Annotated in this window: 48 protein-coding genes and 3 pseudogenes (2 of these 51 cut by a window edge); 22 read left to right on the top strand and 29 right to left on the bottom strand. The window is 23.0% G+C overall.

Translation table 11 applies throughout. The annotated features are described in order from the left end of the window. From serC to tpiA, 6 genes and pseudogenes are all read left to right on the top strand, one after another. On the top strand, positions 1–469 hold the final stretch of the coding sequence (gene serC / locus FQV33_RS00520) for a 3-phosphoserine/phosphohydroxythreonine transaminase (protein WP_158347642.1). It extends 617 nt beyond the left edge of the window; 469 of the gene's 1,086 nt are visible here — the last part of the coding sequence; the start codon falls outside the window, past its left edge; the stop codon is at positions 467–469. Positions 470–507: 38 nt separating this feature from the next. Next, a complete protein-coding gene (gene aroA / locus FQV33_RS00515; RefSeq protein WP_158347640.1) occupies positions 508–1,791 on the top strand; it encodes a 3-phosphoshikimate 1-carboxyvinyltransferase in 1,284 nt (427 codons plus the stop codon). 81 nt (positions 1,792–1,872) lie between these two features. Continuing rightward, the gene (gene cmk / locus FQV33_RS00510) at positions 1,873–2,523 is read left to right on the top strand and encodes a (d)CMP kinase (protein WP_193201185.1); all 651 of its coding nucleotides are present in this window, start codon (positions 1,873–1,875) and stop codon (positions 2,521–2,523) included. A gap of 135 nt (positions 2,524–2,658) precedes the next feature. Then, the gene (gene rpsA / locus FQV33_RS00505; RefSeq protein ID WP_158347636.1) at positions 2,659–4,335 is read left to right on the top strand and encodes a 30S ribosomal protein S1; all 1,677 of its coding nucleotides are present in this window, start codon (positions 2,659–2,661) and stop codon (positions 4,333–4,335) included. Positions 4,336–4,415: 80 nt separating this feature from the next. Continuing rightward, positions 4,416–4,698: pseudogene (gene ihfB / locus FQV33_RS00500) on the top strand (integration host factor subunit beta). A 117-nt stretch (positions 4,699–4,815) separates the two neighbouring features. Then, entirely contained in the window at positions 4,816–5,586 is a 771-nt protein-coding gene (tpiA, locus tag FQV33_RS00495; RefSeq protein ID WP_158347634.1) for a triose-phosphate isomerase, read from the top strand. Here the strand turns inward: tpiA and FQV33_RS00490 are convergent, their stop codons facing one another. The 7 genes from FQV33_RS00490 to phrB form a co-directional block, all read right to left on the bottom strand. Continuing rightward, positions 5,587–6,375: an MIP/aquaporin family protein gene (locus FQV33_RS00490; protein ID WP_158347632.1), complete on the bottom strand. Its 789-nt coding sequence runs from the start codon at positions 6,373–6,375 to the stop codon at positions 5,587–5,589. It lies immediately after the preceding gene. 100 nt (positions 6,376–6,475) lie between these two features. Then, the gene (gene pfkA, locus FQV33_RS00485; RefSeq protein WP_158347629.1) at positions 6,476–7,438 is read right to left on the bottom strand and encodes a 6-phosphofructokinase; all 963 of its coding nucleotides are present in this window, start codon (positions 7,436–7,438) and stop codon (positions 6,476–6,478) included. A 270-nt stretch (positions 7,439–7,708) separates the two neighbouring features. Next, entirely contained in the window at positions 7,709–8,398 is a 690-nt protein-coding gene (gpmA, locus tag FQV33_RS00480) for a 2,3-diphosphoglycerate-dependent phosphoglycerate mutase (RefSeq protein ID WP_158347627.1), read from the bottom strand. Positions 8,399–8,648: 250 nt separating this feature from the next. After that, positions 8,649–9,863, bottom strand: coding sequence for a dihydrolipoyllysine-residue succinyltransferase (sucB, locus tag FQV33_RS00475; RefSeq protein WP_158347625.1), 1,215 nt, complete (start codon positions 9,861–9,863; stop codon positions 8,649–8,651). Positions 9,864–9,879: 16 nt separating this feature from the next. Continuing rightward, positions 9,880–12,666 carry a 2-oxoglutarate dehydrogenase E1 component gene (locus tag FQV33_RS00470; RefSeq protein ID WP_158347623.1) on the bottom strand — a complete coding sequence of 929 codons (2,787 nt, stop codon included), beginning with the start codon at positions 12,664–12,666 and terminating at the stop codon, positions 9,880–9,882. A gap of 59 nt (positions 12,667–12,725) precedes the next feature. Further along, the gene (locus tag FQV33_RS00465; RefSeq protein ID WP_158347621.1) at positions 12,726–13,469 is read right to left on the bottom strand and encodes a Nif3-like dinuclear metal center hexameric protein; all 744 of its coding nucleotides are present in this window, start codon (positions 13,467–13,469) and stop codon (positions 12,726–12,728) included. A gap of 22 nt (positions 13,470–13,491) precedes the next feature. Next, positions 13,492–14,916 carry a deoxyribodipyrimidine photo-lyase gene (gene phrB, locus FQV33_RS00460; RefSeq protein WP_158347619.1) on the bottom strand — a complete coding sequence of 475 codons (1,425 nt, stop codon included), beginning with the start codon at positions 14,914–14,916 and terminating at the stop codon, positions 13,492–13,494. A 275-nt stretch (positions 14,917–15,191) separates the two neighbouring features. Between phrB and fldA the strand changes: the two genes are divergently transcribed. Together fldA and queF are read left to right on the top strand one after the other, a co-directional pair. Further along, positions 15,192–15,701, top strand: a complete 510-nt coding sequence (fldA, locus tag FQV33_RS00455; protein WP_158347617.1) for a flavodoxin FldA — start codon at positions 15,192–15,194, stop codon at positions 15,699–15,701. 47 nt (positions 15,702–15,748) lie between these two features. Next, positions 15,749–16,540, top strand: a complete 792-nt coding sequence (queF, locus tag FQV33_RS00450; protein WP_158347615.1) for an NADPH-dependent 7-cyano-7-deazaguanine reductase QueF — start codon at positions 15,749–15,751, stop codon at positions 16,538–16,540. A gap of 99 nt (positions 16,541–16,639) precedes the next feature. Here queF and gap read toward each other — a convergent pair whose 3' ends face one another. The 4 genes from gap to FQV33_RS00430 all read right to left on the bottom strand — a co-directional run bounded on the left by gap (position 16,640) and on the right by FQV33_RS00430 (position 20,859). Next, on the bottom strand, positions 16,640–17,638 hold the full coding sequence (gene gap / locus FQV33_RS00445; RefSeq protein WP_158347613.1) for a type I glyceraldehyde-3-phosphate dehydrogenase: 999 nt from the start codon (positions 17,636–17,638) through the stop codon (positions 16,640–16,642). A 98-nt stretch (positions 17,639–17,736) separates the two neighbouring features. Further along, the gene (locus FQV33_RS00440; protein ID WP_158347611.1) at positions 17,737–18,978 is read right to left on the bottom strand and encodes an FtsX-like permease family protein; all 1,242 of its coding nucleotides are present in this window, start codon (positions 18,976–18,978) and stop codon (positions 17,737–17,739) included. After that, positions 18,975–19,667, bottom strand: a complete 693-nt coding sequence (gene lolD / locus FQV33_RS00435; protein ID WP_158347609.1) for a lipoprotein-releasing ABC transporter ATP-binding protein LolD — start codon at positions 19,665–19,667, stop codon at positions 18,975–18,977. Before lolD ends, FQV33_RS00440 begins: the two co-directional genes overlap by 4 nt. Next, positions 19,660–20,859: an ABC transporter permease gene (locus tag FQV33_RS00430; RefSeq protein ID WP_158347607.1), complete on the bottom strand. Its 1,200-nt coding sequence runs from the start codon at positions 20,857–20,859 to the stop codon at positions 19,660–19,662. The genes lolD and FQV33_RS00430 overlap by 8 nt, the downstream gene beginning before the upstream one ends. 729 nt (positions 20,860–21,588) lie before the next feature. Here FQV33_RS00430 and mfd point away from each other — a divergent pair. Next, positions 21,589–24,009: a transcription-repair coupling factor gene (gene mfd, locus FQV33_RS00425; RefSeq protein WP_158347605.1), complete on the top strand. Its 2,421-nt coding sequence runs from the start codon at positions 21,589–21,591 to the stop codon at positions 24,007–24,009. 54 nt (positions 24,010–24,063) lie between these two features. Next, on the top strand, positions 24,064–25,068 hold the full coding sequence (gene pgl / locus FQV33_RS00420; protein ID WP_158347603.1) for a 6-phosphogluconolactonase: 1,005 nt from the start codon (positions 24,064–24,066) through the stop codon (positions 25,066–25,068). Between the two features lie 8 nt (positions 25,069–25,076). Here the strand turns inward: pgl and bioA are convergent, their stop codons facing one another. Further along, positions 25,077–26,363 carry an adenosylmethionine--8-amino-7-oxononanoate transaminase gene (bioA, locus tag FQV33_RS00415; protein ID WP_158347601.1) on the bottom strand — a complete coding sequence of 429 codons (1,287 nt, stop codon included), beginning with the start codon at positions 26,361–26,363 and terminating at the stop codon, positions 25,077–25,079. Positions 26,364–26,441: 78 nt separating this feature from the next. Here bioA and bioB point away from each other — a divergent pair, with 78 nt between their 5' ends. Both bioB and bioD read left to right on the top strand, forming a co-directional pair. Continuing rightward, a complete protein-coding gene (gene bioB / locus FQV33_RS00410; protein WP_158347599.1) occupies positions 26,442–27,464 on the top strand; it encodes a biotin synthase BioB in 1,023 nt (340 codons plus the stop codon). Between the two features lie 213 nt (positions 27,465–27,677). Beyond that, positions 27,678–28,382, top strand: coding sequence for a dethiobiotin synthase (bioD, locus tag FQV33_RS00405; RefSeq protein WP_158347598.1), 705 nt, complete (start codon positions 27,678–27,680; stop codon positions 28,380–28,382). A 58-nt stretch (positions 28,383–28,440) separates the two neighbouring features. On the opposite strand, the gene glyA is transcribed toward bioD, so the two are convergent. The 4 genes from glyA to rlmN all read right to left on the bottom strand — a co-directional run bounded on the left by glyA (position 28,441) and on the right by rlmN (position 33,371). Further along, on the bottom strand, positions 28,441–29,694 hold the full coding sequence (glyA, locus tag FQV33_RS00400) for a serine hydroxymethyltransferase (RefSeq protein ID WP_158347596.1): 1,254 nt from the start codon (positions 29,692–29,694) through the stop codon (positions 28,441–28,443). Between the two features lie 53 nt (positions 29,695–29,747). Next, positions 29,748–31,025 carry a histidine--tRNA ligase gene (gene hisS, locus FQV33_RS00395; protein ID WP_158347594.1) on the bottom strand — a complete coding sequence of 426 codons (1,278 nt, stop codon included), beginning with the start codon at positions 31,023–31,025 and terminating at the stop codon, positions 29,748–29,750. A 41-nt stretch (positions 31,026–31,066) separates the two neighbouring features. Further along, positions 31,067–32,182, bottom strand: coding sequence for a flavodoxin-dependent (E)-4-hydroxy-3-methylbut-2-enyl-diphosphate synthase (ispG, locus tag FQV33_RS00390; protein WP_158347592.1), 1,116 nt, complete (start codon positions 32,180–32,182; stop codon positions 31,067–31,069). Positions 32,183–32,288: 106 nt separating this feature from the next. After that, positions 32,289–33,371: a 23S rRNA (adenine(2503)-C(2))-methyltransferase RlmN gene (gene rlmN / locus FQV33_RS00385; RefSeq protein WP_158347590.1), complete on the bottom strand. Its 1,083-nt coding sequence runs from the start codon at positions 33,369–33,371 to the stop codon at positions 32,289–32,291. 164 nt (positions 33,372–33,535) lie between these two features. Here rlmN and FQV33_RS00380 point away from each other — a divergent pair, with 164 nt between their 5' ends. Then, positions 33,536–34,306: an inositol monophosphatase family protein gene (locus FQV33_RS00380; RefSeq protein ID WP_158347588.1), complete on the top strand. Its 771-nt coding sequence runs from the start codon at positions 33,536–33,538 to the stop codon at positions 34,304–34,306. A gap of 32 nt (positions 34,307–34,338) precedes the next feature. Here FQV33_RS00380 and topA read toward each other — a convergent pair whose 3' ends face one another. The 3 genes and pseudogenes from topA to FQV33_RS00365 form a co-directional block, all read right to left on the bottom strand. Continuing rightward, positions 34,339–36,903 (bottom strand): type I DNA topoisomerase, encoded by a 2,565-nt coding sequence (gene topA / locus FQV33_RS00375; protein WP_158347586.1) that lies wholly within the window; start codon positions 36,901–36,903, stop codon positions 34,339–34,341. Positions 36,904–37,281: 378 nt separating this feature from the next. Then, entirely contained in the window at positions 37,282–38,019 is a 738-nt protein-coding gene (locus tag FQV33_RS00370; protein WP_158347584.1) for a pseudouridine synthase, read from the bottom strand. After that, positions 37,988–38,916: pseudogene (locus FQV33_RS00365) on the bottom strand (DMT family transporter). Before FQV33_RS00365 ends, FQV33_RS00370 begins: the two are co-directional and overlap by 32 nt. A 214-nt stretch (positions 38,917–39,130) precedes the next feature. Here FQV33_RS00365 and trpD point away from each other — a divergent pair. From trpD to cls, 8 genes and pseudogenes are all read left to right on the top strand, one after another. After that, positions 39,131–40,166: pseudogene (gene trpD / locus FQV33_RS00360) on the top strand (anthranilate phosphoribosyltransferase). Next, positions 40,144–41,499: a bifunctional indole-3-glycerol-phosphate synthase TrpC/phosphoribosylanthranilate isomerase TrpF gene (trpCF, locus tag FQV33_RS00355; RefSeq protein WP_158347580.1), complete on the top strand. Its 1,356-nt coding sequence runs from the start codon at positions 40,144–40,146 to the stop codon at positions 41,497–41,499. Before trpD ends, trpCF begins: the two are co-directional and overlap by 23 nt. Before the next feature lie 37 nt (positions 41,500–41,536). Next, the gene (gene trpB / locus FQV33_RS00350) at positions 41,537–42,724 is read left to right on the top strand and encodes a tryptophan synthase subunit beta (protein WP_158347578.1); all 1,188 of its coding nucleotides are present in this window, start codon (positions 41,537–41,539) and stop codon (positions 42,722–42,724) included. Continuing rightward, positions 42,721–43,530: a tryptophan synthase subunit alpha gene (gene trpA, locus FQV33_RS00345; RefSeq protein WP_158347576.1), complete on the top strand. Its 810-nt coding sequence runs from the start codon at positions 42,721–42,723 to the stop codon at positions 43,528–43,530. Before trpB ends, trpA begins: the two co-directional genes overlap by 4 nt. 96 nt (positions 43,531–43,626) lie before the next feature. Continuing rightward, positions 43,627–44,370, top strand: a complete 744-nt coding sequence (locus tag FQV33_RS00340) for a YciC family protein (protein ID WP_158347574.1) — start codon at positions 43,627–43,629, stop codon at positions 44,368–44,370. Positions 44,371–44,396: 26 nt separating this feature from the next. Next, complete coding sequence (locus FQV33_RS00335; protein WP_158347572.1) at positions 44,397–44,930, top strand: septation protein A; 534 nt, start codon at positions 44,397–44,399, stop codon at positions 44,928–44,930. 44 nt (positions 44,931–44,974) lie between these two features. Beyond that, on the top strand, positions 44,975–45,385 hold the full coding sequence (gene yciA / locus FQV33_RS00330) for an acyl-CoA thioester hydrolase YciA (protein ID WP_158347570.1): 411 nt from the start codon (positions 44,975–44,977) through the stop codon (positions 45,383–45,385). A gap of 248 nt (positions 45,386–45,633) precedes the next feature. Beyond that, positions 45,634–47,094 (top strand): cardiolipin synthase, encoded by a 1,461-nt coding sequence (gene cls, locus FQV33_RS00325; RefSeq protein ID WP_158347568.1) that lies wholly within the window; start codon positions 45,634–45,636, stop codon positions 47,092–47,094. Positions 47,095–47,309: 215 nt separating this feature from the next. Here cls and ribA read toward each other — a convergent pair whose 3' ends face one another. The 10 genes from ribA to mnmA form a co-directional block, all read right to left on the bottom strand. Next, complete coding sequence (gene ribA, locus FQV33_RS00320; protein WP_158347566.1) at positions 47,310–47,900, bottom strand: GTP cyclohydrolase II; 591 nt, start codon at positions 47,898–47,900, stop codon at positions 47,310–47,312. Positions 47,901–47,962: 62 nt separating this feature from the next. Next, positions 47,963–48,673: an orotidine-5'-phosphate decarboxylase gene (gene pyrF / locus FQV33_RS00315; protein ID WP_226856630.1), complete on the bottom strand. Its 711-nt coding sequence runs from the start codon at positions 48,671–48,673 to the stop codon at positions 47,963–47,965. A 105-nt stretch (positions 48,674–48,778) separates the two neighbouring features. After that, the gene (gene lipA, locus FQV33_RS00310) at positions 48,779–49,687 is read right to left on the bottom strand and encodes a lipoyl synthase (RefSeq protein ID WP_158347562.1); all 909 of its coding nucleotides are present in this window, start codon (positions 49,685–49,687) and stop codon (positions 48,779–48,781) included. A 53-nt stretch (positions 49,688–49,740) separates the two neighbouring features. After that, complete coding sequence (gene lipB / locus FQV33_RS00305; protein WP_158347560.1) at positions 49,741–50,385, bottom strand: lipoyl(octanoyl) transferase LipB; 645 nt, start codon at positions 50,383–50,385, stop codon at positions 49,741–49,743. A gap of 54 nt (positions 50,386–50,439) precedes the next feature. After that, a complete protein-coding gene (locus FQV33_RS00300) occupies positions 50,440–51,081 on the bottom strand; it encodes a YchE family NAAT transporter (protein WP_158347558.1) in 642 nt (213 codons plus the stop codon). A 141-nt stretch (positions 51,082–51,222) separates the two neighbouring features. Continuing rightward, a complete protein-coding gene (gene rnb / locus FQV33_RS00295; RefSeq protein ID WP_158347556.1) occupies positions 51,223–53,163 on the bottom strand; it encodes an exoribonuclease II in 1,941 nt (646 codons plus the stop codon). 108 nt (positions 53,164–53,271) lie between these two features. Then, positions 53,272–54,054: an enoyl-ACP reductase gene (locus FQV33_RS00290; RefSeq protein WP_158347554.1), complete on the bottom strand. Its 783-nt coding sequence runs from the start codon at positions 54,052–54,054 to the stop codon at positions 53,272–53,274. A 90-nt stretch (positions 54,055–54,144) separates the two neighbouring features. Next, on the bottom strand, positions 54,145–54,756 hold the full coding sequence (locus FQV33_RS00285; protein ID WP_158347552.1) for a transglycosylase SLT domain-containing protein: 612 nt from the start codon (positions 54,754–54,756) through the stop codon (positions 54,145–54,147). A gap of 38 nt (positions 54,757–54,794) precedes the next feature. Then, the gene (gene purB, locus FQV33_RS00280) at positions 54,795–56,168 is read right to left on the bottom strand and encodes an adenylosuccinate lyase (RefSeq protein ID WP_158347550.1); all 1,374 of its coding nucleotides are present in this window, start codon (positions 56,166–56,168) and stop codon (positions 54,795–54,797) included. Positions 56,169–56,264: 96 nt separating this feature from the next. Continuing rightward, the gene (mnmA, locus tag FQV33_RS00275) at positions 56,265–57,368 is read right to left on the bottom strand and encodes a tRNA 2-thiouridine(34) synthase MnmA (RefSeq protein WP_158347548.1); all 1,104 of its coding nucleotides are present in this window, start codon (positions 57,366–57,368) and stop codon (positions 56,265–56,267) included. A 261-nt stretch (positions 57,369–57,629) separates the two neighbouring features. Here mnmA and lepA point away from each other — a divergent pair, with 261 nt between their 5' ends. Beyond that, positions 57,630–57,671: the start of a translation elongation factor 4 gene (gene lepA / locus FQV33_RS00270; protein ID WP_158347546.1), read on the top strand. The gene runs 1,749 nt beyond the window's last position; the window shows 42 of its 1,791 coding nt (coding positions 1–42); the start codon lies at positions 57,630–57,632; the stop codon falls past the right edge of the window.

The raw sequence follows: 57,671 nt of genomic DNA, 5'->3' as shown, positions 1-57,671 counted from the left end.
TATTATTATTAGGCAAGATTTAATAGGATATGCTTCTAGACTATGCCCATCTATTTTTGATTACAATATTATGAATAAATATAATTCCATGTTTAACACACCTCCTACATTTGCTTGGTATTTATCAGGATTGGTTTTTAAATGGCTTAAAAAACAAGGTGGAATCAAAAAAATTGAACAATTAAATAAAAAAAAATCAGATTTATTATATCACGTTATAGATAATAGCAATTTTTATATTAATAATATAAATAAAAAAAATAGATCTCAGATGAATATTGTATTTCATTTATTTGATTCAGAGTTAAATCAAATTTTTTTAAAGGAATCGAAAAAATTTGGTTTATATGCTTTAAAAGGACATTTTATAGTTGGTGGTATGAGAGCTTCGATTTATAATGCTATGCCTTTTGAGGGCGTAAAACAGTTAGCAAAATTTATGTTATTTTTTGAAAAAAAATATGGATAAAAAATTTTTATTTCCAAAATAAAGAGCGTATATGTACTATGCAAAAAATTTTAAAATTAAGTCCAGTATCTTATGTAAATGGTGTTATTTATTTACCCGGCTCAAAAAGTATTTCAAATAGAGTGTTATTACTATCAGCTTTAGCTAATGGTTTAACTACTATTAATAATTTATTAGATAGTGAAGATACGCGATATATGTTATCTGCTTTACAGAAAATAGGAATTTGTTATTCCTTATCAGATAAAAATAAGACTTGTCATATTGAAGGTAATAGCCAATCATTTAGAGTAAAATATCCTATTTCATTATTTTTAGGAAACGCAGGAACAGCTATGAGACCACTTCTTTCTGCTTTTTCATTATATACAAATGATGTTACTTTAACTGGCAATAGTAGAATGCATGAAAGACCTATCAAACATCTTGTTAATGCTTTGCAACAAGGTGGTGCAATGATTGAATATAAAAATAATTTAGGATATCCTCCCATTTCTACAAAAGGTGGTTTTATAGGTGGTTTAATCACATTAAATGGAAGTATTTCTAGTCAGTTTTTAACATCATTATTAATGATTGCTCCACTAGCATTAAAAAATACAACTATATTTATAAAAGGCAATTTAGTTTCTAAACCGTATATAGATATTACAATAAACTTAATAAAATTATTTGGCGTAAATATTCGACATGATTCTTATTCTGTGTTTTATATTAAAGGAAATCAACAATATAAAACACCAGGTAATTATACAATCGAAGGAGATGCTTCTTCAGCGTCATATTTTCTAGCTGCTTCTGCAATTAAAGGTGGTTCGGTTAAAGTAGTAGGGGTTGGAAAAAAAAGTATTCAAGGTGATATAAAATTTGCTACTGTTCTTGAAAAGATGGGAGCAATTATTAATTGGGGTGATTCTTTTATTATATCTACTAAAAATAAATTAAAAGCAATAGATTTAGATATGAATCATATTCCTGATGCAGCTATGACTATTGCTATAGTAGCTTTATTTTCTAAAGGAACTACTATTCTTAGAAATATATATAATTGGAGAGTTAAGGAAACAGATAGATTATCTGCTATGACAAATGAATTAAAAAAAGTTGGAGCAATTGTTCAAGAGGGAAAAGATTTTTTATCTATCTCTCCACCTAATGGTTTAAAATTAGCTGAAATTAATACATACGATGATCATCGTATGGCAATGTGTTTTTCATTATTATGTTTATCTGATGTAGGTGTTAATATAGTTAATCCTGATTGTGTAGTTAAAACTTATCCAACATATTTTCAAGATTTTTCAGCTATTTGTAAAAAATAATAAATATTATAAAATTTTTAAAGTATTCATACTTAATAAATAATATCTTTTTTATTTCAAATATTTTATATGTATAAAAATATGAATAATAATATTCCTGTAATTACAATTGATGGGCCAAGTGGTTCTGGAAAAAGCACTTTATGTAATATAATAGCAGATAAATTAAATTGGTGTATTCTAGAATCTGGTGTAATATATAGACTATTAGCGATTCTAATATTAAAAAAAAATATTCCTATTATTGAAAAAAATATAATTTCTTTTATAAAAAATTTGAATTGTTCTTCATTTAAAAAAAAAAATAAAAACTCTAAAATAATTCATTTACAAATAGTTGGCGAAATAGCTTCTAAGTTAGCAACGTTTTCTAAAATTAGAAACATTTTACTTGAAAAACAAAGATATTTTCGTAAACTACCTGGTTTGATAGCAGAAGGAAGAGATATGGGAACAATAGTTTTTCCTGATGCTGTTGTTAAGTTTTTTTTAAACGCTAATTTAGAAACACGTGTTTATCGAAGAATACAACAATTTAAAAAGATAGGATTATCTATTAATTACAAAGAATTATTGCAACAATTAAAAATTCGTGATGAACGCGATCAAAATCGATTAATTTCTCCTTTATACCCATCAAAAGATGCTATAATATTAGATTCTACTAATATGACACTTTCTGAAGTCATCGAATACTCTATGAAAGAAATTAAGAAAAAAATAATTATATGATTTAATAAAAAAATTTAGAATTTAAATTATAAAAAATAAACTCTATAATAAGGATTATTATAAGATATATAAAACAAGCTCATTTTAACATGAAGTGAAAATGAACATTAATAAAAATTTTTTAATATTATTAATATGAATGAATCTTTCGCTCAATTATTTGAAGAATCACTAAAAGAAATTAAAACACGTCCTGGTTCTATTATTCGTGGAATTATTGTTTCTATAGAAAAAGATATAATTTTAGTTGATGCTGGTCTTAAATCTGAATCTTCAATTCCATTAGAACAATTTAAAAATTCTCAAGGTTTAATTGATGTAAAAGTTGGAGATTATGTTGATGTTGCTTTAGATGCTATCGAAGATGGATTTGGAGAAACACTGTTATCTCGTGAAAAAGCAAAAAGACATGAAGCATGGTTAGTACTAGAACAAGCACATGAAACATCAAAGACAGTAACTGGTATAATTAATGGCAAAGTCAAAGGTGGATTTACTGTTGAATTAAACGATATACGTGCGTTCTTGCCTGGTTCTTTAGTTGATATTAGACCTATTCGAGAAACTATTCATCTTGAAGGTAAAGAATTAGAATTTAAAGTAATAAAATTGGATCAAAAAAGAAATAACGTAGTTGTTTCACGTAGAGCTGTTATTGAATCAGAAAATAGTGCTGAAAGAAATCAATTGCTTGAAAACTTACAAGAAGGTATAAAAATTAAAGGAATTGTAAAAAATCTTACAGATTATGGGGCTTTTGTGGATCTAGGAGGTGTAGATGGATTGTTACATATTACAGATATGGCATGGAAAAGAGTCAAACATCCTAGTGAAATAGTTAATGTTGGCGATGAAATTCATGTTAAAATTTTAAAATTTGATAAAGAAAAAACACGTGTATCTCTTGGATTAAAACAACTAGGAGAAGATCCATGGATAGCTATTTCAAAACGTTATCCTGAAGGAATCAAATTAAGTGGTCGTGTTACAAATCTGACAGATTATGGTTGTTTTGTCGAAATTGAAGAAGGTGTAGAAGGGTTAGTTCATGTGTCAGAAATGGATTGGACCAATAAAAATATTCATCCTTCTAAAGTAGTTGCTGTAAACGATATAGTAGACGTTATAGTTTTAGATATTGACGAAGATCGTCGTCGTATTTCACTTGGATTAAAACAATGTAAAATTAATCCATGGCAAGAATTTTCTGAAACTCATAAAAAAGGAGTACATGTTGCTGGTAAAATTAAATCTATTACAGATTTCGGTATTTTTATCGGTTTAAAAGGAGGTATTGATGGGCTAGTACATTTATCTGATATTTCTTGGAAGGTTCCTGGTGAAGAAGCAGTTAAAGATTATAAAAAAGGTGATGAAATTTCAGCAGTAGTATTACAAGTTGATGCGGAAAGAGAACGTATTTCATTAGGTATTAAACAATTAGAAGAAGATCCTTTTAATACATATATTTCAAATTGTAAAAAAGGAATGATAATTAATGGACATATTAAATCTTTTGATAATAAACAAGTTATTGTAAAACTGTCAGAAGGTATTGATGGAAATATTAAGTTTTCTGATTCCTCTATTCAATACGAAGAATTTATAAAAAAATTTAAAATTAATGATAATATTTCCGTAAAAATATCTAATTTTGATCGAAAAAATAGAAGTATTAGTTTAAATATTCATATTATAGATAATAATGATGACAAAAAAGATATAAAAAATAAATTAAATAATAAACAAAACGATGAAATATTCTCTAATGTAATGGCGGAAGCTTTTAAAGCTGCTCAAAATACTGATTAATTAATTAAAAGTAAAAATATATTTTTTATTTTTATAATTAAAATTATCTAAAGTAAATAAATTTTTAAAATAGAGGATATATGACAAAATCAGAATTATTCGAAAGAATTTCAAAAAAAAAAACATATTGAACACAAAATAATAGAACTGGCTGTAAAAGAAATGTTAGAACATATGTCTCTTGCATTGGCTAATGGTAAACGAATTGAAATTCGAGGATTTGGAAGTTTTTCTGTACATTATCGAGTTTCTCGAATAGGTAGAAATCCTAAAACTGGAGAAACAATTAAGTTGAATGCAAAATATGTTCCTTACTTTAAGCCAGGAAAACAATTACGAAACCGAGCTAATATATATAAATAAAATATTTTAACATGTTATTTTAGAAACTAAGTTAATATATTTTTATAAACAACTTAGTTTCTATATTTTATTATCTTTTATTGAAATATTACTTAAATATTATTAAAGAGTATTCAAATGAAAAAAAAATTTATTGTAGCAAATTGGAAATTGAACGGAAATATTGAAACAATTTCTAATTTTTTAAAGTGCTTAAAATCAAAAATATCACTTTATTTAAAATATAATACAATTGTAATTGCACCTTCAACAATATATCTTGAAAGAGTTTATAGAAACATAAAAGATATAAACATTTTTATTGGTGCCCAAGATGTAGACATAAATCAAAAAGGAGCTTTTACAGGTGAAACATCTATATTAATGTTACAAGATATTGGTGTTCAATATGTCATTATCGGGCATTCTGAAAGACGTTTATTCCATAATGAAAGTAATGAATTAGTTGCAAAAAAATTTGGTTTAATTAAAAGTTTAAATTTAATTCCTATTTTATGTATAGGAGAAAATGAAATTGAAAAAAAACAAAATAACACTAAAAAAGTTATAAAAAATCAATTAGATATAATATTTGAAAATTTTGGAGAAAAAGCATTTATAAATACAATAATTGCATATGAACCAATTTGGGCGATTGGAACAGGTATGGCAGCAGATCCTATATATGTTCAATCAATACATAAATTTATAAAAAATTATATTAATCAATATAATACAAATAATTTAGAAAACTTAATTATTCAATATGGTGGTTCTGTTAATTCTAAAAATGCCAAAGGTTTTCTTGAACAACCTGATATTGATGGATTACTAATTGGTAGTGCTTCTTTAATATATGAAGAATTTTTAAAGATTCTTAAAATATCAAGTGATATTTTATATAAATAATTAATTTTTTATAAATTTTTTATATATCCATCCACCTAAATTTATACCTAATATTGGTGCAATTATAGATATTAAAAAATATGGAAAATAACTATTATTTACTCCAGTAAAAGCTATTTTCCCCCATCCCATTAAACTTAAAAAAATTCTAGGACCTAAGTCATGTGCTGGATTTAAAGTAATATTATTTAAAGATCCTAAAGATATATTAATAATTGAAACTAACATTCCTATTAAACATGGACTAAATTTTCTTTTAACTACAAAAAATCTTTTTTTATCGTTAATTCTCATAAGTATAATAATAAAAAATATTGAAATAATTATTCCTATTATAAAATCATGTATAAGAATATAATTTTTTTGAGGATAAATACAAAAAATTTCAGCTAATTGAAGACTTGCTTTTGTTCCTCGTATAATATGATATTTATGTTCAAATGATATCAATAAATTATGATATAAATAATATATTAATATTGTAAAAAAAAAAGAACCAGAGATTTGAGAAATAATATATGGAACCACTTTTTTTTTATTAAATTTATAGAATAACCAAAAAAAAATAGTAATAGCTGGGTTTAAATGAGCTCCAGATATTGAAATACTTAAATAAATTGACAAAGATACTGAAAAACCCCAAATCATACTCATTTCATATTGATTAAAATGAAAATTTGTCAATTTTGATGTTGCTAAACATCCAATTCCAAAAAATATTATTAAACCTGTGCCTAAAAATTCAAAAACACATTGTTGAAATATATTTTTTTGACTACATATATTCATTATTTTAATACCTATATAATTTTATTATATAATTATTTTTTTTAATTAGAAAATAAAACTAAAAATCTAGAGCGCCGGAAAAACCGGCACTAATTTTATATTAATAAAGTTTTTTAGCAGTGATTAACCAATCTTTTTTAAAAACACGTTTCATATTTTTTAGCGCATTTGTTATATCATTAAACACCATTTTTTCATTTTGAACACCGATACATTTACCTTTATAACCTTTAATTAATAATTCTACAGAATAAGCACCCATTCTAGAAGCTAGTATACGATCGTATACTACCGGAGCACCTCCTCTTTGGATGTGACCTAATATAGTAGCTCTTGTTTCACGATTAGTTTCATTTTCAATATATTTGGCTAATGCTTCTACATCACAGATATATTCTGTAATTGCAACTATCGCGTGTTTTTTACCTTTTGCAATACCTGCTCTTATTTCTGAAACTAGCTCTTCTTTTGTGTATTTAATTTCTGGAAGTACAATAAATTCACAGCCACCTGCAATTGCAGCAGCTAATGTTAAATCTCCACAATATCTTCCCATAACTTCTACGATGGAAATTCGTTGATGAGATGAAGAAGTATCTCGTAATCTATCAATAGCTTCAACAACTGTTTCTAAAGCAGTAAAATAACCAATTGTATAATCAGTACCTGCCACATCATTATCTATAGTTCCTGGAATACTAATACATGGCATGCCCATTTTTGTTAATTTTTGAGCTCCTATATAAGATCCATCACCTCCAATAACAACAAGTGCATCTATCTTTCTTTTTTTAAGATTTTTAATAGCTATACTTCGTATTTCATTTTTATAAAAACCAGAAAATCTAGCGGAACCAAGAAATGTACCACCTCTATTAATCATATCTGATACACTATATCTATCTAACTGTACCATTCGGTTTTGATATAGTCCTAAATAGCCATCATAAATTCCAAATACTTCTAATTTCTCACTTAATGCTGTTCTTACTACTCCCCTAATTGCTGCGTTCATTCCAGGAGCATCGCCACCACTGGTTAATACTCCAATTCTTTTAATCATGATAATCTCGTTTTTAACTACTATAAAAAATTATTTTCTATATATTTAATATTTAAAAATATATTTCTATAAATATATTTTAAATATTTTAAGATAACATATTAATTTTATATGGAAATTGAGAATTAAAAATATTAAAAAATTTTAACTAACTCTGATTGTATAATTTAAATATATATGTTTTATCAAAACTATATCTTCTCTTATATAAATAAGAGATGAGAATATTAATATATATTGATTTTAGATCGAAAATGTGTTTTAAAGAATTTATTTTAAATAATACCATTTAGTAGGAACGCATTGTTCATTAAATTCTAAAATAATTGGCACTGCGGTTGGAATTTCTAATTCTATAATTTTTTTATTATCAATTTTATTTAAATATTTCATTAATGCTCGCAATGAATTTCCATGTGCTACAATTAGTATTTTTTTTCTTTTTTTTAATTGTGGATAAATACATTGTTCCCAATAAGGAACAACTCTTTTGATGGTTAGTTCTAAACTTTCTCCTTTAGGAAGTTCATTAATATCAATATTAGAATAACGTATATCATTACTTGGAAAACGTTTATCTTTTATATCAATTTGAGGAGGACTAATATTAAAACTACGTCTCCATAAAAGAACTTGTTCATATCCATATTTTTGAATTATTTCATTTTTATTAAATCCCTCTAAAGCACCGTAGTGTCTTTCATTTAAACGCCATGATTTTTGAACTGATAACCAGGGCTGATTTAATTTTTTGAGAATATATTGTAAGGTGTATATTGCTCTTTTTAACATAGAAGTATATGCACAATCAAAAAAAAATTTTTCTTTTTTTAAAAGTAAACCTGTTTTTTTAGCTTCATTTTTTCCATTTTGACTTAGTTCTACATCATGCCATCCAGTAAATTTGTTTAATTGATTCCATTCACTTTCACCATGTCTAATTAAGACTACTTTATTCATAATTGTATCCTTTATGTTATATATATAAGATATATATTTTATAAAAATATTTTAATCAATTTTTTTTCGCATGTCATTATTTCTTTAAAATAAAACATACTTTTATATGTATTAAAAAATTAAATATTATATTTTATAAATCACATAATAAAATAATTTAAATAAAACATTCAGATATATAATAATAAAAGTACAGTTTATTATTTTTCAATACTGTACTTTTAATTGTCAAAATAAATTATTTAAATTTTTAAATATCAATTAAAATACGATTAAAATCTTCCAATATATTTTTGATTTTATTTAGAAAACTCACAGATTCTTTACCATCAATTAAACGATGATCATAAGATAATGCTAAATACATCATAGGAAGAATTTTAATTTCTCCATTTATAGCCATTGGACGTTCTTTAATAGCATGCATTCCTAATATCGCCGTTTGAGGTGGATTTATAATTGGTGTTGACATTAAAGATCCAAAAACACCACCATTAGTAATAGTAAAATTTCCTCCAATTAATTCGTCTAATTTTATTTTATTATTAACACTTTTAATAGAAAATTCTTTTATTTTTTTTTCTATATCTGCCATTGACATTTTATCAGCATCTTTTAATACTGGAGTAATTAAACCCCTCGGTGTTGAAACAGCAATACTAATATCAAAATTTTTATAAAAAACAATATCTGTTTTATCAATAGTAGCATTTATTTCTGGAAACATCTTTAATGCTTCTACTACCGATTTCACAAAAAAAGACATAAATCCAATACGAATACCATATTTTTGTTCAAAAGATTTATTATATTTTTTTCGTAAAGAAATAATTGATTGCATGTTTACTTCATTAAAAGTAGTAAGCATAGCTGTATTATTTTTTGTTTGTAATAGTCGTTCAGCTATTTTTTGACGTAATCGAGTCATTTTGACTCTATATGTATTATGTGAGTGATTGAAAAAATTATTTGGATTAGAAGTTTTCTGAATATTTTTTTTAATATCTTGTTTTCTAAATGTATCATTTAAATGATTAGGTATAATAGAAGATTCATCAATATTATTAATTTTTATGAAACGTCTAGCAGAAGGTGTGAAATAATTATTTACATATTTATTTAAAGTAGGATGAACATCCTTATCCTTATCAGGAATATCAATTTTTTTTATTGAAGTAATTTTTTCTTTTATTACTGAATTTATTTTTTTTTTTTCAGTGTTATTTATTTTAGTTATTCTTCCTATTATTTGATTTGATTTAACAATTGAACCGTTTTTTTCTAAAATAACACTTAATACTCCATTACATGGAGATGATACTTCTAACATAATTTTATCTGTTTCAATATCAACTATATTTTCATCGCAATATACTGTTTCTCCTATTTTTTTATGCCATATTACTATTACTGCATCATTTATAGAATCCGGTAGATCTGGAACAAGAATATTAATTGTATTCATTTGTTATTCCTATTATTTAATTAAGTATCAAATTTAATGCATTGTATATCAATTGTTCTTGTTCTTTTTTGTGTAGTACAATATGACCTACTGCAGGAGATGCAGAAGCTGAACGGCCAATATAATTTAATTTTGAAGACAACGGTAGAATATTGTGTAAATAATTGCTTATATAAAACCATGCACCTTGATTGTATGGTTCTTCTTGACACCAAATAAAATCTTTAATATAAAAATATTTTTTTAATATATTTGATATTTCACTAATTGGAAATGGATATAATTGTTCAATTCGAATGATAACAATATTCATAATTTTATTTTTATTTCTATATTCTAAAAGATCATAATATATTTTACCAGAACAAAAAATAACACGTTTAATTTGTGTTAAATTATTATCATTTTCATCTATTACTTTTTTAAAATCATTCTTAATTATATCTTTTAAAGAAGACGCAGCCATCGGATGTCGTAAAATAGATTTAGGAGTGAAAATAATTAATGGTTTACGAATATTTTGAAATACTTGTTTTCTTAATAAATGAAATATTTGTGCAGATGTAGTAGGAATACAAATTTGTATATTATTTTGCGCACAAAGTTGCAGAAATCGTTCAATTCGACCTGATGAATGCTCTGGTCCTTGTCCTTCATAACCATGAGGTAAAAAAATAACTAAATTAGACGTTTTATTCCATTTTTGTTCACTAGAACTAATAAATTGATCAATCACTACTTGAGCTCCATTAATAAAATCTCCAAATTGTGCTTCCCAAATAGTTAAAGTATTTGAAGAATATAATGAATATCCATATTCAAAAGCTAAAACCGCTTCTTCTGATAAAACAGAATCCCAAATTTCAAATTTTCCTTGATTATGTTTAATATGTTGTAAAGGGATATAAATGGACCCATTATTTTGATCATGAATACAAGCATGACGATGAAAAAATGTTCCCCTTCGAAGATCTTCGCCTGAAAGACGACATGAAATACCTTCATTCAATATTGTTGCATATGCTAAAGATTCGGCAGCACCCCAGTCGAATAATTTTTTTTCTTTAGACATTTCAATTCTATCTTGATAGATTTTTTTAACTCTCCGATGTATTTCCATAGATTGAGGAAGGGTATTAACTCTATAGAATAATTTTTGAAGATCTTTTAAATTTAATTTGTTTGAATTTTTTTTTATTTTAAAAAGATTTAAATTTTCATCTTGAAAATTTATATTTTTCTTTTGACAAAAAATTGTTTTTCCTTTTTCTAATTTATCAGAATATTCTTCTACTATTTTATTAATATCATTTTTTGTAATTACTTTTTGATTAATTAATAAATTAGAATATATTTCTCTAATTGTAGGATGATTTTGAATTTTCTTATACATAATAGGTTGAGTTACAAAAGGATCATCTACTTCATTATGACCATGTCTTCTATAACACACTAAATCTATAAAAACATCTTTATTGAATTTTTTCTTAAAATCTAAAGCTAACTGAATCGCAAAAATAGAAGCTTCTATATCATCAGCATTTACATGGAAAATAGGTGCTTGAATTAATTTTGCAATATCAGTACAATATTTACTAGATCGAAGATGTTTAGGATTTGAAGTAGTAAAACCAATTTGATTATTAATTACAATATGAACTGTACCTCCTATTGTATAACCTTCAGTTTGAGACATATTTAATGTTTCTTGTACTACACCCTGTCCAATAATTGAAGCATCTCCATGAATGCTAATAGATAAAATCTGACTTTTTAAACATTTTAATTTATCTATGGATGCTCTTGTCACACCAAGAATAACTGGATTAATTATTTCCAAATGTGATGGATTATATTCTAACTGTAAATTAATAATTTTATTTTCATTTTTAATATGTGAAAAACCTCCTTTATGATACTTAACATCTCCACTTCTTTCTGTAGATATATTTCTTCCAGAAAATTCATCAAATAATATTTTAGGGTTTTTATTTAGAACATTTACTAATACGTTTAATCTTCCTCTATGAGCCATTCCTATAATAATATCTGAAATATTATTATTTTTAGAATAACGTATTATTTCATGTAACATTGTAATAAGTGTTTCTGATCCTTCTAAAGAAAATCGTTTTGTACCAGAAAATTTTTTTCCTAAATATTTTTCTAAAGTTTCTGCATAAATAACTTCTTTTAAGAATTCTACTCTTTTTTGTTCTGAAATTAAATTTTCTTGAAAGTATAATTCTATATATTCTGTAATCCATTTTTTTTGATATACATTATCAATATACATATATTCAAAACCAATAGAATTACAATATTTTTTATTTAGTTTATTATATAAATCTATTATTTTTATTTTATAATGAGGATTTTTTTGAAAATTAATTTCTACTGTTTTTTCTAATTCATTCTTATTAAATTCATAAAAAAAAAGTTCTAAATATGGATATTTTTTTTGTTTTTTTAATTGAATTGGATCTATTAAAGATTTTTTATAGCCTTTTTTTTTAAAAAAATTAATCATTTGATTAATTTTTTCATTTAATTGATTATTATTTTTTTGATTGGATTCTTTAAATTTTTCTTTTTTATTATTATTTAAAATATAATTTAAAAGATTATTATTTTCTATAACATTTTCATTATTAATAGATAAATTTATAAATTCTTTTTCCCATGTAGCATGAATAGATGATGGGTTTCTTAAAAATTCTTGATATATAAACTCAATATATTTTTGATTATCAGAAGATAACCAAGAAGAGTCAAATAATTTTTCTATCATATTTTTATTCATAATGTTTCATCTGAAGTTTTAATGAATTATTTTTAAACTTAAATAATACTTTTTGATAATTATGCAGGATTATAAATATCAATAAAAATAACATCTAAATTATATGTTTTGTGAAGCCATTCACCTAAAGATTTAATTCCATCTTTTTCACTACAGTAATGTCCAAGTGCAAAAAAATGTATACCTAACTCTTTAGCAATATATATTGTTTCTTCAGAAACTTCTCCTGTTAAAAAAGCATCAATTCCAAATTTATATGCTTCTTTAATAAAATTTTGTCCTTTTCCACTACACCAGGCTATACGATTGATATAATTTGGAGCATTTTTGTAAAAGTGTATAGGTTTTTTTTTAAAAATTTTTTCTATCTTTTTTGAAAAATCAAAACCACTTATTCTAGGTTCTAAAACACCCCATAAAACATAAGGTAAAATTTCACCTTTAACAAAAATATTTAATTTTTTAGAAATTTGTATATTATTACCTAATTCTGGATGAATATCTAATGGTAGATGCCAACTATATAAATTAATATTATGAGTTAGTATAGTTTTTAATCTATTTCTTTGTACATTATGAATATACTTAGGTTCTTTATTCCATAAATATCCATGATGAACAATAATAGCATTAGCTTTATGATGTAAAGCTGCATCTAACAAATCTTGACATATACTTACCCCTGTAATAATTTTTTTAACTATTTTATCTCCTTCTATTTGTAATCCATTAGGTACTATATCGTGATTATAATTGTTAAATAATTTTTCATTAATAATTTTTTCTAAAACAAAATTTTTCATATAATTTAATCTTTTTCTTATTTTAAAATAATCGAGCTAGTTGGTATGCTGATAAAAATTTTTCTTTACTATTTTTATAATTTATAATTGGTTTTGGATAATCTATTTTACAATCATTTTTAATGATCCATTCATATGGATTATGAATATAATTATTTGGTATTATTTTTAGTTCAGGTAGATATTTTTTTATAAACACACCTGATTTATCAAAAATTTTAGATTGACGTAATGGATTGAAAATACGTATATAAGGTGTTGAATCACTACCAATTGAAGCAGACCACTGCCATCCCCCATTATTTAATGCATAATCTCCATCAATTAAATTGTACATAAAATATTTTTCACCTTCTCTCCAATCTATTAAAAGATTTTTTACTAAAAAGCTAGATGTAATCATTCTTAATCTATTATGCATCCATCCTGTTTTATTTAATTGTTTCATAGCTGCATCAATTATAGGAAAACCAGTTTGTCCATTTTTCCAAGCATTAAAATAATTTATATTATTTTCCCAATGAATTTTTTTTTCCCATTTTAGTAATGATTGAGATTTTCCAAGTATGGGAAAATTAATTAATAAATGATAATAAAACTCACGCCATATTATTTCATTTACCCAAGATGAATTAAGTATTATAGTTAATTCTGTTTTTTGATATTTTTTTAAAATCATTTGTAAACAATATCTTGCAGATATTACTCCTAAAGATAAATAAGGAGAGAGCATACTGGTATTATTTAAAGATGGAAAATTTCTTTTTAAAAAATAATCTTCCAGTTTATGACTACAAAAATATTTGAATTTATTAATAGCTTTTTTTTCGCCAATAGGAAATAAATGTGGATTAAATTTTATATTAGAATTTTTAATAAAATGTACTGGAAATATATTATAGTTATGAATATTTCTTTTTTTAGGAACAGGAAAACATATCGGAATGTTTTTTGATAAAGAATCTATTATTTTTTTTTTAAAAAAATAAAATTTTTTGTAAGATTTATTATTTTTATTTTTTATTTTACTAGGTTCAATTAAAAGACTATCATGAAAACCTTTAATAAAAACACCTTGTTTAGATAATTTTTGAGTAATTAAATTATCTCTATTTTGTTCATTTGTTTCGTATTGATAATTATAAAATAAACGATTAACTTTATTTTTTTTACAGAAATAAAATAAATACTCCGCAGAATTTAAAAAATCAGTACATTCATGATGATGCAAAATAATATTTAATTCTAGCAATTCTTTTTGTAAAAACATTAGATTTTGATAAAGAAAAGATATTTTTTTAATAGAAACATAATGTTTATTCCATTGTTCTGGAGTAAAAATAAATAAACCTATTACTTTATCTGTATTAGATAAACATGCGTTATATAAAGCTGTGTTATCATATATACGAAGATCATTACGAAACCATATTAAATTTTTATTCATGATTTTAATGTTAAAGTTTTTATATTTATAAAAATAACATATTATAGTTTTATTAAAAATTTTAGTAAATTTTAAAATATTATTTTTTAGCAAATTAAAAATAAAAAATATTTTTAAAATATTAATTTATTATAAGTGAAATAAATATAAATTATAAAAAATTTTCTAAACTAAACAAATTTAGTTTTATATACTTTAAAAGTATTTTGTTACTTTATATCTTTTAAGTAAAAATTTAATTTTTAAAAAATTTATTTTAATACATAGGCAAAAATATGGAAAAAATAGGTATTTTTTTTGGAAGTGATACTGGGAATACAGAAAAAATAGCAAAAATCATCCACCAAAAAATTGGAAAACACAACTCTTTTTTATATGATATTAGCAATACCTCTAAAAAAGATATAGAAAGCTTTAATAATTTAATATTTGGTATTCCCACTTGGTATTACGGTGAAGTTCAATGTGATTGGGATGATTTTTTGCCTATTTTAAAAAAAATAAATTTTTCAAATAAAACTATTGCGCTTTTTGGATGCGGTGATCAAGAAGATTATAGTGAATATTTTTGTGATGCATTAAGTGTAATATATAAAATTATAAAAAAAAATCAGGCAAAAATAATTGGGAAATGGCCGACTAAAGGATACAATTTTGATTCTTCTAAAGCTTTGTTAAATCAAGATCATTTTATAGGATTAATTTTAGATGAAGATCGTCAATCAGATCAAACTAAACATCGTATTAAACAATGGATAAAAAATATCATTTCGGAATTTTATTAAAAATATTATACAAATAATTTATTTATCTATCAAATAAAAGAAATACTATGAGTGTTAAAATAAAGCAGTTTAGTTTGTTAAAGGGTATACCAAGAAAAAAACATCGTAAAAACATTGAAATAAATCATATAAATCTTCCATTTTCAGGTAAAGATATTTGGACATTATATGAACTATCTTGGTTAAATTTAAATGGATTACCACAAATTGCTATTGCTAGAATAGAATTTGACATTAAAACTATAAATATTATTGAATCTAAAAGTTTAAAATTATATATAAATAGTTTTAATCAAATGAAATTTGAAACAAGCACAAATTTAATAAAAAAAATTACATATGATTTTAATAAATGTGCAATAGGAAAAGTTTTTGTAAAATTATTTAATTTAAATGAGATTGAAAATATAGGTATATCAAAATTTTTAGGTATTTGTATAGATAATAAAAATATTTCAATAAAATCATATAATTATAATAAACTATTACTTAAAAATTCTTCTAACACACAAGAAGTAGTTACTGAATCTTTATATAGTGATTTGTTTAAATCAAATTGTCCTGTAACTTATCAACCTGATTGGGCATCAATAAATATTATATATACTGGTCAAAAAATTAGTCATACTGCATTATTACAATATTTAATTTCTTTCCGAACTCATAATGAATTTCATGAAGAATGTATTGAAAGAATATTTAATGATATTCAAGATATTTGTCGTCCTAAAAAACTTAGTGTATATGCTAGATATACTCGAAGAGGAGGTATTGATATCAACCCATGGCGTAGTAATATTGCCTTTAAACCTTCTTTAGTGAGATTAGCCAGACAATAAAATTATTTATTAAATATTTTATACTTTTTTTTAATATGCAGTATTAAGTACAAACTTAATACTGCTATTTCATAAATTACAAATATAAATTTATTTTATTTATTTCGTAGAAACTAATGTAACTAAATCTAAAACTTTACTAGAATAACCAGTTTCATTATCATACCATGCAATAAGTTTTGCAAAATTTTTATTTAATGATAAACCTGCTTTTATATCAAATATTGAAGTTAATTCTTGTCCATTAAAATCTGATGATACTACCTCATCTTCTGTGTATCCTAAAATTCCCTTCATATTTTCTTTTGAAGCACGCTTAATGACTGAACATATTTCTTCATATGTTGCTGATTTTTTATAACGTACTGTTAAATCTACAACAGATACATTTGATGTAGGAACACGAAAAGCCATACCTGTTAATTTTCCATTTAAATTTGGTAAAACTTTTCCCACCGCAATAGCTGCACCAGTTGATGAAGGAATAATATTTTGTAATACTCCTCTACCTCCTCTCCAATCTTTATTTGAAGCACTATCAACAACTTTTTGAGTAGCTGTTGTAGCATGCACAGTAGTCATTAAACCTTCAATAATATTAAAATTATCGTCTATTACTTTTGATAAAGGAGCTAAACAATTAGTTGTACAAGATGCATTAGATACAATATTTTCACCTTGATATTTATCAAAATTAGCTCCTCTAACAAACATAGGAATATCATCTTTAGAAGGTCCAGTTATTACAACTTTTTTTGCTCCTGCTAAAATATGTTGATAAGCAGCTTCTCTTGTTAAAAAAAGACCTGTAGATTCAATTACTACATCAATTGATAAATCATTCCACATTAACTTTTTAGGATCTTTTATTGAAGTGATTCTAATTTTTTTTTCATTAACAATAATATTTTTATTTTTTACTTCAATATTGTTTTTAAAAACGCCATGTGTAGAGTCATACTTTAACATATAAGCTATATATTCAGGATCCATTAAGTCATTTATTGCTAAAATTTCAATATTTTTTCGTTTTTGAGCTAACCGAAACAAAACACGTCCAATACGACCAAAGCCATTTATACCTACTTTAATAGTCATAATTTCACCATTATTTTGTTAGTAAATTATCAATTAAAATTAAATTTATAAAAAAATTTTAATTAACTAAAAAATATTTTTTTGACAATGTTAAAAAACTAAAATTTTTTTAACATCTTACTCGGATCTATTTTTGAAGCATAATATGAAGGATACCAATTTGAAATAATTCCTATTATTATAGTACTAATGAAAATAATAATTGTATCTGATAAATTTAACTTTAATAACAAAAAATGATGATAATAAACATTATTTATTAATAAGCTATTACTAAAATATTTATCTAAAAAAAATATAATTTTTTTACTATTTAAAACAGTTATAATTCCAGTTATTGAACCTATCAAATTTCCTATTAACACAAAACGAAAACCATAATATAAAAAAATTAATTGAATAAGAAAATTATTAGCACCGATACTACGTAAAATAGAAATATCTTTTATTTTTTTAGAAATGGATAGTAAAGATATAGATATAACACTAAAAGAAGAAATGATTATTAGCAAGAATAATGTGATATATATTATTGTTTTAATTTTTTTAATATCATCATATACATATTTATAATCATTTATCCAAGTATATAAAAAAACAGGAATTTGAATTTTTTTAGCTACATCTAAAATAATTTTATTAGCTTCTAATGGATTTGACATATATAATTCAATAGTATTGATATTTTTTTTTATATTGAAATTATTTTTAAAAAAAGAAAAAGGAATTAGTCCAATATTAGAATTTGAAATTCCATTAGAATGAAATATAGACTTAATTTGAAAAGAAAATATTTTAATTTTTTTTAATTGAAAAGAAAACTTATCATTTAAAATTATTATATTAATCCAATCTCCTTCTTTTATTAATAAATCTTTCGATAAATCAGAAGAAATAATTATTTGATTACTCTTAAAATTATGTAACTTTGATAACTGATATATTTTTTTTTGAAAAGAAAAATATTTTTTTATATATTTTATATTTTTAAAACTTTTAATATTAAATAATCGAATATCATTATTTTTTAATAAAACTCCATTCATTAAAATATATGGTTCAGAATAATTAATTCCCGATACATAATTAATTTTTTTTATAATTTCTTCCCAATAAAAAAATGGCTGATTTATTGATTTTATAACACCGTGAGGTAACGATGATAGAATATTTTTATTAATTAATATTTTAAAACCATTTAGAGCACTAATACTGATAATCAATATAAAAACACTCACAGAAATTCCTATTCTAGATAGAATAGAAATCAAAAACATTATGTGATTTTTATTATTTTGAAAATATAATCGTTTCGCAATAAAAAAAGGTAAAAAATTCATTTAATATTTTTTTTTATATTTAGTTGACTGTCTTTTATTTCAAATAAAACATGTGCTTTTTTTGCAAGAAAAAGATCATGTGTTACAATTAAAAAAGAAGTATTTAAATTACTATTTAGTTCGAATATTAAATCAAAAATTATTCTTGCATTATAAGAATCTAAATGACCAGTAGGTTCATCTGCTATTATTAGTTTTGGTTTGTTAACAAAAGCACGGGCAATAGCTACTCGTTGTCTTTCTCCACCAGACAACTCAGATGGATATTTATTAATTTTTTTTTCTAAATTAACTTTCATTAATATTTCATATGATTTTTCTTTAGCTTCTTTAACACTTTTATTACTAATTAATAATGGCATTGCAACGTTTTCAAGTACATTAAAATCTAAAAGTAAATGATGAAATTGATAAATAAATCCTAAATTTAAATTTCTTAATTTAGCAATTTGATTGGAAGACATTAAATTTAACGGTATACCATTAAATAAAATAGTTCCAGAAGTAGGTTTTTCTAAACCACTCATTAAGTGTAAAAAAGTACTTTTTCCAGAACCTGATTTTCCAATAATCACTGCTATATTACTTCTATGAAGATCAAATGATATTTTTTTTAAAATATGAACTGTTTTCATATTATCTTGATAAGATTTAGTCAGATTAATACACTTTAGAATTATATTATTCATTAGATAAAATTGTAGAAGGTGTTGATTTAGTAATATTCCAAATTGGATATAATGTAGATAAGATAGAAATTAATATAAATATAATATTAACTAAAAAAATCTGAAAAGGAAAAATTTCTATTGAAATACTGATATTATTAAACAGAATTTTTATTAATAAATTTAAAATTTTTTTTTGGTAAATTAATATAAAACTAATTAATGTTCCCAATAAATTTCCAATTAAAGAAGTACTTAATCCTAATGTAACAAATATGAACATGATTTTTTTTCGACATAATCCTTGTGTTTGTAAAATCGCAATAATATTTTTTTTTTCTATCATATTTACTGTTAAAGTAATAACTACATTAAGTCCTGAAACTGATAAAATTGAAATAAAAAAAAGTAATATAATATATTTTTCAATTTGAACCGCTTTAAATAATTCACCTTGTTTTAATGTCCAATCTAAAAAAAGTAAATTATTTTTTTTTGTTTTAAATGTATTTATATTAAAAGATAATGGATCTTTTAACCAAATTCTCCAACCAGTAATATAATTTTTATCATAATGTAAAAATTTTAAAGCAATTTGAGTATTAATTAATATTTGATAACTATCAACTTCATTTTTTGTATAAAAAAAACCAGTTACTTTAAATATTTGTTCATTAAATTGTTTTGTTAAAAATTTTTTTTTACTATTAGGTATAACTATTAATTTAATTAAATCATTAATATTTATGTTTAATTTTTCTGCTAGTTTTTTTCCTATAATAACATTATTTTCTTTAGAATTTAGTGTGTATAAAGTATTTTTAATATTATAATTTCTAAAAGAATCATAATTTTTTGCTTTAAAAGCAATAATTTCACCTATACTTATTTTTTTTTTGTTTTTTACAAGTACTTTACTATTAATAAAACTAGATACTTTTTGAATATTTTTCAATTTTAAAATGTTTTTAGGAAACTCTGATTCATCGATATAATAATTTTTATTAGTAATAATTAAATGAGGAATAAATGATAAAAAATTTTTTTTAAATTCATTCTGAAATCCGTTAATTAAAGATATTGTAATAATAATAGATGATATACCAATACTAATCCCTATAATAGACAAAGTAGTAATAATTTTTTTGAAACTTGTTAAACGAGAGTTCCATAAGTAACGTAAACCAATAAATATATATATAGGCTTATACATTAAGAATATCTTTTATAGTTAAAATTTTTTGATAATAAAAAATAAGTGAATTAAATAGAAAATAATATTTTATCATAATTTAAGAAATATTTTTCATAACATACTAATTTTTAAAATTTAAATAATATATTTAATTAAAAAAATAAATTTAAAAACATATATTATAAATAAACTTTTAAATAATAATAATATCTATAAAATATTTGATTTATCAATTTTTTATATGTTCTTTATATGATTAATATTTTTAAGTTATAAAAAATCATATTTTATTTTTTAAAGTAATTTTAATATTATATTATTTAAAATATTTTTTCTATTAAATAGATAAATATCTTCATGTTAATATGCATAAATAAAATTTTTTATTTAAAATTCTTTTATAACAAATTATTATACTTTTTAAAAATATACAGCTTTATTTGAATTCAATTAAAAATAAATAAAAATTTTGAATAATCAAATTATTTTATATAAAAGTATTTTAAATATTAATCATATTTAATTAAAATTTTAATTTTTACAACCATTTTTGAAAATTCTTAATCAAAATTATTCAATTATTTTTTTGATAATATATTCATTAATAAATATAAATATAATTTTAAAAAGTTTAAAAATTATAAAATATACAATTCTTTTAAGAAATAAATTGTTTAATGAAATATTTTTCGATTGAATATTAATTAAAATTAAAGAATTTTCATTTTATTTAATAAATATTATATTATGAAAATAGCTTTTAAAAATATAGAAAACAAAAACTCTATTAATTATAAATATCAGAAATTACCAAGTTTTTTTCAAAAAAACGAAAATAAAAAAAACCATAATAAAATTTTTTCTTTTTTATATAATTTTCCAGGAAAAACTATTTTTTTTATAACAAAAAAAGAATGTTTAATAACAATTTTAAAAATTTTAAATTTAAAAAATATTTATCCTAAATATATACAAAATATTTATGATATTAACGATAAAGATAATTTTTTTTACATTATAGAAAATTTATATAATAGTTTTATAGATACTCAAAAAAATTTATTGTTTATTTCTACAAAAGAGACATTTAAAATTTTAGATAATAAAAATATCTTACCAATTAAAAATCAATTTTTATATCAATTAAAAATTAATGATCTTATCATACATATTCAGCATGGTATTGGGAGATATCAAGGATTAGCAACAATAAAAACTGCTAGTTGTGAATCTGAATATTTAGTTATTTTATATGCAGAAGAAAATAAGTTGTATGTTCCTATTTCATATTTATATCTTGTTTCACCATATGTTGGAAGCTTAGAAAAAAATATTATTTTACATAAATTAGGAAGTGATAAATGGGATAAAGAAAAAAATAAAATTAGTAAAAATTTATATGATCATGCTGCAATTTTATTAAATATTTATGCAAATAGATTATCCAAACAGGGTTTTTCATTTAAAAAAAATGAAAAAGACTATAATCTTTTTTGTAAAGAATTTCCATTTGAAATTACTTTAGATCAAAAAAAAGCTATAAAATCTGTACTGAATGATATGTATAAATCTATACCTATGGATAGGTTAATTTGTGGTGATGTAGGTTTTGGAAAAACAGAAGTAGCAATGCGAGCTGCTTTTATATGTATATCTAATCAAAAACAAGTTATTATTTTAGTGCCTACAACATTATTAGCAGAACAACATTTTAATAACTTTTCAAAACGATTTCATAATTGGTCGATAAATATAGATATATTATCTAGATTTAGAAGGGAAAAAGATAAAGAAAAAATTTTAAAAGATATTAAAACTGGTAATATTCACATATTAATAGGTACTCATAAAATTTTATTTGAAAAAATTGAATGGCATAATCTTGGTTTATTAATTATTGATGAAGAACATCGATTTGGTGTTGCCCATAAAGAGATAATTAAAAAAATATATTCGCATATTGACATATTAACTTTAACAGCAACACCAATTCCTCGAACATTAAATATGGCAATGAATGGTATAAAAAACTTATCTATTATATCAAATCCACCAGAAGAAAGAAAAACAATAAAAACTTTTATAGAAGAATATAATCCTATTTTAGTAAAAAAAGCAATTTTTCGAGAAATTTCTCGAGGTGGTCAAGTATATTATATATATAATAAAATTCAAGGAATTAACAATATAGCTGTAAAATTATTAAATTTAGTTCCTGGTGCTAAAATTAAAGTTGGTCATGGTAAAATGAATCATGTTGAACTAAAAAAAATAATGAATGAATTTTATCAAAATTATTTCAATATATTAGTTTGTACAACTATTGTAGAAAGTGGAATTGATATACCTAAAGCAAATACTATTATTATTGAAAATGCAGATCATTTTGGTTTATCTCAATTACATCAACTCAGAGGTAGAATTGGACGATCTAATAATCAAGGATACGCTTTTTTTCTTGTTAATAACTTAAAAAAAATTACACTAGATGCAAAAAAAAGACTAGAAGCAATTGCTAAAACAAATAATTTTGGAGGTGGATTTAATTTATCTAATAGAGATTTAGAAATTAGAGGTATAGGTGAATTGTTGGGAAAAGAACAAAGTGGTCATATAGATGGTATAGGAATTAATTTATATATGAAATTATTAAATAAAACGATCAAACTTTATAAGAATGGAGAGAAAAAAATATTATTAGAAGATCTAGTAAAAAAATCAGATATTGAACTACATGTACCTTCGTTATTACCAAAAAATTATATCTATGATGTAAATCAACGATTATTTTTTTATGAAAAAATTGAAAATGCTAATAGTGAACAAGAAATTGAAAAAATATGTATTGAACTTTTAAATCAATTTGGAAAATTACCAATATTTTCTCAAAATTTAATTTTAATTGCTAAAATTAAATTATTAACAAAAAAAATTGGTATTTCTCATATTAAATCTAATAAAAATATAGGAATTATAAAATTTAATAAAATTAATTCAATTAATATGCAATACTTACTTTCTATTTTTGAAAAAGAACCTGATCTTTGGAAAATAATTAATTCCACAAAATTAAAATTTATTCATAATTTTAAAGATGATTCTTCACGTTTAAATTGGATTTTAAATTTATTAAAAAATTTAAAAAAAACATCAAATAATAAAGATTAATTATAAAAAGATATTATTTTACCGAATATTTTAACATTGAATAAAAGGAACTATATGAAACAAATTATTTATATCTCTAATTCGGAAAGTCAAAATATAGAAGTTTGGAATTTATGTCAAAATGGAAATATGAAATTAATTCAAAAAGTTAATACTCATGGTCAGGTACAACCAATAAATTTTATTAAAGATAAAAATATATTATATGCAGGTGTTCGTCCGGAAAATCGTATAGTTACATATACTATAAAAAAAGATGGTACTTTAGAAAAAAAATGTGAAAGCTATATTCCAGGAAGTCCTAATTATATTTCTTTTAATTCTAATAAAAAATTTTTATTTTGTAGTTCATACCATACTAATTCACTAAGTGTAATACCGTTGAATGAAGATGGTATTCCTAAAGAACCAATCCAAATTATTTATGATATTAAAGGTTGTCATGCAGCATTATTTAATATTAAATATAATATATTGTTTGTAACTTCTTTAAAAGAAGACTACATCTATTTATATCACTTGACAAAACATGGTATATTAAAAAATACAGAACAAAAATTTATTCAAACTAAATTTAATTCAGGACCACGTCATATTACATTTCATCCTAATGAAGATTTTGTTTATACTATAAATGAATTAAATGGTACTATAGACGTTTGGGAAATATATATACAAAAAAATACACCGAAAGTAAAAAACATACAAAATATTTCAATAGTAGAAAATCATACTGTTTCTAATAAATATTGGTCTTCTGATATTCATTTAACATCATGCGGTAATTTTTTATATGTTTCTGATAGAATATTAAATAGTATTTCACTTTTTTATATAAATCAAAATAATGGTAAACTATCTTTTATAAAAATTTATACTACAGAAATACAGCCTCGAACATTTTGTATTGATTTTAATAATAAATATATAATAGTTGCAGGTCAAAAATCTAATAAATTTACTGTCTATAGTATTAATGAAAAAACAGGGTATTTAAAGAAGTTAAATACATATTCTACAGGAAAAGAACCATTATGGACGCTTGTTTATACAATTTAAAAATTTTTTTAAATAAATAAAGTATTTTCATTTAAAGATTGTTGAATAACATTAACAAGTTTTTTTAAATTATTTATACTAATGATATAAGGCGGTACAATATAAATTAATTTTTTAAAAGGTCTTATCCACACACCATGTTTTACAAAAAACTTTTGTATTAATTCTAAATTAATTTGTTGTTTACATTCAACTACACCTATGGCACCTAAAACTCGAACATCAAAAACTCTTGGGTGATCAATTAAAGGTAATAAACTTTTGCATAGCTCTTTTTCAATATTAATAACTTGTGTTTTCCATTCTTTTTTTTCTAATATTTTTATATTAGCATAAGCTACAGAACATGCTAATGGGTTTCCCATATACGTTGGTCCATGCATAAAACAACGAATATTACTGTTACTAATAGTATTGGCAATATCTCGTGAAGTTAAAGTTGCAGCTAATGTTATTGTACCACCAGTCATTGCTTTTCCTAAACATAATATATCCGGAACAACATTAGCATGTTGAAAAGCAAAAAATTTTCCAGTTCTACCAAATCCTGTAGCAATTTCATCAAAAACTAAAGGAATCGAATAACATTTACATAATTCTTCAACTTTCTTCAAAAATGTAGGATGATAAAACTTCATACCTCCGATACCTTGTACTATTGGTTCTAATATTACACCGGCTATGTTTAATTGATTTTTTTCTATTATTTTTTGAAATGATATAATATCATGATCATTCCATTCTTCATGAAAATTAGAACTAGGAGCATTTGCAAATAAATTTTCTGGTAAAAATTGATTATATATTTTATGTATAGAATTTTCAGGATCAGAAATAGACATCGCGCCAAAAGTATCACCATGATAAGAATTACGAATAGTTAATATTTTTGTTCTATTTTGTCCTAAAGATTCCCAATATTGTATTAACATTTTAATTGCTACTTCAATAGATATTGACCCAGAATCTGAAAGAAAAACACAATCTAATTTTTTTGGAGTTAATTTGATTAATTTTCTGCAAAGTAGAATAGCTGAAGGATGTGTTATTCCTCCAAACATAACATGAGATATTTTTTTAATTTGTTTTTTTAAAGATTTATTTAGTATAGGATGATTATATCCGTGTATAGTAGACCACCATGAAGACATTCCATCTATTATATTTTTTCCGTTTTTTAATTTTAAATATACTCCTTTAGCTGATATAACAGAATAACAAGGAAGTGGATTTATCATAGAAGAATATGGATGCCAAATATGTTTATAATCGAATAATATATCAGATTGACTCATTATGATTTATATATAAAAATATTGAATATCTTATTATAAGCATTTAATTAAATAAAATCATATTTTTTTGGAGATTATATGAAACAAAAATGGACTCTAAAAGATACAAAATTATTGTTTAATAAGCCTTTTTTTGATCTTATTTTTGAAGCTCAAAAAAAACATCGTGAAAATTTTAATCCAAATGAAATACAAATTAGTACATTATTATCTATTAAAACTGGCGCATGTCCAGAAGATTGTAAATATTGTCCACAAAGTGCTAGATATAAAACAGGATTAAAAAAAGAACCATTATTAGAATTAAAACAAATTTTAAAATCTGCAAAACATGCTAAAGCTTCAGGTTCTACTCGTTTTTGTATGGGTGCCGCATGGAAAAATCCTCACGAAAAAGATATTCCATATTTAGAGAAAATTATTAAAGAAGTAAAAAAAATAGGTATGGAAACTTGTATGACTTTAGGAACTATTAATAATGCTCAAGCAGAAAAATTATCAAATGCAGGTTTAGATTATTATAATCATAATTTAGATACATCTGCTGATTTTTATAAAAAAATTATTACTACAAGAACATATGAAGAACGTTTAAAAACTTTAAAAGTAGTTCGTGATTCTGGAATGAAAATTTGCTCTGGAGGAATTATTGGTCTTGGAGAAAAAATACAAGATCGAATGGAATTACTAATGCAATTATCTAATCTTTCTATACAACCTGAAAGCGTTCCAATAAATATGTTAGTTAAAATACCAGGAACTCCGATGGAAAATAATTTAGATGTAGAACCATTTGATTTTATTAGAGTTATAGCAGCTACTCGTATAATGCTTCCAAAATCTTATATTCGGTTATCAGCCGGTAGACAAGAAATGAATGATCAAACACAAGCTATGTGTTTTATGGCTGGAGCAAATTCTATTTTTTATGGATGTAAATTATTAACTTCAAATAACCCAAAAGAAGAACATGATTTAAAACTTTTTAAAAAGTTAAATTTACTTCCTGAGTATAAAAAACAACATGCAATAAAAGAAAATAATTTTAATTTAACTGCTTCCAAGTTAAATAAAAAAAAATATTATAATGCTGCAATTTAAATATAAAAAAATTTTTCTAATATTTTTTGATATTTTAAACAAAAATAATTATCAATTAAGTAACCAACCATTATATTCTTGTATTGATTCAATTATCAAGTACATAGAATAAACTGGTTTGAGTTACCCTACTTTAAATTTAAAAAATTTATATATTTTAAAAATTAATTGTTTTATATAAATATATAATTTCTTAATCAAAAAAAAATAATTATGACAAAAAAATTTTTTATTACTGGTACTGATACAAATATAGGAAAAACTACTATAAGTGGTATTTTATTAAAAAAAGCGAGTAATTATGGTTATAAAACAGCAGGTTATAAACCAATATCTTCTGGGGTAAAAAAATATAAAAATATAGCGTCTAATATTATACAAAATAAATATCAATTTATTAATGAAGATGCTTATATTTTACAAAAAAACAGTTCTGTTTTTTTAACTTATAAAGAAATTAATCCAATTTCATTTATTGAAAACGCTCCACCGAATATATTAAATCTTATAAATAAAAAAAAAATAGAAAAAAAAAATTTATCTTTAGGTTTAAAAAAAATTGCTATAAAATCTAATTGGATTTTAATCGAAGGTGCTGGTGGATGGCATACACCTATATCAAATAAATATACTTTTTCAGATTGGGTAAAAGAAGAAAAATTAAAAGTTATTTTAATTATAGGAATAAAATTAGGATGTATTAATCATGCTATTTTAACTGAAAAATCTATTCTTTCAGATAATTTAATATGTTCAGGATGGATTGCTAATAATATTTTTCCAAGTAATAAGTACACTTCATATTATATCCAAACTTTGTTAGATTATATTAAATCGCCGTTATTAGGAATAGTGCCTTATTTAAAAAATACAAATGAAATAAAAATTAATAAAATTAAAATTAAATTACCTGAATAAAATATATTTCTAGCAAAATTAATATTATCTTTAACAAAGATGGATATATTGATAAAATTTAAATATAAACAGGATATTTAGCACAAAGTTCTAACACTTTATTTTTTATTTTGAAAATGTTTTTTGTGTTTTGAATATCATTCAAAATACTTATAATCCACAATGCAACTTGCGACACTTCTAGTTCTTTAAAACCTCTTCTTGTAACTGCAGGTGTTCCAATACGTATTCCTGAAGTAATAAAAGGACTTCTGATATCATTAGGAATTGTATTTTTATTTACAGTAATATTAGCTTTTCCTAAAGCAATATCGGCATCTTTACCTGTAATTTTTTTATTTGTTAAATTTATTAAAAATAAATGATTAAAAGTATTTCCTGAAACAATTTCATATTTTTCTTTTAAAAATATTTGAACCATAGTTTTAGCATTTATTAATATTTGTTTTTGATATTCTTTAAAATTTGGTTCTAATGCTTCTTTAAAAGCAATTGCTTTTCCTGCAATTACATGCATAAGTGGTCCACCTTGTCCACCCGGAAAAACAGATAAATCTAATTTATTATACAATGTATTGTTTCCATGTTTAGCAAGAATAATTCCTCCTCGAGGTCCTGCTAATGTTTTATGTGTAGTACTAGTTACAACATGAGCATAATCTATTGGATTTGGATAAAGTTGTGTAGCAACTAATCCAGCAACATGAGATATATCAACAACTAAATAAGCATTGATTTCATCTGCAATATTACGCATTTTAGACCAATCGCAAATACCAGAATATGCAGAAAATCCACCAATTATCATTTTAGGTCGATATTTTTTTGCTAGTTGATATATTTCTTTGTAATTAATATCTCCGTTTTGATCTACTCCGTATGTAATGGCTTTATATAATTTACCTGAAAAATTCACAGAAGCACCATGTGTTAGATGACCTCCATGAGATAATTTAAGTCCTAAAATCATATCTCCAGGTGTTAAAAGTGCTGTATAAACTGAAAAATTAGCTTGAGATCCTGAATGAGGTTGAACATTTGCATAATCAGCATTAAATAATTTCTTTGCACGATCAATTGCTAATTGTTCTATAACATCTACATGTTCACAACCACCATAATATCGTTTTCCTGGATAACCCTCTGCATATTTATTAGTTAATTGAGAACCTTGAGCATACATCACATAAGTACTAGCATAATTTTCTGATGCAATTAACTCTATGTGATTTTCTTGTCTTTTTTTTTCTTTACACATAGATATCCACAATTCTGGATCATATTTTTTAAATTCTATCTGTTTATTAAACATTTTTTTCCTAAAATAAAAATAAATTTTTAAAATAATTAATTATCTTCAAAAAGTCATTTTTTAAATATATTATTAATTTTCAGCATTAATTCACTTTTAAAAAGATAAAATTCTTTTTTTGTTTCTAATTCTTTTATTAAATAACATTTTTTTTTAATTTCATTTGTACCTATTAAAATAGCAATCCGAGACAATGACTCCACAGCATGTTTAATTTTTTTTGAAAGACTTAAATTTGAAAAATTTACAAATATTTTTAGTTCAGGATAAATATCTCTTATTTCTTCTGATAAATGCATGGCGTGAACTTTATTTTCTTCTCCTATAAAAATAATATAAATATTTATTTTTTCTGTTTTTATAGAAAAAATATTTAATGATTTTATTAATAAAATTAAACGCTCAATTCCTATAGCAAATCCTATTGCTGAAGTTTTTACTCCTCCTAGTTCTTGGATCAAGGAATTATATCTACCTCCAGCACAAATAGTATTTTGCGCTCCTATTTGATCAGTTTTCCATTCAAATACAGTATCATTATAATAATCTAATCCTCGTATTAAGTTAGGATTATATTTATATTTAATACCATATAAATTAATCATATAACATAAATTATTAAATTGATTTAATGATTTTGTATTAATATAATTATTTAATAATGGAGCTTTTGTTAATATGTGTTGTATATCTAAATTTTTAGAGTCTAAAATCCGAAATGGATGAGAATATAAACGTTGTTTAGATTCTTTATCTAAAAAAGATTTATGTTTTTCAAGAAATAAAACTAGTTCTTTTTGATATTTAATACGATCTATTTGAGAACCAATTGAATTTATTTCTAAAATCATATTCAAATTAATACCAAGAATTTTCCATAAACGATTTGTTAATAAGATTACTTCTAAGTCAATATCGATTGAACTTACTCCAAAAACTTCTGCACCTAGTTGATAGAATTGACGATGTCGTCCCTTTTGAGGTCGTTCATATCTAAACATAGGTCCTAAATACCAAAATTTTAATTTTTTTTTATATAATAAATTATTTTGTATTATAGCTCGCACGCAGCCTACAGTTCCTTCAGGCCGTAAAGTTAAACTATTTCCTTTTTTATCATTAAATGAATACATTTCTTTTTCTATAATATCTGTAACATTACCAATAGCTCTTTGAAAAATTTCTGTTTTTTCTAATATAGGAAGTCTGATTTCTTCATAAGCATAACTATTTAATACCTGTTTAAAAATTTTTTCTAATTTATTCCAAATATCCAAATCCTCAGAAAAATAATCATTCATTCCTCTAATTGAATTAGTTTTTTTATTCACTATGATCTCTTATTTTGAATATATTTATAAATCGTTAATAATTAGATATCATTTTCATTTATAGTCCGAAATTTTTTTAATTCATTTGATTTTTTACGAATATGCATTTCTAATTCTTGCACTATATTTTTATTATTTAATTTATTTTTTTGACGTATACCATCTTTATATAATCCACTTGTTTTATATCCTCCTGTTATTCCTAAAGTAGACATTTTAGCTTCTCCTATACCATTTACAACACATCCAATAATAGACACATCCATAGAAGTTTCAATATCTTCTAACTTTTTTTCTAATTCTTCCACTACTTTAATAACATCAAATTCTTGTCGTGAACAAGTAGGACATGCGATAAAATTAATTCCTCGGAATCTAATACCTAAAACTTTTAAAATATCATAACCTACCTTTACTTCTTCAACAGGATGAGCTGCTAAAGAAATTCTTAAAGTATCGCCAATACCGTCTGACAATAACGAAGCGATTCCAATGGATGATTTAACTGTTCCATTACGTAAACTTCCTGATTCTGTTATTCCAATATGTATGGGTTGTGTAATTTTTTTTGCTAATATTTTATTAGCTTGAACCGCAGAAAAAACATCAGATGCTTTGACACTAACTTTAAATTGATTAAAATTTAAACTATCTAAATATTCTACATTTCTTATAGCAGATTCCACTAAAGCTTCTGGAATAGGAGATTTATATTTTTTTAGTATATCATGTTCTAATGAGCCAGAATTTATACCTATTCTAATTGGAATATTATTATATTTAGCGCAACTAACTATTTCATTCACTTTTCTTTTTTTTCCAATATTCCCAGGATTAATTCTTAAACAATCAGCACCATATTCTATAGATTTTATAGCTAATCTATAATCAAAATGTATATCGGCTATTAGTGGAATTTTTACTCTTTTTTTAATTATTTTAAATGCTTCTGCTGCTTCTGTTGTAGGAATAGAAATTCTTACAATATCAACTCCAACTTTTTTTAATTGATTAATTTGATTAATTGTATTTACAATATCTGTTGTTTTTGTATTAGTCATAGACTGTACAGAAATAGGTGCATTATTTCCAATAGGTACATTGCCTACATAAATACGATCAGATTTTCTTCTATTAATAGTTTTATATTTATTCATTTTATTATATATGTTTTGTTAAGATTAGAAGAAATATCTAATTTTAGATTTTTAATTATATTCAATATTAAAGTAAACTAAACTAATATATAATATTGTTTGAAATTTATAAATGTTTTTTAATACGATTAATTATATTTCCTGTTAATTGACCACAAGCAGCATTAATATCTTTTCCTCTATTTTTTCGAATTGTTGTACTAAATCCTTTTTTTCTTAAAATATTTGCAAAAATATTAATTCTATTTATAGTACTAGATATAAAATTTGAATTTTTAAAAGAGTTCCAAGGAATAAGATTTATTTTACTAGGTATTTTTTTTAAAATATAAGCTAATTCTTCAGCATTTTTAATAGAATCATTAATGTTTTGAAGCATTACATACTCTATAGTAACTCCGTTTCGATTTGCATTAGAATTTTTTAAGTATCGAGATACTGATCTTAAAAGAGCTTCAATATTATATTTTTTATTAATCGGCATAATAAGACTTCTAATGTCATTATTTGAAGCATGTAAAGAAATGGCTAAATTAATATCAATTTTTTGACTTAACTTATCTATTGCAGGTATAATTCCTGAAGTGGATAAAGTAATTCGACGTTTAGATATTCCAAAACCATTTTTATCTAAAATAATTTTTAATGCTGTAACAACATTATTTAAATTTAATAATGGTTCACCCATTCCCATAAATACTATATTAGTTAATTTTTTATCTTTTAATTTTTTTTTAGCTTGTAAAATTTGAGAAATAATTTCAGATGCTGTTAAATTTCTATTAAATCCTTGTTTACCTGTAGCGCAAAAATCACATTTTAAAGCACAACCAATTTGTGATGAAATACACAGAGTAGAACGTTTTTTTTCTGGTATATAAACTGTTTCTATTTTCTGATTATTTAAAGATGTGATCCATTTTATTGTACCATCAGAAGATATTTTTTCTTCTGAAAAATTTGATATGCTTATACAAGAAATATGATGTAATTTTCTTCTAATATTTTTACTAATATTTAACATTTTATTAAAATCATAACAATTATGATTATAAATCCATTTCATAATTTGATTGGAAGTAAAATTTTTTGCTCCAATAGATATTAGCAATGATTGAATTTTTTTAGGACTTAAATTTAATAAATTTATTTTAGAATGAAAAACATTTGAATTGATATTTGTATCCATTTAAGAGACCTTAATTAAAAATACATTTAATTAATATTTAATTTTAAAAGATAAATTAATTTAAAAGATTAAAAATATTAAATATATTTAAATTATGATATTATTATTTTGATATAAAATATATTTTTTAAATAAATAAATTATTTTTAAACTAGGAGAATTTAATGCATCCCATGTTAAATATTGCAATTCGTGCAATTCGAAAAGGAGGGAATATTATTGTACAAAATTACGATACTCAAAAATTTATTAAAGAAGATTTTGAAAAAAAACAACATTTTATTAAAAAAGTTATGTATAAAACATATCAAGTAATGAGTGAAATTATTTATAAATATTATCCAAGTCATATTATTATTAAAAAAAATACTAATTATATAGTAAATGAAAAAAAAATATTATGGATTTTAAATGAATTAGATGGTAAAAAAAATTTTATTAAAAATTTTCCACATTTTTGTATATCAATAGCTGTGATAATAAAAAAAAACACAGAAATATCAGTAATATATGATCCTATAAAAAATGATTTATTTACTTCTGTAAGAGGCCAAGGATCACAATTAAATGGGTATCGTACTCGATGTAATAATATGAACACTTTAAGTGATATGATAATATCAACAAATTTACCATGTCAAGAAACACAGTCTCAATCTTATTTTGAGATATATAAAAAGTTAACTCTATCTGGTATTTCATTTAGATATACTGGATCTACTTTACTTGATTTAGCATATGTATCTTCTGGAAAAATAGATTGTTTAATTCTTAATTATAATTTATTAAACGCTACCAATTTTATTGCCGGGCAATTACAAGCAAGAGAATCTGGATGCTTAACAAGTAATTTTCAAGAAAAAAGTATTAATTTTTTTTTAAACTTAACTAGTAGTCCTAAATTTATTAAATTAATTACTGAAAAAATACGTTAATATTGTGTATTTAAGATAGAATTGATTAGTTATTATTTGTTAGAAATCAACCATTTATTTTTAATAAAAAATGCTGACCAGCCTGTAAATTTACCTTCTTTTTTTGAAGCAACATATTGTTTTTTATTTAATTTATCAAAGCAAATTATAGCTTTATTTCCTTTTTCATCTATTTTCGGAGCATCAGCTAAATAATGTAATTTTTTAGGTAATAAATGTTTAAACTGAGCTAATTCTTCTACAAAAGGAGATCTTGTTTCTCGTGATTTAGGAAAAGTATGAGCAGCAAAAAACACACCAGATATTCCTTCTCTTAAAACAAACCATGCATTAGATTTAGAACATAATATATCCGGAAATGGAATAGGTTCTAATTTAGGTTGTGATATTTCACCATTAGGAAGAATTTTTCTTGTGTTTTTACATTCTTTATTTACACACATAAAAAATTTACCAAATTTTCCTATTTTTAACAACATATTATTTTCACATTTTTCACAACATAAAGTTTTAGATAAATTAAAAGAACTTTTAAACTTACCTTGTTCTATATAATAAATTGTACATATAGGACTATTACTACAAATATAAATTTTTAAATTTTCATTAATTAAATAATCATCCATTACTGAATTACATTTTTCACATTTTCTTTTTAATTCATTTTTAGTGATATTATTTTTTTTTGTTAAATTAAAATCATTTAATGCAATTAAATTTATAGTATATTTGCAACGTTCTGTAGATTTTAAATTATATCCTGAACAACTTAAAAACACACCTGTAATAGCAGTTTTAATTCCCATTTTTTTATTACAATTAGCACAATTAATATCTGTTAGAATAGTTATATTATTTGCCATTCCACCATTTTCTAGAGGTTTTTTTGCTTGTTCAAATTGTTTTAAAAAATTTTTAAAAAACATGTCAAGTACGTTTTTCCAAGAAATTTTATTATCAGAAATTTGATCAAGTTTTTTTTCCATACGAGCAGTAAAATTATAGTCAACTAAATCAGTAAAACATTTTTTTAATTGAGCAATAAGAATTGCACCTATTTTTGTAGCATAAAATTTATTTTTTTCAACTTTTAAATACCCTTTATCTTTTATTTTTGTTATTATATTTGCGTAAGTAGAAGGTCTTCCAATGCCTTTTTTTTCTAATTCTCGAACTAATGATGCTTCATTAAATCTAGGGGATGGTTTAGTAAACATCTGAGTTGGTAAGAATTTTTCTATAACTAATGCATTACCTATCTTAAATTCAGAGAATTGATATTTAGTTAACTTTTGTTTTTTTAATACTTTTGTCCAACCTTCAAAAAGTATTATATTTCCAGATGTTTGTAATTTAAATTTATCTAATATTACTTTTATTATAATAGATTTATATTTTTCTGGTTTCATTTGGCAAGCTATAAATTGATTCCAAATTAATTTATATAATTTAATAGCATCAGGATTCATTTTATTTTGATTAATATCAGTTATTTCTATATTTGTAGGACGTATTGCTTCATGTGCTTCTTGAGAATTTTGTTTATTTAAATATATATTAGATGTTTTAGGTAAAAAATTAATACCATAGTAATTTTTTATATAATTTCTTACTTTTTTAATTGCGTAATCACTTAAGAAACAAGAATCAGTTCTCATATAAGTTATATATCCTTCTTCATATAACTTTTGTGCTAAAAACATAGTTTTTTTTACGCTAAATCCTAAATGAAGACTAGATGCTTGTTGTAAAGTAGATGTAATAAAAGGAGCAGGAGGTTTTCTATATAAAATTTTATCTTTTATATCAGTAATAAAAAAAGATTGATTTTTAAGTTTTTCAATTATTAAATTAACTTCTTTTTCATTATTTAAAATAAGTATTTTATTTTTATAATGTGTAACTTCCATAATAATGTTTTTTTTTTCAAATAAATTAAAACTAATATTTAATTTCCAATATTCTTTTGATATAAAGTTTTTTATTTCATCTTCTCGTTCTACAACAATTCTCACAGCTACTGATTGAACTCGACCTGCGGATAAACCTCTACAAATTTTTTTCCATAATAAAGGAGAAATCATATACCCTACAATTCGATCCATAAATCTACGAGCTTGCTGTGCATAAACTCGGTTCATATTAATTTGACCCGTATTTTGAAAAGCTTTTTCAATTGAATGTTGGGTTATTTCATTAAACACTACACGAATAAATTTAGAGGAATCACCTCCAATTACTTCTTTTAAATGCCAAGCTATTGCTTCTCCTTCTCGATCTAAATCTGTAGCAAGATATATACGATCAACTTTATTAGCAATATTTTTTAATTCATTAATAATTTTCTCTTTACCAGGTAAAATGTGATATTCAACATTCCAATTTTTATATGGATCAATTCCCATTTGTTGAATTAAAAGTTTTTTTTCATGATGTTCTAAAAAAGAACTTTTAGTTTTTTTTCTTTTTTTAGATTGATTATTTAACAAGTCTCGAACATGACCAATACTAGATTTAACTATATATTTATCACCTAAATATTGATTTATGGTTTTTGCTTTCACTGGTGATTCAACTATAACTAAAGATTTACACATGATTTTAATCCAATAAATATTGTATAAATATTAAAAATTATATTTTATAATTTATTTAAAATATTGAAAATATAAAAAACAACAATATAAATTTTATTTTAAATAATTGAAAGTAATAAATACTTATTTAATTTTTAAAGTTAAAAGAACTAATTTATCTATAATAATTTTAATTTTATTTGAATCGATATTAAATTATTTTAAACAATATATGTAAATAATTAATAAATTATTTATTTTTTAAAATATATTTAAAATAATTTAATTCAAAAAAGTTATAAATGTTTATTTTTTTAGGATTGTTTTTGTATAAAACTGTAATATTATTTTATAATTAATTTTTAATTAATCAATTAAGTTTAACTAACTAGTTGAAATTTATTGTTTAATTAAATTACATAAATTATTTAATAATGTATAATTTAATTTTTTCCATTGTCCTTCTTTTAAGTTTTTTGGTAAAAAAACATTACCATATCGTACTCTAATTAATTTATTTACTTGACATTTGATTGCATTAAAAATTAACCTAATTTCACGATTTTTACCTTCACATAAAACACCTTTAAACCATGTATTTTTGCTTTTATTTTTAGAGATTATCTGAATGCTTTTAAATACAGCATAGCTACCTTTAATTTTAACTCCTTTCATTAAAATATCTATTGTGTTTTTATTTACATCACCAAAAACACGTATATAATATTCACGTTCAATTTGATTTCTTGGATGCATAAGTTGATTAGCTAATTGTCCATCATTTGTAAATAATAATAATCCCTTAGTATTAATATCTAATCGACCAATACTAATCCATCTACTTAAATTTAAAATAGGTAATTTATCAAATACAGTCAATCGTTTTTTAGGATCATTTCTAGTACAAATTTCACCTATAGGTTTATTATAAATAATAATTTTTAATTGTTTATTTTTCTTAAAAATTATTTTTTCTTTGTTAATAAAAACTTCTTCAGGATTTTTTTTATTTAAATATTGCCCAATAATTGCTTTTTTTCCATTTACAAATATATTTCCTTTTTTAATTTTTGATTCTATATGACGACGAGAACCATATCCTAAATTAGAAAGCATTTTTTGTATTTTTTCTACCATGAAAACACCTTTTAATATTTTTAAAAAAATTTATTGGAAGTAATGTTAATAGTATTCCTATAAAAAGCGGTAAAATACAGTATAATTCATAGAAAAAAAATGTTTTTTTATAAAAATAAATTTCTAAAATATAAGAAATTAAAGGAAAAATTAAAAAAACAGTAGAAGCATAAAATGAACTAACCTTCTTTTGCAAATAAAAATAGGATAAAATACCAAAAACACCAGAAAAATCCCCAAGATAAAAAATAGCTAAAATTGACTTATTAGAAAATAAATGAATATCAGGGTTTTCTAAAAACCAAGAAATAGTAGATAAAAATATTCCAGATATTAAAGATGGTAATGCATTAAATGTAATAACAGAAACATTAGTGCATTTTCTTTTACATTCTATATAAATTAAAGCATGACTAAGTAACGCTAAAATTAAAGCTAAAACCCCTTTCCATTGAATAAAGAATTCTGATTTCAAATCAATCAATAAAATAACAAATAATGTAATTAAAGAAATAATTATTCCAATTTTTTTAATGAAATCTATTTTTTTTTTAAAAAAAAAGAAGACAACATTAATACAACAACTGGCATATTTGAAAAAATAACTGAAGCAATAGAAGAATTTACATATTTCCCTCCATATAGCATAAGTGTAAAAGGTATGGAAAAATAAAAAAAAGAAATAATAATTTGAAAATTTCTTTGACCATATGGAAATAAAAGAGGTGCTTTTGTAATATAAGAAAGTAGAATTAATAAAGGAGAAGCAATTAAAAATCGTATTCCGGTAGCAAATAATGGAGGAATTGTTTCTACAGCAATTTTCATAGCTATCCAAGTAGTTCCCCAAGTAATAGAGACTAAGGAAAATAATAATATTATTATTATTTTATTCATTTTAAATTTCCAATAACAAAATTATTATATATAACATATTATATTGATAGTTATATATTATTTTAAATAAAAAATTTTTTAAATATAAAAAAATATTATAAATAAAGTTTTTTTAAATTTAAATTGAATTATTTAACTCAATCGATTATTGTGAAAAATCAAAAAAAAATAATACAAAATACTAATTTTTAGTTAGAATTGTAAAAGGTTATCAATGCAAAATATATTTAAAAAAGTTTATAAGTTAGAATCTTTAAATCAAGAAGAAAGTTATAGATTATTTAAATCTATTATTTCGGGAACAATAAATGAAATACAATTATCATCTATTTTAACAGCTATGCATGTTCGCAATGAATCAATGGAAGAAATATTAGGTGCAATCCATGCTTGTTTAGAAGCAATGAAGTTATTTCCTAGACCTCATTATATGTTTTCTGACATAGTTGGTACAGGAGGAGATAATAAAAATACAATTAATATTTCTACTGCTAGTGCTTTTGTTGCATCTTACTGTGGATTTAAAATTATTAAACACTGTAACAAAGGTGTATCAAGTACATCAGGTTCGTCTGATATTCTAAAAAAATTTAAAATTAATTTAAATCCATCCCTTAAAAATTCTTTAAAAACTTTAGATAAATTAAATATTTGTTTTTTATTTGCCCCTCAATATCATAATTCTTTTCAATATGTTGAAAATATTCGAAAAATTTTAAAAATTAAAACTATTTTTAATTTATTAGGACCATTTTTAAATCCTGCCCGTCCTTTTCTTACAGTAATAGGTGTTTATAAAAAAAAATTAATTAATCCTATGATTGAGATTTTAAGAAAATTAAAATACCAACGAGGTATTATATTACATGGTGATGGAACTGATGAAGTTTCACTAAATGGAACAACATATGTTGCTGAATTGTTAAACAAAAAAATTTATTCATATCAATTAGAAGCAAAAAATTTTGGTTTAAAAACACATTCTAAAAAAACATATATAGTGGGCTCTTCAGAAGAAAGCTATGATATTATTAAAAAAACTATGCAAGGCAAAGGAGATAAGCTTCATGAAGAATTAATTGCTGTTAATGTTGCGATTTTATTAAAAAATTTTGGATATACAGACTTAAAAAGCAACACAAAAATGGCATTAAATAAAATTAGAAGTGGTAAAGTTTACAAACATATCATTAAAATTTCTAATATGTTAAAAGAAGATAAATAAACATGCAAGAAACAATACTAAATAAAATTGTAAAAGATAAAATAGCTTGGATTGAAGATAGAAAAAAAAAAGAACCTTTTAGAGAAATAAAAAATAAAATTAACATAAAAACGCGTAGTTTCTATGATTGTTTAAAAAATAAAAATCCTTTTTTTATATTAGAATGTAAAAAATCATCTCCTTCTTTAGGAGTTATTAAAAAAAAATTTAATCTAATTAAGATTTCTAATGTTTATAAGAAGTATGCTTCCGCAATTTCAGTTTTAACAGATGAAAAGTATTTTCAAGGTAATTTAAAATTCATAAATATTGTAAGAAATCATGTGTCTCAGCCAATTTTATGTAAAGATTTTTTTATTGATCCATATCAAGTTTATTTAGCTAGATATTATAATGCAGATGCTATTTTACTTATGTTGTCTATTTTAAATAATAAACAATACGTTATTTTGTCTGAAATAGCAAAAAAATTAAATATGGGAATTTTAACAGAAGTTAACAATATTGAAGAATTAAATCGTGCTATTAAATTAAATGCTTCAATTGTTGGAATTAATAATCGTAATCTACATGATTTATCAATTGATTTAAATCGCACTCGAACTTTATCTCCATTAATAAAAAATAAAATAATTATCAGTGAGTCAGGAATAACTCAACACTCTCAAATAAAAGAATTAAGTAAAATGGTTCATGGTTTTTTGATTGGATCAAGTTTAATGTTAAAAAAAAATCTAGAAATCAGCACTAAATCTTTAATTTTTGGTCATAATAAAGTATGCGGATTAACTCGTTCTATTGATGCTCAAGTGAGTGAGAAGTCTGGCGCAATTTATGGAGGTTTAATTTTTGCAGAAAATTCACCTCGTAAGATTACAAAACATATTGCAAAAAATATTATTTTTAATAGTAATTTAAGATATGTAGGCGTATTTCAAAACCAAGATATAAATGCTATTTTAGATGTTTCTCATGAATTACATTTATATGCTATACAATTACATGGAAACGAAAACCAAAAATATATTAATTTACTAAGAAAAAAATTATCTAAAAATATTAAAATTTGGAAAGCATTTTCTATTCAATCAACACTACCTTTACTTAATTGGGATTATGTAAATAAGTATTTATTTGATTCTTATTCTGGGGGAAGTAATACACCATTTAATTGGTCAATTTTACAAAACTGTATATTAAATAATGTAATATTAGCCGGAGGCATTAACATTAAAAATTGTACTTTAGCATCCAGATTAAATTGTGCTGGATTAGATTTAAATTCTGGAATAGAAATATCACCGGGTATTAAAGACCATAGAAAAATAAAATTAATTTTTCAAAAACTAAGATCTTAATAAATCTTTTTTTCATAAACAAAAGGAATAACTTTAGATGACTTTACTCAATCCTTATTTTGGAGAATTTGGAGGCATGTATGTTCCTCAAATATTGATGCCAGCTCTGTATGAGTTAGAAAAAAATTTTATTGCTGCAAAAAAAGATATAAATTTTCAAAAAAAATTTTTATATCTCTTAAAAAATTATGCAGGAAGACCAACACCATTAACTTTATGTAAAAATTTAACTCAAGGTACAAAAACACATATTTATCTAAAAAGAGAGGATTTATTACACGGCGGAGCACATAAAACTAATCAAGTACTAGGTCAAGCAATGTTAGCAATACAAATGAATAAAAAAGAAATTATCGCTGAAACTGGTGCTGGTCAACATGGTGTAGCTACTGCAATTGCTTGTTCGCTGCTAAATTTAAAATGTCGAATTTATATGGGTGTTAAAGATATTGAACGTCAAAAACCAAATGTATTTCGCATGAAATTAATGGGTGCAGAAGTTATATCTGTTAAAAGTGGTTCTGGTACTTTAAAGGACGCATGTAATGAAGCATTACGAGATTGGTCTGATAGTTATAAAAATTCACATTACATGATAGGCACAGCTGCTGGTCCACATCCTTATCCAAGAATTGTTAAAGAGTTTCAAAAAATTATTGGAGAAGAAACAAAAAAACAAATTTTAAAACAAGAAAAAAAATTACCAGATTCTATTATTGCATGTGTTGGAGGTGGATCAAATGCTATTGGTATATTTTCTGATTTTATAGATGAAAAAGTTAATTTGATTGGTGTAGAACCAGCTGGTCAAGGTATAAGTACAGGAAAACATGGTGCTCCATTAAATCATGGCAGTACAGGTATTTATTTTGGAATGAAGTCTTATTTAATGCAAAATAAAGAGGGTCAAATTCAAAAATCTTGGTCTATTTCTGCTGGTTTAGATTTTCCTTCAGTTGGTCCTGAACATGCTTGGCTGCATAGTATTAAACGTGCTGAATATGTTTCAATTACTGATACAGAAGCATTAGAGGCTTTTCAAATTTTATCTAAAAAAGAAGGTATTATTCCAGCTTTAGAGTCTTCTCATGCAATAGCTTATGCGTTAAAAATAATGAATAAAAATCCTGATAAAAGTCAAATTTTGATTGTTAATCTTTCTGGTCGTGGAGATAAAGATATTTTTACAGTAAGTGAAATTTTAAAAAACAGGAAGAAATTGTGAACCGTTATAAAAAAATATTTCAAAAAAAAACTTTACTTAAAGAGGGATGTTTTGTGCCATTTGTAATTATAGGCGACCCTTCTTTAGAAATATCAATAAAAATTATTGAAACATTAATTGAAAATGGTGCAGATGCATTGGAATTAGGAATTCCTTTTTCAGATCCATTAGCAGATGGCCCTATTATTCAAAAATCAAATTTACGTGCTTTATCTAAAAATTATGGTATTTTAAAGTGTTTTGAAGTTATTCAAATATTACGTAAAAAATATTTAAACATACCTATAGGTATATTATTATATGCTAATATTATATATAATCAGGGTATCAAGAATTTTTATGAAAAATGTTCAAAATGTAATTTAGATTCTGTATTAATAGCTGATGTTCCTATTGAAGAATATAATATTTTCTATAAATATGCTAATGAATTTAATATTGACTCTATTTTCATATGTCCTCCTGATGCAAATGAAAATTTTTTATCTCAACTTGCTTTATATGCAAAGGGTTATATTTATTTATTATCTCGTCCTGGTGTAACTGGTCTTGATAAAAAAAGAATTACACTTTCAAATGAATTTATAAAAAAAGTAAAAAAATACAATACCCTTCCATTATTACAAGGTTTTGGAATTAAAAATGCTATAGAAGTTAAAAAATCAATTTTATCAGGTACTAATGGTGTAATATGTGGCTCAGCAATTATAAGTATTATTGAACAAAATTTAAATAACGAAAAAGAAATGATAAAAAAAATAAAAAATTTTAGTTTTAAATTAATACAATCTACAAAATGTATTTAAATAAATTTTTAAAAACTTTATTTTTAAAAAATATATTAATCTAAAATAATATGTATTATCTTAAAATTTTATAAAATATTTATAGGGGATATACATATGTTTATTACAATCCGTGAATTATATAATGATACATATCACTTTGTGTCTAAAGAAATAAAAACTATTTTTTTTATATCTATTATAACTACTGTTATAAGCATTCTAATAAATATATTAATTAAACCGGACATGCATATTATTTCTATAATAGAAAATAATAAATTTATTAATTCTTATTCAGTTTTTGATTTTATAAATAATATGACAGAATATGAAAAAAAAGAATTATTAAAATATTCAATATTTAAAATAATTGAATTTTTAACTAGCAAAACTTTTTTATTAGGAAGTATAATTACTTTAATTACATATTTATCTAATAGCAAAAAACAAAAAATCACATCTTCGATGTTTTTTTTAGCTAAAATTTTACCAAGTTTATTTATATTAAATTGTATTACTAATATTATTATTCAAATCGGTTTTATGTTCTTTATTCTTCCAGGTATATTTTTATCAATATTACTTGCTTTATCACCTATTATTTTATCGTTTCAAAAAAATACTTTAATAGAATCTATACGCTTAAGTATTTCCATTTCTTGGAAATATATTAATATTGTAGGTACAGGAGTATTGCTTTGGATGTGTATAAAATTTATTTTAACAAAAATTTTACTACATATACACTTAATAAATAAAAATTTTATTTTTTTGATATTAAATATCAATATGAATGTATTTTTTTCTATTTTAATAATATATTTATTTAGATTTTATATGTTATTTTTACGAACTTAAAAATCAAAAATTTTTTAGGTCTTAATATGCAAAAAATACTAAATTTATTACCAATAATAACTTTTTTTATATTCTATAAAATATATGATATTTTCATAGCATCTAAATTTTTAATTATTATATCAGGTGTAACTTGTATATTACATTGGATTATCTATAAAAAAATAGATAAAATTAATTTAATTAGTTTTGTTTTAATTACTGTTTTTGGATCATTGACTATATTTTTTCATAATAGTCAATTTATCAAATGGAAAATAACAATAATTTATATGTTTTTTTCTATTGTATTATTGATAAGTCAGTTTTATGAAAAAAAACCAATAATACAAAAATTCCTAGAAAAAAATATAAAACTTTCTGATATTTATTGGAAAAAAATTAATTTTTTTTGGGCATTATTTTTTTTATTTTGTAGTATTTTAAATCTTTATATAGCGTTTTATTTTTCAGAAGAAACTTGGGTAAATTTTAAAGTTTTTGGACTCTCAATTTTAATGCTTGTTTCTATTTTAACTACAAGCATTTATATAAATTATAAAACATTAAAAAAGAAGTAATTTTTTATATAATTTAAATATATAATAAAGTGAATATTTTAATAATGCAAAAACAAAATAAATCATTACCCAAGGGAAAAATTGTATTAAAAACTCTTGCAATGCCTTCAGATACTAACGCAAATGGTGATATATTTGGAGGTTGGATCATGTCACAAATGGATATGGGAGGAGCTATATTAGCTAAAGAAATAGCAGGAGGCAAAGTTGTGACTGTTAGAGTAGATGGAATTACTTTTTTAAAACCTGTATCAGTGGGTGATATTGTAAGTTGTTATGCAAATTGTATAAAAATTGGTAAAAGTTCAATTACTATCAATGTAGAAGTATGGATTAAAAAAATTTATTCTCAACCATTAGGTCAATATTATTGCGCTACAGAAGCAATATTTATCTATGTAGCAATTGACCAAATGGGAAAGCCTCGTGAATTGTTGCCTATGAGTATTATTTAAAATATTTTAAATTAAATAAAAAATTTTTAATAAAAATTAACACTTTAAAAAAGTAATAATATTAATATATTAATTTAAAAAAATATTACTTTTTTTAAAGTGTTAAAAAATAAATTTAATTTTAAATGTTTCATAAAAAAATTAATATTTTTTTATCATTATCAAATAAATAAAATTATTTACGCAATATCAAATTCAATTAAATAAAAAACTTTTTTCAAAAAAGTATAAACAGGACCTTCAAATGAATGGATATTTTTTATGATTCAACTACGTGTTGCGTTGTTTTAATATACTGGTTACTAATTGTTCATATTACCTACTGTATTTTAATTAAACGTCGTAGTATACCTTCTTCTATGTCTTGGCTTTTAACTATTTATATTATTCCTTTCATTGGAATTGCAATTTGGTTTTTTTTCGGTGAATTTTATTTAGAAAAAAGACATAAAAGAATAGCAAAAAAAATTTGGTCTATATCTAATCAATACCTTAATCAACTTAAATCTTGTAAATATATTTTTCAAATAAAAAATAGTGAAGTGGCAACTTCTTTATTTCAACTTTGTAAGCATAGACAAGGAATGTCTGGTATTAAAAATAATAAAATTACACTATTAAGTGATAACAAAAAAACTATTAGCGTTTTAATTCGTGATATTTATTTAGCTCGAAAAAATATTGAAATGGTATTTTATATTTGGAAACCAGGAGGACTTGCTGATGATGTAGCAATAGCACTAATTGATTCTGCGAAACGAGGAATACGGTGTAGACTTATGCTAGATTCAGCTGGTAGTCTTGATTTTTTTAGAAGTCCTTGGGTTCAAAGAATGAAAAAATCTGGTATTCAAATTGTAGAAGCATTAAAAGTTAATTTAGTAAGAATGTTTTTACGTCGATTAGATCTAAGACAACATAGAAAAATAATATTAATTGATAATTATATTTCATACTCTGGAAGTATGAATTTAGTAGATCCAATTTTATTTAAAAAATCTTCAGGAATTGGTCAATGGATTGATTTAATGACACGAATTGAAGGACCTATAGCTACAACGATAGGTATGATTTACTCATGTGATTGGGAAATTGAAACAGGTTTCAAAATTTTACCTAAATTGCCGAATAAAGAAATGTTACAGAATATATCTAATCAAAATTCTAGCGTTCAAGTAATTGCATCTGGACCTGGTTTTCCTAAAAATGTAATTCATCAAGCTTTATTAACCGCAATTTATTCAGCAAGACATGAATTAATCATGACTACACCATATTTAGTTCCTAGCGATGATTTATTACATGCTATTTGTACAGCCGCACAAAGAGGTGTAAAAGTTAGTATTATTATACCATTATATCATGATTCTGTTTTAGTAAAATGGGCAAGTAGAGTTTTTTTTAGTGAATTATTAGAAGCAGGAGTAAAAATTTATCAATTTAAAAATGGATTATTACACAGCAAAAGCATATTAGTTGATCGTCAACTTAGTTTGATTGGTACAGCTAATTTAGATATGAGAAGTTTGTGGTTAAACTTTGAAATTACTTTAGTCATTGATGATAATAATTTTAGTAATAAATTATCTTTAATACAACAAGAATACATTTCTCACTCTGAATTATTAGATAAAGATCTTTGGTCTAATCGTGCACATTGGAAAAAAATATTAGAAAAAATTTTTTATTTTTTAAGTCCATTATTATAAATACTAATTAAAAATCAATTATATTTTTATATAAATTATTTTTAAAAATACAAGATAATAAGTTTTACAATTAAAAAAATTAAATAACTTAAATAATTAAGTTGGGGTTTATAAAAACCCCTTCTATTGAAAATAGTACAAAATTTTTTAAAACACACATATAATACTATTAAATAGTATAAAAATTGTATTATATATATCTTTTTAAAAAATTTTTACTTAAATAGTAAATGACCCATTTTTTCTGCTTTAGTTTTTAAATAATAATAATTTTTATCATTTTGTTGAGCTATAAGAGGAACTCTTTCAACAATATCAATTCCAGCAGAAATAAGCATATCTACTTTATATGGATTATTAGTTAATAATCGAATTTTTTTTACGTTTAAAATGTTAAAAATATCAGCACACAATGAAAAATCTCGTTCATCTGCAGAAAAACCAAGTTTTAAATTTGCTTCTACAGTATCTAATCCCTGGTCTTGTAGAGAATATGCTTTAATTTTATTAAGAAGACCAATATTTCTTCCTTCTTGACGATGATATATTAATATACCACTTCCTTCATGTGCGATTTTATTCATCGACATTTTTAATTGATCTCCACAGTCACATCTTAAACTAAAAAAAGCATCTCCTGTTAAACATTCAGAATGTATTCTAGAAAGAATAGGTACGTTTTTTTTTATATCCCCATAAACAAGGGCAATATGATTTTTCCCGTTCTTTTTTTCTTCAAATCCAAATATAATAAAATTTCCCCAACGAGTAGGTAATATAGCCTTTTCTATTTTAATTAATTTCATAAAAACTCCTTTATTTCTATTCGAACTATATAAATTTAAATTAATATAAATATATAAAAATATTATTGCATAGATTGTATGATGAAATTTAGTTTTTTAATTGGATTTTTTGAATAAGTAACAGAACGTCCTACAACTATATAATCTATTGGAAATTTTTTAGATTGTTTTGGAGTAATAATTTGATGTTGATCAAAAGCAGAATCATTCAAACATCTAATTCCTGGTGTTACTATTTTATATTCATTACCACATAATAATTTAATTTTTTTTGCTTCTTTACCTGGGCATACAACACCATCTAAACCACAATCTTGGGATAGTTTAGATAAAATTAAAATATAATCTTGTAATGAAATTTTAATACCAATATCTTTTAAATCTTCTTGTGTTATACTGGTGAGTGCTGTAACTGCAATTAATAGAGGACGTTTTTTAAATGATTCTAATGCTTTTTTAGCAGATATTAGCATTTCTTTCCCACCAGAAGCATGAACACTTAACATCCATATTCCTAGGTCTGCTGCTGCTTTAGTCGCATTAAAAACAGTATTAGGAATATCATGAAATTTTAAATCTAAAAATATATTAAATCCTAATTTATGTAATTCATTGATAAATTTTTTTCCTAGAATTGTAAATATTTCTTTTCCAATCTTTAAATAAAATAAAGATGGATTAAGAAGATTTACTAATTTCATAGCTTCTTTTTTATTATAAAAGTCTAATGCAATAATAATTTTAGGAATATTAGAATAATTAAGTTTTAACACTATTTAACCTCTATTGAAATAATTTATATTTTATTTTTTATAAATATTTAATTTTTAATAATATTAAAAATATTTTAAACAAATATAATTGATTATTTTTATATATTAATTTTGAAAACTAGCATGATATGACGAACGTACAAAAGGTCCACAATATGCATTTTTAAAACCAATAGATATTGCTTCTTTCTTAATATTTTCAAATTCTAGAGGTGATATGTAACGTTCTACTGGAAGGTGATTTTTACTAGGTTGAAGATATTGTCCTACTGTTAATAACGTAACACCGCTGGAATAAAGATCTTTCATTACTTGAGTAATTTCCTTGTCTTTTTCACCTATTCCTATCATTAAACCTGATTTAGTAGGAATTTGATTATATTTTTTTTTAAATGATTCTAATAATAACAATGATTTTTTATAATTTGCTCCAGGACGTATTTTTTTATAGAGTCGAGGTACATTTTCTATGTTATGATTGAAAACATCAGGTAATTCTGAATTAAAAATATTTAAAACCAATTCAATTCTACCTCTAAAATCTGGAACTAATATTTCAATTTTTACTTTATTTTTATTTCTAATAGAATTCATACAATTAACAAAATGTTGTGCACCACCATCATATAAATCATCTCTTGCAACGGAAGTAATTACTACATAATTTATTCCCATATCAAATATAGTATTTGCTAATTTTTTAGGTTCTTCTAAATTCAAATTTTTAGGTTTTCCATGTGATACTGCACAAAATGGACAATTTCGAGTACATATAGCTCCAAGAATCATAAAAGTTGCAGTGCCATTATTAAAACATTCTGATAAATTTGGACAATTTGCTTCTTCACAAACAGAATATAAATTATTTTTTCGCAAAGCATATTTTACTTGATTTATACGAGACGTATGAATAGGTAATTTAATTTTTATCCAGTCTGGTTTATTTAATTTACTTTTTTTTGCTAAAATATTTTTAATAGGTATTAAATTTATTTTTTTATTCATAAATTTCATTATCACTAATTGAGAAAAAAGATTTTTAAAATATTTGAAAATTTTTAAAAATATTATTTTTTTATAATTTTAACATTTAATAATTGAGCTAGTTTTTTTATTAAAATAATACGAATATCTTTTAATGTTAAAAAAAAATTAAATTCTTTTATTTGTGTCATTTTCATATATATATCTCCGCAAGGGTAAATATAATCAAATGGAGTTAAATCCATATCAACATTTAATGATAAACCATGTAAAGTACAACCTTTTTTAATTCTTAATCCTAAAGAACATATTTTTTTATTATTAACATAAACTCCCGGAGCATTTTTTTTGATATTTGATTTAATAGAAAAATACTTTAAAGTATCAATTATTAAAATATGAATAATATCTATTAATTGACGAATATTAATTTTCCTACGTTTTAAATCAATTAAAAAATATAATATTTGTTGTCCAGGACCATGATATGTAATTTGACCACCTCTATTAGCGGTTACTATAGGAATATCATTAATAAAATTATTTTTAGATATTATTGAATAATTTTGTTTTAATAAACCTTGTGTAAAAATAGGATAATGTTCTACAAACCAGATTTCATCGAATGTAAAACTATTGCGTTTTTCTGTAAAATAATTCATTTCATTAACAATTTTAATCCAATCTATTAATCCTATATTTTTAAAAAAAATAATTTTATTTTTCAATGAAATATCCAAAATTATATATAATAAGTAAAAAATTAAATAATATTTTTAACGCTAATGCAATAATTCATTTAAAATAGATTTTATTCCAACACTAAAAAATTCAATTCCCAAAGCCATTAATAATAAACCCATAACACGCGTAATAATATTAATACCTGTTTTCCCTAATATTTCCACTACACATGGGGCAGCTCGAAAACACAGCCAACAAAATAAAGAAAACAAAAAAATAGATATAGTACATCCAATCAAATTTAACCAAGTAGAATAATATGTACTCCAAACAATAGTTGAACTAATAGCACCTGGTCCTGCAATTAAAGGCATAGCTAAAGGAACAACGCTAATATTCTCATGTATTTCTTCTTTATCTTTTTTTATTTTCTTTTTTTTTGTGAATTTCCCATTAATCATAGAAAAAGCAATACCCATAATTAATAGACCTCCTGCAATACGAAAAGAATTAATAGAGATACCAAAAATATTTAAAATACTATCACCTAAAAATAATGATATGAATAGTATTAAAAATGCAGAAAAATTTGCTATTAAATTAGTTTTTTTCCGCTCTAAGGTATTTTGATGAGCAGTCATGGTGGTAAAAATAGGAATCATTCCGATTGGATTTACTAGTGCACATAAACTTATAAAAAACTTTATATATATAGAAAAATCAAAAATTGAAATATGCATATTGAACTCTTAATTAATATTTAAATTCTTTTAATTTTATTAAAATTATCTTAAAAAATATTTAAAATAATTAAACTTGTTGCATCTTTAAAAAAATAAATAAGTTTAATTTTAAATTATTTTAAAATATTAAATCCATATTTAATAATCAGGTTTTGCAATAATATTTCTTGTTTTTAATCGAATTTCACATAATATTATTTGAATTACATCAGAAACTTTATAACATAAATTACCATTAATAAATACTTGTCCTATTTCTTGATTTAATATTAATTCTTCTCGAATAGGATGTAAAAATAATGCAGGAATAAAAACATTTGCACCATTTTCTATTATTTTAGCTCGTATTCCACTTCTGGAAACATCGGTAATTTCAGCAGAAAATTTTTTATTTTGATATTCTTTTTTCTGTAAAAGTATGGTATAAAGCCAATCTGAAACATCTCTTTCAGCTATTCTGTTTTTACGTTTTTGTTCACTGATTTTTAATTTAATCTCTTCGTTAGGCTTAATAATTTTTTCTTTTTTAATAATTGATTTTAATAAACGATGATTAATCATATCACTATATTTTCGAATAGGTGATGTCCAAGTAGCATATTCTGAAAATCCTAGTGCAAAATGTGGACTTGGCGTAGTACTAAAATCTCCAAAAGATTGATATCGACGAATACGACTGTTAATGTAATCATTTGATAAAATATTTAAAACACGTCTTAGATTACAAAATCCTTTTAATGTCATTATTTCTTTTACAGTAAATTTTAAATTATAATTTTTTAAGAAAGAAACTGTATTTTCAGCATTAATAGAATCAAAACCAGCATGTATATTATATATTCCGAATCCAATATTTTTTGATAAAAAATTTGCAGCTACAATATTTGCTATTATCATTGATTCTTCAATGATTTTATGAGCGATTCGTCTTTTTTCAACAACTACACTTTTTACTATGCCCGTTTCAGAAAACTGAAATCTATATTCTAAACTATCTTTAAATAATACTGCATTTAATTTTCGCCATTTTATACGTGATAAACATAATTGATGTAAAAGAGAAATTTGATTTTGAATAGACTTGTTTGATGGTTTCCATAATCCTTTTTTTTCAATCCAATTTGATACATCTTCATAAGATAATTTTTCTTTTGATTTAATCCATGCTAAGAAAAAATCAGCTATATTAGAAATATTTCCATCTTTATTAATTGTTATAGAACATGCTAAAACTGGACGACGTTTGTTAGGAAGTAATGAACATATATTTTCTGATAATTCCCTAGGTAACATAGGAATATTAAAACCTGGCAAATAATTTGTAAAACCTCTTTTAGAAGCAATGATATCTAATTTACTTCCTCTTTCTATATACGAAGTGGGATCTGCAATAGCTACAGTTAAACAAAAATTTCCATTATTAGTTTCTTTAATAAATAGAGCGTCATCAATATCTTTTGTGTTAGTATTATCTATTGTAATAAAATCAAAACTTGTTAAATCTTTTCTTTTAAAACAATCTTTTAATAAACAATCTTGTTCTTCAATTAAAGGTGCTTTTTTTTCGAGATTATGACGTGATAAAGTTACCCACCATGGTGTTAATGGATCATTGTTTTTTACTATTTCTTCAATTAATTCAGCAGAAAATACAGCATGACCATTAAGTTTATGTTGTACTAAATTAGCTACAACCCAATCTCCGGTTTGAAAAGAACTGGTATAATTTTTTTTAGGATAACATATTATAATTAGATCTTTTAAAAAAGGATATTCTGGTAGAATAAATAATTTATTATCTTTTTTTTCAATTTGTCCTACAAATCTTTTTAAAAAAGGTTCAATTAATACTTCAGGATTAACTACTTCACGATTTTTTTCAATTTGTAATACAGCTGATATTTTATCTCCATGCATAACTTTTTTCATATTTTTAGGTGGTATAAAATAGCTTTTCTGTACATCAACTTCTAAAAAACCAAACCCTTTTTCGGTACTTTTTACTATTCCTTCAACCCGTGGTGTTTGCTTATGTAAATTTTTTTTTAATTGTTTAAGTAATGGATTGTTTTGGAACATAATTATAAGACCTAACTATTTAACAAATAATTTTATTATTTAAGAAATTTTAATATATAACTTATTTATAAATTATCATAGATAAATTTTATTAAAAAATTTTTGGTTTTAAATTGTTCTATTAGGTACATTAACATTAAAACCATTATCAACATAAATAATTGAACCCGTTATTCCCATAGATAAATTCGAACATAAAAAAGCAGCAACATTTCCTATTTGTCTGCTAGTAATATCGCTTTTAATTAATGAAACTGATTTTTGATATTTTTGTATTTTAGAAAAATTTTTGATCTGATAAGAAGATATAGTTTTAATAGGTCCAGATGAAATACCATTAACTCTAATATTTTTTTTACCTAATGAGTATGCCATATATCGAACATTAGATTCTAAAGAAGCTTTAGCAAGTCCCATCATGTTATAATTAGATACAACTCTTTGTGATCCTAAATAAGATAATGTAATTAGAGAAGAAAATTTATTTAACATATTTTTCGATTCTCTTGCCATACTTAAAAAACTATACGAACTGATTTCATGAGCTAAGTTAAAAGATTCTCTAGTACTACTTTCAATAAAGTCTTTATACATTTTTTCTTTAGGACAATAAGCAATTGAGTGGATAAATCCATCAAATCTACTCCATGTTTTTTTTAAATTAAAAAATAGTTCTTTAATATTTTCGTCATTAGATACATCGCAAAAAAAAGTAGTATTAACACTCATTGAATTAATTAAATATTTAATTTTATTGATAATTTTTTTATTTTGACATACAAAAATTAACTGTGCTTTTTGTTCATATAAAGCTTTTGCTATACCTAATGCAATTGATCTCTCATTAGATATACCAGTTATTAAAATTTTTTTACCTTTTAAAAATCCCATTCTAAATTTCCAACAGTAAATTGTATATGTATAAATTTTTTCTAGTAAATAACATATAATTTTACTCATTTATAAAAAACAAAAACATATCTAAATTATTTTATAAATTTTTATTACTTTTTCTAAATAATTTAATGCTTGTTTAGAAGGATGTTTTTTTATATATTGAAAAAATTTTTTTATTGTCATAGTATTGATAATTTTTATTGCAGTATGTTTATCTTTAGCAAATATTTTTAATAACGCACTAGTTCCATTTACATAAGAAACAATAGTTGCATATCTCATTATTTCTTTATTCTTAATACCAAGTAAATTTCTTTTTTGTAATAAACGAAGATATGAAGTGCCAATGTTTATATTAATTCTAGGATTATATAATTCCTTTACAGATGGTTGACCTTTCTTTCTATTTAGACGATATATATCTAAACCTGCTGCAGATGGTTTGATTTGCATTAATCCAATTGCATTAGAACTACTTTTAGCAAAAGGGTTTCCAGAAGACTCGACATATATAATAGATTTAATTAACTTTTCATCAACATTGTATTTATTTGATGCATTTTTAATAAAATAATTCCAATGATAAATTGTTTTTTCTATTTGTTTTTTACTTAAAGAAAAATTTTTTTTTATGTTTAAAGGCTTATGACAGCCTAATATAAAAATAATTGAAAAAATAAGAGCTTTTAATATCATAAGAAAAACTCCTTAAAAAAATAAATTTAAAAATATATTTATGCAGTTATCTCTTCTATAATTTGAATAGCAGATCCAATATAATTTACTGGAGTCATTTTTTTTAAACGTTTTTTTTCTATTTCTGGAATATTTAAATTAGAAATAAATTTATGTAAATCAATTTGATTTATTTCTTTTCCTCGAGTTAATTTTTTTAATTGTTCATAAGAATTTTGAATATTATATCGTCTCATAACGGTTTGAATTGCCTCAGATAAAACTGACCAGTTTTGGTTGAGGTTTGTTAAAAGTTGAGCATTATTGATTTGTAATTTCTTCATACCATTTAACATTGAATAATATGCAATTACTGAATAAGATAGTGTTACTCCTATATTTCTTAAAACTGTAGAATCACTTAAATCACGTTGCCATCTAGAAATTGGTAGTTTATTGATCATATGATGCATTAAAGCATTTGATAATCCTAAATTACCTTCTGAATTTTCAAAATCAATAGGATTTATTTTATGTGGCATTACAGATGAACCTACTTCATGATCTATTGGTATCTGCTTAAAATAATTAAGAGAAATATATCCCCAAATATCACGATTAAAATCAATTAATATAGTATTAAAAAGAGATATACATCCAAATATTTCTGCAATATAATCATGTGGTTCAATTTGGGTTGTACATGGGTTCCAAATAAGATTTAATGATGTTATAAACTCCTTACTAATCATATGCCAATTAATATATGGATATGCTGCTACATGTGCATTATAATTTCCAGTAGTTCCATTAAATTTTGCTAATATTTCTATTTTCTTTAACTTAAAAAATTGACGTTGAATGCGATAATAAAAATTTAATATTTCTTTACCCATAGTAGACGGAGTTGCTGGCTGTCCATGAGTCATAGATAATAAAGAACTATTTTTATATTGAATAGAATATTTTTTTAAAAAATTAATTATTTCAGACCACAAAGGTAAAAGAACTTGATTAATAGAATCTTTGATCATTAAAGCGTAAGCTATATTATTAATATCTTCTGAAGTACATGAAAAATGTATGAATTCTGATATCAATGATAATCTTGTTGATTGAGAAAATTTATCTTTTAAAAAATACTCCAATGCCTTAACATCATGATTAGTTTTTTTTTCTATATTTTTTATATATATTGCATCTTTTATAGTAAAATTTTTTAAAATATCATCAATAAATGATATATCTTTATATTCTAACTTTTTCAGTTTTAGCATTTTATGCATGCTGATTATTTTTTTTAACCATAAAATTTCTACCTGAAGACGATATCTTAAAAAACCAAATTCACTAAATATATATCGTAATGATTTGGTTGATTTAAAATATCGACCGTCAATAGGGGAAATAGCTGTTAATAAACTTAAATTCATATTTTATATTCCTATTTTTAAGAATGTCTTAAAAAAATCAATTTGAATAAAATAATTATATGATAAAAGATATAAATTTATTTAAAATATAAAGAATTAAAGTAATGGTAATTTATATTTAATAACCCCCCCCCCAATACAAATATCAGATAAGTAAAAAACAACTGATTGTCCTGGTGTAACAGCAACTACAGGTACATCAAATAGGACTTTAATATAAAAATTATCTATATATTTTATTTTACAAGAGAGATCATTTTGACGATATCTTATTTTGGCTTTACAAAAAAATGGAAACTTAAATTTAATATTATTTATCCAATCAATTTTTTCAGCTATTAAACCTTTTGACATTAAATGTAAATTATTTGATCCTTGAGCTACAATTAATGAATTTGTTTTTATGTTTTTTTCAACTACATACCACGGCATATCATCTTTTCCTTGTATTCCTCCAATTTTTAAACCTTTACGTTGTCCTAAAGTATAATAAAATAAACCATTATGTTTTCCAATAATTTCTCCATTAGTTGTAATTATATTACCTTTTTTTTCTGTCATGTAATAAGAAAGAAAACTATTTATATTTTTTGGGCCTATAAAACAAATACCAGTAGAATCTTTTTTTTCTGCGACTGTTAAACCGATTTTTTTTGCAATTATTCTGATTTGAGTTTTTTTAAATGAACCAATAGGAAATAAAATTTTTTCTAATTGATCAGCTTTTAAAGTATATAAAAAATAACTTTGATCTTTATTACAATCTATTCCTTTTAAAAGATAATGAATTCCATTTTTTTTACAAATACGAGCATAATGACCAGTAGCAATATAATCTGCTTGGAGTTGTTTAATAGCATAATTAAAAAATAATTTAAATTTAATTTCTTTATTACATAATATATCAGGATTTGGAGTATTTCCTTTTTTATGTTCTTTTAAAAAATGTTTAAATACCTGTTCCCAATATTCTTGAGAAAAATTTATTTTATGAAGATAGATATTTAATTTTTTACAAACATTTTCAGCATCAGATAAATCTTTTTCTGAATGACAATAACCTTCTTTATCATTTTCTTCCCAGTTTTTCATAAACAAACCTTCTACTAAATAGGTATGTTTCTTTAAAAACCATGCAGCAACAGATGAATCAACACCTCCAGACATAGCAATGATAACTTTTTTTTTTTGTTTTATCATAAAAAATAACATCTTGTTTTTTATCAAAAGAAAATTATATTTAATAATCTTAAAAAATAAATACATAATTTATGTATAATTTTTAAAAAATTATTAAATATAATATAATTAAACAACTAGAATATATTATATGAAAATAAAAATAAGAAATATATTAAATATTTATACTTTTCAAAAATATTAATATAAAATAAATTTTAGATTAAAAATCTAATTACAATTAAATATTTCTAATTCATTTTAAAATAAGCTAAATAAAAAATGAAACATATAAGAAATTTCTCTATTATCGCTCATATTGAT

The organism is Buchnera aphidicola (Aphis fabae) (assembly GCF_009069125.1).
Lineage (GTDB): Bacteria > Pseudomonadota > Gammaproteobacteria > Enterobacterales > Enterobacteriaceae > Buchnera > Buchnera aphidicola_BB.
This window is presented reverse-complemented; position numbering and strand designations above follow the sequence as displayed.

Excerpts from the sequence above, each read along its gene's own strand:
- trpCF (WP_158347580.1), top strand. The coding sequence starts at position 40,144 with ATGCAAGAAACAATACTAAATAAAATTGTAAAAGATAAAATAGCTTGG.
- FQV33_RS00300 (WP_158347558.1), bottom strand. The coding sequence starts at position 51,081 with ATGCATATTTCAATTTTTGATTTTTCTATATATATAAAGTTTTTTATA.
- rpsA (WP_158347636.1), top strand. The coding sequence starts at position 2,659 with ATGAATGAATCTTTCGCTCAATTATTTGAAGAATCACTAAAAGAAATT.
- cmk (WP_193201185.1), top strand. The coding sequence starts at position 1,873 with ATGAATAATAATATTCCTGTAATTACAATTGATGGGCCAAGTGGTTCT.
- ispG (WP_158347592.1), bottom strand. The coding sequence starts at position 32,182 with ATGAATAAATATAAAACTATTAATAGAAGAAAATCTGATCGTATTTAT.
- FQV33_RS00340 (WP_158347574.1), top strand. The coding sequence starts at position 43,627 with ATGTTTATTACAATCCGTGAATTATATAATGATACATATCACTTTGTG.
- FQV33_RS00465 (WP_158347621.1), bottom strand. The coding sequence starts at position 13,469 with ATGAAAAATTTTGTTTTAGAAAAAATTATTAATGAAAAATTATTTAAC.
- cls (WP_158347568.1), top strand. The coding sequence starts at position 45,634 with ATGGATATTTTTTATGATTCAACTACGTGTTGCGTTGTTTTAATATAC.
- FQV33_RS00290 (WP_158347554.1), bottom strand. The coding sequence starts at position 54,054 with ATGGGATTTTTAAAAGGTAAAAAAATTTTAATAACTGGTATATCTAAT.
- bioD (WP_158347598.1), top strand. The coding sequence starts at position 27,678 with ATGACAAAAAAATTTTTTATTACTGGTACTGATACAAATATAGGAAAA.
- yciA (WP_158347570.1), top strand. The coding sequence starts at position 44,975 with ATGCAAAAACAAAATAAATCATTACCCAAGGGAAAAATTGTATTAAAA.
- phrB (WP_158347619.1), bottom strand. The coding sequence starts at position 14,916 with ATGAATAAAAATTTAATATGGTTTCGTAATGATCTTCGTATATATGAT.
- fldA (WP_158347617.1), top strand. The coding sequence starts at position 15,192 with ATGGAAAAAATAGGTATTTTTTTTGGAAGTGATACTGGGAATACAGAA.
- FQV33_RS00430 (WP_158347607.1), bottom strand. The coding sequence starts at position 20,859 with ATGTATAAGCCTATATATATATTTATTGGTTTACGTTACTTATGGAAC.
- FQV33_RS00370 (WP_158347584.1), bottom strand. The coding sequence starts at position 38,019 with ATGGTAGAAAAAATACAAAAAATGCTTTCTAATTTAGGATATGGTTCT.
- tpiA (WP_158347634.1), top strand. The coding sequence starts at position 4,816 with ATGAAAAAAAAATTTATTGTAGCAAATTGGAAATTGAACGGAAATATT.
- bioA (WP_158347601.1), bottom strand. The coding sequence starts at position 26,363 with ATGAGTCAATCTGATATATTATTCGATTATAAACATATTTGGCATCCA.
- rlmN (WP_158347590.1), bottom strand. The coding sequence starts at position 33,371 with ATGGATACAAATATCAATTCAAATGTTTTTCATTCTAAAATAAATTTA.
- FQV33_RS00490 (WP_158347632.1), bottom strand. The coding sequence starts at position 6,375 with ATGAATATATGTAGTCAAAAAAATATATTTCAACAATGTGTTTTTGAA.
- topA (WP_158347586.1), bottom strand. The coding sequence starts at position 36,903 with ATGTGTAAATCTTTAGTTATAGTTGAATCACCAGTGAAAGCAAAAACC.
- pfkA (WP_158347629.1), bottom strand. The coding sequence starts at position 7,438 with ATGATTAAAAGAATTGGAGTATTAACCAGTGGTGGCGATGCTCCTGGA.
- ribA (WP_158347566.1), bottom strand. The coding sequence starts at position 47,900 with ATGAAATTAATTAAAATAGAAAAGGCTATATTACCTACTCGTTGGGGA.
- FQV33_RS00335 (WP_158347572.1), top strand. The coding sequence starts at position 44,397 with ATGCAAAAAATACTAAATTTATTACCAATAATAACTTTTTTTATATTC.
- rnb (WP_158347556.1), bottom strand. The coding sequence starts at position 53,163 with ATGTTCCAAAACAATCCATTACTTAAACAATTAAAAAAAAATTTACAT.
- lipA (WP_158347562.1), bottom strand. The coding sequence starts at position 49,687 with ATGAAATTTATGAATAAAAAAATAAATTTAATACCTATTAAAAATATT.
- trpB (WP_158347578.1), top strand. The coding sequence starts at position 41,537 with ATGACTTTACTCAATCCTTATTTTGGAGAATTTGGAGGCATGTATGTT.
- mnmA (WP_158347548.1), bottom strand. The coding sequence starts at position 57,368 with ATGATAAAACAAAAAAAAAAAGTTATCATTGCTATGTCTGGAGGTGTT.
- sucB (WP_158347625.1), bottom strand. The coding sequence starts at position 9,863 with ATGAATACAATTAATATTCTTGTTCCAGATCTACCGGATTCTATAAAT.
- purB (WP_158347550.1), bottom strand. The coding sequence starts at position 56,168 with ATGAATTTAAGTTTATTAACAGCTATTTCCCCTATTGACGGTCGATAT.
- FQV33_RS00470 (WP_158347623.1), bottom strand. The coding sequence starts at position 12,666 with ATGAATAAAAATATGATAGAAAAATTATTTGACTCTTCTTGGTTATCT.
- pgl (WP_158347603.1), top strand. The coding sequence starts at position 24,064 with ATGAAACAAATTATTTATATCTCTAATTCGGAAAGTCAAAATATAGAA.
- FQV33_RS00285 (WP_158347552.1), bottom strand. The coding sequence starts at position 54,756 with ATGATATTAAAAGCTCTTATTTTTTCAATTATTTTTATATTAGGCTGT.
- FQV33_RS00440 (WP_158347611.1), bottom strand. The coding sequence starts at position 18,978 with ATGAATTTTTTACCTTTTTTTATTGCGAAACGATTATATTTTCAAAAT.
- gap (WP_158347613.1), bottom strand. The coding sequence starts at position 17,638 with ATGACTATTAAAGTAGGTATAAATGGCTTTGGTCGTATTGGACGTGTT.
- glyA (WP_158347596.1), bottom strand. The coding sequence starts at position 29,694 with ATGTTTAATAAACAGATAGAATTTAAAAAATATGATCCAGAATTGTGG.
- aroA (WP_158347640.1), top strand. The coding sequence starts at position 508 with ATGCAAAAAATTTTAAAATTAAGTCCAGTATCTTATGTAAATGGTGTT.
- bioB (WP_158347599.1), top strand. The coding sequence starts at position 26,442 with ATGAAACAAAAATGGACTCTAAAAGATACAAAATTATTGTTTAATAAG.
- gpmA (WP_158347627.1), bottom strand. The coding sequence starts at position 8,398 with ATGAATAAAGTAGTCTTAATTAGACATGGTGAAAGTGAATGGAATCAA.
- FQV33_RS00380 (WP_158347588.1), top strand. The coding sequence starts at position 33,536 with ATGCATCCCATGTTAAATATTGCAATTCGTGCAATTCGAAAAGGAGGG.
- mfd (WP_158347605.1), top strand. The coding sequence starts at position 21,589 with ATGAAAATAGCTTTTAAAAATATAGAAAACAAAAACTCTATTAATTAT.
- queF (WP_158347615.1), top strand. The coding sequence starts at position 15,749 with ATGAGTGTTAAAATAAAGCAGTTTAGTTTGTTAAAGGGTATACCAAGA.
- lolD (WP_158347609.1), bottom strand. The coding sequence starts at position 19,667 with ATGAATAATATAATTCTAAAGTGTATTAATCTGACTAAATCTTATCAA.